The sequence below is a fragment of the Polyangium fumosum genome, assembly GCF_005144585.1.
GTDB lineage: Bacteria > Myxococcota_A > Polyangia > Polyangiales > Polyangiaceae > Polyangium > Polyangium fumosum.
Genome location: NZ_SSMQ01000007.1, coordinates 57067 through 114737, shown reverse-complemented (window position 1 = coordinate 114737; position 57671 = coordinate 57067). Strand labels below are relative to the sequence as shown.

Below are 57671 nucleotides of genomic sequence, written 5' to 3'. Positions count from 1 at the left end.
AGATCTGGCGGAGCTCGGCGCGCTCGTTCGGGCCGGGGCCCCAGCGCGCGACGACCGTGCCGGCCATCGAGTCGGGCGCGCCCGCTTCGGGCAGCTCCGCGCGGAGCAGGAGGCCGAGGTACGGCTGCTCCGGCGCCACGCGCGCGAGGACCGGCCGCTCCGGATCGAGCTTCACGTACTTCACGACGCGCACGTCGGGCCGGATCTCCAGCCGATCGCCCTCGAACGGCAGCGCGATGAGATCCCCGATCTGCGCGCGCTCGTACGGTTTCGGAAGGACGAACCGCACGAGGAAATCGTCGCCCTTGCCCTCGACCACGAACGTGCGCGGATTGAGGCGCGACGACGACACGTGGAAGACGCCGTCCTCGGGCACCGTGAGCATCCGCGCGCCGCCGCCGCCGCCCTCGCTGATCGTCACGGGTCGCCCCGGCGGCGCGAGCACGTCGAGCTCGACGGGACCCATCACGTTGATCGCCGCCGCGTGCCGCTCGCCCACGGTGTACCCCGGCACCGTGCCCGCGGCCGCCGGGAAGGGCGTGCGGTAGTTGCGGAGCAAGAGCCGCCGGAGCGAGTAGTCCTTGCCTTCGAGCCCCGCCGCGTCGAGGCGCCGATCCCAGCCGGAGAGCGCGCGGGATCGCGCCGTCTCCGGGAGGTCCTCGAAGCCGAGCGAGGTCATGTCTGACACGACGCGTGATCGGTCCTCGTCGTCGAGGCTCATCTCGTAGAACGTGCGCTCGTACGATCCGCGCCGGTACCGACCTTCCACGCGCGAGAGCACGTCCTTCACCGAGATCGGCAGCCCCCGCATCCGCATCACGCCGCCGTGCGGCAAGAGCTCCGCGGTGGTGATCGTGGTCGTCCGTGGATCGAGCACCCACTCGTCGCCCTGCGCGACCCGCGCGGCGTACTCGCCCGCCGTGGCGCCGTCCTTGTCGTCGCAGGAGAGCCGGCTCTCCAGCTCGAACCGGTGCGTCTGGACGTCCTTGCCGTGCTCGTCGACGAACGTCGTTTCGAAGCCGTACGAAAATCTCGCCTTTGGATCACAAACGGTCACGCGGGGCACGAGGGCCCAGGTCGAGACCACGACCGCGTCGATCGACGCGGGCACCTTCACGGCGACGGGTTTTTCCGGGTCGACGCGGTAGGCGAGGATCTCGTCCATCGCCGGCAGTGCGAGGTGGGACGCGGGCGGCGGCGAGGTGAGGGGCCAGAGCAGGGCCGCCCAGCCGAAGAAGAGGAACGCGACGATGAACCATCGGATGATCACGGGCTCTCCGTCACCCGGATGCTGGTCAGGCCCGTCGCGACCGCGCGCCTCACACGGACGATCGAGGTGAGCGGCTTCGGCGCCCGCGGCACCCGCGACGTGCCGAGCGGGACCAGCACGACCTGCCCCGGCTCCGCGACGATCGCCCAGATCCGCCGAGACACCGCATCCCGGACCACCTCGACGTGGCACGCCCGATCGTCCTTGATCGCCGCGCGCAGATCGAACGGATTGTTCTGATCGAGGTAAAGCTCGAAGCTCTCGAGCCGCGCATCCACGTTGCACCGGCTCGCCGCCTCCGCCGTGAAGCTCGGGCAACGCGCCTTCGGGGCCTCCGCCGGGGCCGTGTCGTCTGCGCCCTTCTTCTTCGCCTCCGTCTTCTTCGCCGTGCTCTTCGGCGTCGGCGCCTGCACCTTGCACGCGATGAGCTCGAACGCGCGCGACGCCACGTCCTCCGAGCCGAGATCCACGCCGAGCCGCCCGAGCCGCGGCGTGAGGATGCCGTCGCCCTCGACCGCGGACATCGCCGATCGCAGCTCGCCCGACATGTACACGAGCGCGAAGCGACCATCGGCGAACTTGCGCGCGTAGCTCATCGAGAGGTCCGCGGATCCGTTGTACGGCGCGTGCTCGCGCGCCCCGTCGAACATCCCCACGCGCAGGCCGAGGTCGCCGAACACCTCCACCATCGGCCGCGCCCACGCGGGCACCTGCTCGCGCCGGATCACTTCACGCCCGAACGAAACCACGAGATCGCCCGTGTAGTCCCGCTCCGGCGCGATGCCCTGCATGCTGATGCCGCTCTTGCCCTCGCCGAGCCAGACCTCGTGCACGCGCTGGAAGAACGATCGGCGCGACACCCGGCGCCGCGGGTCTGCGAGCCCGCGCGGATCGGCGCCCGGCAGCGCGCCCGCGATCAAGAGCCCGCGCGCCCCGAGCGCGTCGTACAGCGACAAACCCGCGCCGAACGTCCCGATCTCCCAGCGCGGCGCCGGCACCTCGACGAGGATCTCCCCCGGCGCGATCACCTCTTCCTGCTTCTCGACCTTCACGAACAGGCTCGCGTTCCCGCGCCGCCCGCCCGCCTCGTCCTCGACGAGCCCCCACGCCTCGATCTCACCGTCGGGCCGATGCACCCGCACGATCGCGTAGCCGAGCCGCGCCGCCACCGCGCGCTCCCACGCCGTCCACCGAGGCTCCATGTCCGCGTGCGTCATCCGGCGCGCGAGCGTCGCGTCGAAGAGGCGCAGCTCCTCGATCGTCGGCCCGCGATACCCCGCCGTCCCCACCGACGTCAGCGCGACGATCCGGCCCACGAGCTCCTGCCGCAGCCCGCCCGACCACACCTCGACCTCGCGCGCGCCGAGCAGCGATCCCCCGACCTCCTCCGCGAGCGAGAGCGGCACGCGCAGCGTCGGCGCGTTCGACCACGGCCGCTGCGACGCGCCCTGGATCGGCGCCCTCCACGACAACGTCACGTCCGCGCCGAGCATGCGCCCGAGCGCCATTACGTCGAAGCCCTCGGGCACCGAGCCGACCGCGCTCACGCCCGGCGCCGCGTCCCCGCCCGCCTCGACTACGAGCATCTGATCCAGCCCGAGCCGCTTTCCGAGCTCCGCCGCAAACGCCTCGTCGAGCGCCCGTTGCCCCTCGTGCCGCGACAGCAGCACGATCGCGCGCGCCCCGAGCGCCTCCGCCGCCGCGTGCGCGAGCGCGGGCAGCGCGGAGCCCGGCCCCTCGGGCGAGGCGAGCACGAGAAACCCTCCTCGACGCGCGACGAGCCCCGGCGTCGACTTCGGCCGCACCGCGAAGCGCGGCGCCGGCGTCACGTCGTCCGGGTCGAGCTCCGCCGCGTGCGGCCGCGCCACCACCCAGCCGCCCTTCTCCTCGCGCATCACCAAGAGGCCCGCGGTCTTCGCGGCCGTCAGCGTCCGCGGCGAGACTTCCTCTCCGCCGCGTGTGACCGTGAAACCGTCGACCTCGGTCGCGACCTCGAGCGCGACCTCCACCGCCGCGATCCCCGCCGATCGCTCCGCCGCGGGCCTCGGCCTCGGCCCCGTGTCGCCCAGCGTGAGCTCGTACGGCACGCTCGCGTCGCCCGAGATCATCGCGATCTCCGAGATCGCGGCGCGCGGCACGAGCAGCCCCTCGGCCTTCATGAGCCCGTAGCCGATCCCGTTGCCCACGAGGAACGCGGTGATCGACACCTGCAGCGTCGGCATGACGACGATGCCGATGTGGTCCTTGTTCCACATCTTCACCGCCAGGAGACTCGGCAAGAGATAGCCGAATCCGAAGTAGTCGATCATCGGGACACCCGGCCAGAAGTAGGCCAGGACGAACCCGAGGATGACCTTCACGAAGAAGCCCGTGATGTAGCACATGAGCATGCGCCGCGGGCCGACGATGAGCATGCGCGAGAAGGGCGGGACGCTCATCAAGAACTTCGATGCGCCGTACACGAGCAGCGCTTCGACCGTCGTCGTGACGAGCTTCAGCGGCTCGTAGCACGCGACCGCGAGCAGCCCCGGCACGAGGATGCCGTTGTAGTCCCAGCCGTACCGGACGTTGTTCCGCGCGCCGAGCAGCGCGCCGATGACGAGGATGATCTGCGCCTTCGGCGACTCGAGGAACTTGATCGAGAGGCTCTCGTTGATGACCTGGAAGCGCGAGACCGAGAGGTTCGTCGTGCGCAGGAGCAAGACGAGCAAGATCCAGGTCAGTACCGTGACGAACCCGACGCGCGGGAACGCCTTGATGATGCCTGCGTTCCAGAACGTGTTCGACACGAGCGGCACGAGCACGAGCCCCACGCTGTAGAGCTCGCGCGAGTGTGCGAAGCCGTATTGCGCTTCGATGCGCGGCACGATCACGCCCTCGAAGAGCAGCCGCACGAGCACCGCGCCGACGATGAACAGGTAGAAGCGCTCGCGTCCGAACGCCGCCGACCACGCACCGAGGTGCGTGACCCATCGCCCCACGCCCGCGACGAGCCAGTACGTCACGACCGACTCGATCACGATGAAGATCGCGGTCGCGGGCGCGGCGATGAAGATCGTCGCGAGGTAGCCGGGGACGACGAGGCCCGCGTAGGTCCAGCCGAAGAGCTCGGTCAACACCGTCCCGATCACGAGGCCGATGAGCACGGCGACGTGCAGGCTTCGATCGAGACCGTTGGGCGGGAGGACGGCGAGAGAGGCCAGCATGGACTCGCGGCTTGGGAGCTACGGCGCGAAGGAACGATGATCTTCGCGCCGGCCGGGCCGCGCTGTCGAGTTAACGCATGATCCTGGATCAGGGGAGGGTGAGCGCGAGCCCCATCGCGTTCGGCGCGCCCCATCCCGTCGGATAATCCCATCCCGTCTTGGGCAGTTTGTTGGCTGGCGTGGTGCCGTCCGGATCCGTCACGGTAATGTCGCGGAACGTCGCCTTGACGGCCGCGTTCGAGTACAGGATCGAGTTCAACCAGCCGGCCTGCGGCAGGTTGTTCGCCGCGCGGTAGTGGTTCACGACGGCCATGATCCCGCCGAAGACCGGCGACGAGAACGACGTCCCGCCGTAGCCGCTCTTCCACTCGCTGAGGTAGTAGATGAAGTAGCCCGCGTACTGCGAGGCGTGGACCGCGAGGTCCGCCGTCGCCCGGCGCGGCGGCGTCATGATCTCGACGTTCGTGACGTACGGCGTTTGCCAGTCGGGCATGAGGAACGAGAGCGAGTCGCCGCAGCCCGAGGCGTACCAGTTCGTCTCCTGCTGCAACGTTCCGTTCGCGTTCCAGAAGAGCCGCGTGCCGCCGACGGCCGTGACGTACGGGCTCACCGAGGGCGTATCGGCCTGCGCCGAGTCGCCCGTCGCGGCCATGACCGTGATGCCGAGCGCCGCCGCTTGCATCGCCGAGTCGTGGTACTGGATGCGCACGGGCGCCGGCTCGGAGTCCTCGCGGTGCGCGAACGAGTCGGTGATGATCGAGACCTCGTTGCGGCCGATCGCCTCGTTGAACGTGTAGACCATCGACGTGTTGCGCGCGTCGTGGCCTGCGTAGACCATCAGCGTCGCCCCCGGCGCGATCGCGCCGGCCCACTCGATGTCGAGCGTCGTCTCGATGTACCGCGTCGAGGGCGGCTCCATCGTGTACGTGACCACCGGATCGTCGCGGATGATCGCGAAGGACTGCCAGAACGACTGCAAATCCTTGTACCGGAACATCGCGCCGACCGTGACGCCGAGCTTCACGCCCTGGCCGCGGTAGCCCATGCCGTAGAGCTGATCGACGCCGTAGGCCTTGGCGATCTTCGCGGGCGACTGCCGGTTTGTCGGCACGCTCTGCGGCTGCACCATGATGCCGCCGCCCTCGGGCGTGAGCGGGGTCTTGTCGGCCGCGAAATCAGCGGTGATCACGCCGCCGATCCGCTGCGCCACCCAGAGCGGCACCTTGAGCGGTTCGAGCGTGCCGTACACGTCGATCGGCGGGTTGCCTTGCTGCGGGTTCTCGCGCTCGAAGACGTGCAGCGTCGTCTGGAAGACCTCGTTGAACCTCGAGACCTTGCCCTGGAACTCGATGAGCAGGCGGTTCGTCGCGACGTACGGCACCGTGAAGCCCTCGGATTCGAGCCAGAGCTTGACGAGGTGCACATCGGCCTCGGGCGGCGCGTGCTGCGCCATCCACGCGTCGGCCGTCATGTAGTCCCGGAACATCGGGTGGCCCGGGTCGTAGATGTGCGAGATCGTCTCTTGGAGGAGCGCCTTGTCCCGCATCGGGAAGGCGATCAACGAGCGGAACTCCGCGTTCGGGTTGGCCGGGCCGAGGTCCATGTAGACGCCCGGCAGCGGGTTCGGGATGCCGTCGATGCTCGTCACGGGCTCGAGCTCGGCGTCCGTGAAATCGGGGAGCGCGTCGGGCAACTCGCCCGCGTCCGGATCACCACCGCCGCCTGCGCCGCTCGACGAGCTGGACGAGCTGCTGCTGGACGAGCTGCTGGACGAACTCGACGAGCTGCTGGACGAACTCGACGAGCTGCTGGACGAGCTCGACGAGCTGCTGGTGGACGGGCCCATGCCACCGACGCCGCCTTCGCCGCCGGTACCGCCCTGGCCACCCGTGCCGCCGACGCCGCCTTGTCCGCCGACGCCGCCTTGCCCGCCGTCGCCGCCTTGTCCCCCTTGTCCGCCGATGCCGCCCTGACCGCCGATACCGCCGGCGCCGCCTTGGGCGGTCGAGCCTGCGGTGCCGCCGGGAGGTGTCTCTCCAGAGCCTCCGCTGCAGCTAGCTGCGGCGAACGCGGTGCCGTTGACAAGGGCGAGCAGCGCGAGCACCCGCGCTGTGGTGGAAGAAGGGAATCGCAAGGACAGCATGGTGGGCGATGCTCCCTCCATGCGAGGAAAAAATCCACCAATTCCGGGTGATGTGCAGCACGCGTTCCGGGCGGAACCCTACTCAAATATCCGGAAACGAAGCAATATTCGGACGCCGTCGAGAAATGGGCGCCTGGGCGATGTGCCTGGTACCATCGAGGACCGGGCCACGGTTCCGCCCACGCAACCAGGACTTTGAGGTATAAAGGCCGTGCTGCGTGAGGCCTGGAGACATCGAAGGCGAGGACTCCAGACCGCAACGAGAAAGCCCGTGGGGGCAACCTGGAGCAAGCCGGTCGATTTTCCAGGATCGAGAAAGTGCAACGATCGACGTTCCCACAGCGAGACGGGTGAGCTTTGCCGGGCATCGGTCCGGTGGCAGGAAAATTGCCGCACAAGCTGAACCCGTTACCCCTCGATGCGAAGTTTCGCCCGACGCCTGCTCGAGACCCGCAAGATACCGAAGCCGTTCCGCGCCCCGCGGCCGATGGCGTTCGAGAAGGATCGCTCGCGTCTCTCGAGCCGCGCCCGCCTCGAAGCGATGGCGATCCTGGTCGCGGGGATCACGGCCGCGATCGCGCCGCTCGGCTCCGCCGACGACGAGGCGCGTGAGCTCACCCTGCGCGCGATCGCAGGCCGGAGCCCCTCGTCGCACGTGCTCGTCGTTCATGCCTCGCCCGAGACGCTCGCCGAACGAGACTGCCTCGGCGCGCTCTCCGAGCTCGTCGTCGACGGCCACGCGCGTGGCGTGCTCCTCGTGCCGCCGCTCGACGCATTTTGTGTGAGCCGCAAACAACCGGCCGCCGAGCCGGCCGCGTCGATCCAGGCGCTCCCGCCGGGGATCGTGCGGCTCGGCGCGCACGGGACGGCCGTCGGCTTTGCGGCGCCGCCCGCGGATCGGCCGGCGCTCGCCGCGCTCGGGATCGCGGAAGCGCCGTGGATCGTGCCCGCGCCGGCCGAGAGCGTGCCCAAGGTCTCGCTCGCCGACGTCGCGGCCGGACGAACGCCGCTTTCCGTCGCCGCCGGGCGCGTGGTGATCGCCGCGCTCGACTCGCCGTTCGAACCACGCACGAGCGCCGCGGGCGCGCCCGAGATCTCGATGGGCACCCACGTGGCCTCCGCGCTGGGCGGCCTGCTCGACGGCGGAGCGAGGCGCGAGGCGCCGCGGTGGATCAGCGCGCTCGTCGCGTCGCTCTCGGTCTTGATCCTCGCCTTCGTTCGGCGGGTCGCGTCCATCAAGGCTTCGCTGATCGTGCTCGGCGTGTGCCTGCTGGCGACGGTCCTCGGGCAAGCGATCCTCGCGGCCTCGATGGTGCGGGGCCTCTTGCCGGCGGCGAGCCTCGCCTCGGGCATCCTCGCGGGCGCGATCGTCGCGCTCTCGCTCGACCTCTCCGGCTGGCGACGCGCGGTCGCGCGCACCTCGGATCTGCTTGGCCGCGAGGGCATCTTCCGCCGCGTGCAGACCGAGCCCGATTCGGTCTTCTGGCCTCGCCTCGGCCGGCTCGCGGGGCGCCTCTTCCCGGCGGACTTCGTGCTCGTCGCGGAGCTGCCGTCTTCGCAATGGCACCTCAAGTTTTGGGACGACGGCGACGTCGGCGAGCACCTCATCGGCGAGCGCCGCCGCGACGTGCGCCGCAGGCCGTACATCAACGAGCACGGCGTGGCCGCGCCGCATGTGGTGACGGATTACCTGAAGAACCCCGGCGAGCCCTCGCTGGTCGTGCCGCTCATCGCGCTCGGCGAAACGGAAGGCTACGTGTTCCTGTGCGGCCCGAAGGCCGAGGCCGCGTTCGCCAAGGTGCCCGAGCGCCTCGAACGGCTCGCGCGCGAACTCGCGCTCATCGCGCGCAGGCGCCGCCTCGGCAGCCTGGGCGAAGGCGAACCCCTCTCTGGATCGCGCCTGCTCGACGCGCCCTTGCCTCCCTCGGAGCGCCTCGTGCAGCGCGCGGACGTCGCGGCGAAGGAGATCGCCACGTTCGGCGAGGTGCTGCGCAGCTCTCCCGTCGGCCTCTTTTATGCGGACGCGCTCGGCGACGTGCGCCTCGCGAGCCGCGAGCTCAACCGCTGGCTTGGCGCGCGCGGCGTCTCGGTCCCGCCCGAGTCGGCCGACGGCGCGCTCCCGCCCGGCTCGATCCACCTGAGCCAGATCCTCGTCGCGCTCACGGGTTGCACGGCGGAGGAGGCGGCGACGAACATGGCCGAGGTGCTGCAGAGCGAGTCGGGCATCACGGGCCGCAGCCAGCCGGGCACCACGCCGGCGTTTGTCTTGACGGTCCGCGCCCTGCGGCAGAAGGCGGACGGCTTCTCCTCGATCGTCGGATACGTCGCGTCGGTCGTGGAGCAGCCCGAGGACAAACCCACGAACGTCCGCGCGCTCGCGACGGCGCCGACGCACGATCCGCTGAGCGCGTTCCCGCTCTCGGAGGTGATCGCGCAGGCGGTGGCGGGCACGGCGCGGGCGACGGCGCGGCAGGTGAAGATCGAGCCCATGCGGGGCATGGGCCACGTGATCGGGCACAGGTCCGCGCTCGAGCGGGCGCTCGAAGCGTTCATGATCGAGGCGGCGGGGCAGTCGCCGTCGGCGCAGCCGCCCGTGATCTCGGTGCGCGAGACGAGCACCGCGGTCGAGCTCTCGATCCTCGACTGGAGCCTCGGCTTTGGCCTGCCCGAATCGGCGCTGCAGCGCGTGCTCATCGCGCCGGGCGCGGCGCCGCCGGGGCTCGAGGTGCTCGGGCGGCTGATCATGTCGATCGAGGACAGCCACGGCGCCGTGCAAATTCGCAGCGAGGACGGATGGGGCCTCACGCTGGTGGTGAGCCTGCTCCGCGCCAAACCTCGGGTGAAGGTGGCGGTGGGCGAGGGGGGCGCGAGCGCGGTGGACAACGTCGTGGCGCTCGGCCGCAACACGGCGAAGTAGGACGACTCGGCGTAGGGGGCGGCCGGCACGCGCGTCCGTCCCGTCCATCGCTCCCCCATTGCAGTTCGCGGGCGACGTGTGTCATCGTCGGATCATGCGCGTCGCCGTTTCTTTCCTGCTTCTTGCTTGCCCGCTCGTGATCGCGGCTGGGTGCTTTGGTGGTGGGGGGATCGATGCTCCGCCCCCGGAGCCGAGCGGCTCGGGCGCGACGGGCGGAACCGGCGGCGCAGGTGGGGGCAGCGGCGGCGCCGGCATGGGTGGGGACGCGAGTTCGTCGTCGAGTTCGTCGGCGGGCGGCTCGGGCGGGGGTTCGGTGGCGTGCCCCGACATCCCAAAGACGCCGACCATGGTGATGGTGCAGGCTCCGAACGGGGGACCGTCTTATTGCGTCGACAGTACCGAGGTCACGAACCTCCAGTACCTCGAATGGGTGGAGACGAAGCCGACGGTGGTGCAGCCGGCGCAATGCGAGGGGAACACGACGTTTGCCCCCTCGAAGGCACCGTCGAAGGACAGCCTGCCGGTCGCGGACGTGGACTGGTGTGACGCGCTCGCGTTCTGTGCTGCGCACGGCAAGCGTCTTTGCGGCCAGATCGGCGGGGGGGCCCTGCTGTTCAACGAATCCGCCGGCAATCCTGCGAAGAGCCAATGGCACAACGCCTGTACGGGCGGGGGCGAGAAGGACCACCCCTACGGTGACGCGTACGATGCGATGGCCTGCAATGGCCAAAAATCCGAGCACGGCGACGTCGTCCCGGTCAAGAACCTGCCGACGTGCGAGGGCGGGTTCTCGGGGATCTTCGATATGAGTGGGAACGTGTGGGAGTGGGAGGATTCCTGCGACGAGACGCCCAGCGCCATGCCCGCGGAAAACCCCTGCCGGCGCCGCGGAGGCAGCTACACGAGCTCGGACCACGACATGGATTGCTCCTCCGCGAGCACGACCTTGGCGCGCGGGTATAGCAACCCGAACACCGGCTTCCGCTGCTGCGCCGACCTGCCCTGACGCCTTTCGGCGTTCAGCCGATCCGGATCTTCTTCTTCAGCGCGGCGAGCTCGTCATCGATCTCGGGGTTCGAAGGCTTGCCGTCTTTCGAGATCGTCCCGCCGCCTTCGAGCTGCGCGAACTTCGACTCGAGCTCCACGTCGGACATCCCGCCTCCGCGGAGCGCGTCGTCGAGCTCGCGGGCGGCGGCCACCTCGGCGACCTTGCCCTCGATCTTGTCTTCCATGCGTCGGAACTCGGCGAACGCGCCGCCCGAGCTGCCTCGCGCCCCGAGCCCTTCGGCTCCGCCGCCGGCCTTCGCCTGCTGGAGCTGCGAGGCGATCGTCCCTTTGCGTGCTTCGAGCTCCTGCTGCTTCTGCTCCATGCGCTCGAGCTCGCGCTTCATGTTCAGCGCGGCCGCGCGTTGCTCGGCGCGCAGCGCTTCGGCGCGGTCTCGTTCGGCGATGATGCGCTTCTTCTGCACGAGCGCCTCGCGCGCGAGCGACTCGTCACCGGCCTTCAGGGCGAGCTCGGCGCGCCGCTCCCACTTCGCCGTATCGGCGTCGATCTCGTCGACCTTCTTGCGCAGCACCTTCTCGGCCGCCACCGCCTCGACCAGCTCCTTGCGCGCCGCGCGGATCTGGTCCTTCATCTCCTCGACGATCAAATCGACCGATTTCTTCGGGTCTTCCGCCTTGTCGAGGAGCGCGTTGACGTTGCTCGAGATGACCTTGCCCATCCGGTCGAAGATGCCCATGGGGCAAAGGTGCCTCGCCTTGCGGCCGGAGTAAAGTCACCCCAACGTGGGGAGGCTCCGGTCGGCCCCCCTCGAACCCCCGAACCCCCGCGCGGCGCAGCTTCCCTTCGTTCCGCTGCTTCGCGCGCTTCGAGCGGGAGGGTGGGTTCGTAGGGTCCCGTGCCGACGCCGGACGAGAGGACCTCACCACTTCTCGATCCACGGGCGGAGATCGAGTTCGAACGTCCACGCGTCGCGCGGCTGGTTGTGGAGGTGCCAGTAGTTCTCCGCGATGTGGTCCGGGTCGAGGATGCCGCCCTCGTCCTTCTTCGCATAAAGCGCGGGCAGGTTGTCGCGGATGAAGGCGGTGTCGATCGCGCCGTCGACGATGACGTGCGCCACGTGAACGCCCCGCGGACCGAGCTCGCGCGCCATGCTTTGCGCGAGGGCGCGCAGCGCGTGTTTGGCCCCGGCGAACGCCGCGAAATTTGCGGAGCCGCGCACGCTCGCGGTCGCGCCCGTGAAGAGCATGGTCCCGCGCCCGCGCGCCACCATGCGCTTGGCCACTTCGCGCGCCGTCAGGAACCCGCCGAAGCAGGCCATCTCCCAGATCTTCATGTACTTGCGGGAGGTCTCGTCGAGGATGCTGCACGGGACGTTCGCGCCCACGTTGAAGACGTAGACCTCGATGGCTCCGATCTCCCGCTCGATGCGCTCGACCGTCGCGATGACGTCGTCCTCCTTGCGTGCGTCGCAGCCGATGGCGTGCGCGCGCCCGCCGTCCGCGGCGATGGCGTCGACGAGCGGCGAAAGCTTCTCCGCGTTGCGACGCGACACGCACGTGACGAAGCCTCCCCGCGCGAAGCGGCGCGCGATGGCGCCGCCCGTGCCGTCGCCGGCACCTACGATCCATGCAGCACGGTCGCTGCTGCAGGTCACGTCATGCTCGTCGCTCGTCGAGTTCGTGTTCATAGGATGATCATCATATGATGCACATCATCTGACTGGCAAGGTCAAGGACGACGCTCGCGCGGAGCGCCTCCACGAGAAAGCATGCAATGGGGGGCTATGCGAATGCTCGCTCGGCCATTCGCTATGTTGTGTGAAGGCTGGGAAAGGATCGGCGGAATGGAATGCCATCCCGCCCGATGATGATTGTGCCGCGATAAACGCGGGGGTCGGCCCGCTCGGAGCCTCCCCCGCCGCGACCGACTACGCCGTCGTCTGGACCGTCGTCGCAGCGCCTTCGGCGAGCGCTGCCTGCGCGGCTGCGAGCCGGGCGATCGGCACGCGCAGGGGCGAGCACGACACGTAGTCGAGCTTCACCCGCTCGAAGAACCGGATCGAGGCCGGGTCGCCGCCATGCTCGCCGCACACGCCGAGCTCCAGGTTTGCCCGCGTCTTTCGGCCGCGCTCGCAGGCGATTGCCACGAGCTCGCCCACGCCTTCCGTATCGAGGCTCGTGAACGGGTCTCGCGGCAGGATGGCCGCCTCCACGTAGGCCCCGAGGAATTTCCCGGCGTCGTCGCGCGAGATGCCCATCGTGGTCTGCGTCAAATCATTCGTGCCGAAGCTGAAGAACTCGGCCTCCTCGGCGAGCTCGGCGGCGCGCAGGGCCGCGCGGGGCAGCTCGATCATCGTGCCGAACAGGTACGACACCGACCGGCCTTTTTCGGCGAACACCTCGCTCGCCACCCGCTCGATCGTCGCTTTGGCCAGCGCGAGCTCCTTCCGCGTCATGGCCAGCGGAATCATGATCTCGAGCTTCGGGGCCGTGCCTTTCGCGGCCACCTCGCACGCGGCCTCGAAGATCGCGCGGGCTTGCATCTCGTTGATCTCGGGGAACGTCACGCCGAGGCGGCAGCCGCGGTGGCCGAGCATCGGGTTCAGCTCGTGAAGCTCCTCCACCTTCCGCACGAGCTCTGCCGGCCGGACCTTCATCGTCGCCGCGAGATCCTCGATCTGCTTGCGCTCCTGCGGCAGGAACTCGTGCAGCGGCGGATCGAGCAGGCGGATCGTCACGGGCAAGCCCGCCATTTCCTGGAAGATCGCGGTGAAATCCTCGCGCTGGTAGGGCAGGAGCTTCGCGAGCGCTGCTTTTCGTGCGTCCACGTCGCGGGCGAGGATCATTTCCCGCACCGCTGCGATACGTTTGTCGTCGAAGAACATGTGCTCGGTGCGGCAGAGGCCGATGCCCTCGGCTCCATACGAGCGGGCCGTTCGCGCGTCCGCGCCCGTGTCCGCGTTCGCCAGCACCTTCAGCCGCCGCGACGTATCGGCCCAGCGCATCAGCTCCTCGTACTCCGCCGACAGCGAGGCCGGCGCCGTCGGGATCGCGCCGAGGTAGACCGAGCCGGTCGCGCCGTCGAGCGTGATCACGTCGCCGCCCTTCACGCTCACCGTGTCGGTAGGCCGGCCGAACTCGTCGTAAATCGTCACGGTCATCGTGGCCGTCTCGTAGCTCACGGCGACTGCCGAACAGCCTGCGACGCAGCACTTGCCCATGCCTCGCGCGACGACCGCCGCGTGGCTCGTCATGCCGCCGCGCGCCGTCAGAATGCCGTTTGCGGCCTTCATCCCGTGGATGTCCTCGGGCGACGTTTCGGCGCGCACGAGGATCACGGGCAGGCCTTGCGCTGCCTTTCGTTCCGCCTCGTCCGCGTGGAAGACCACCTGCCCGCTCGCCGCGCCCGGGCTCGCCGGCAGACCCTTCGCCAGGAGCTTTTTCGGCGCCTTCGGGTCGATCGTCGGGTGCAGGAGCTGCTCGATCGACGCCGGGTCGACGCGCATCACGGCCTCGCGCTGATCGATGAGCCCCTCCTTCGCCATCTCTACGGCGATCCGCACGCCCGCTCGCCCCGTCCGTTTCCCGTTCCGCGTCTGGAGCAGGTAGAGCTTGCCCGACTGCACGGTGAACTCGAGATCCTGCATGTCGCGGAAGTGCTTCTCCAGCCGCTCCTGCGTGCGCACGAGCTCCGCGTAGGCCTCGGGCATGCGCACCTCGAGCGAGGCTTCGTCGTTCCCTTGACCCTTCGCGATCGGGTTGGGCGTGCGAACGCCGGCCACGACGTCCTCGCCTTGCGCGTTCGGCAGCCATTCGCCGAAGAAGCGCTTCTCGCCTGTCGACGGGTCTCGCGTGAAGGCCACCCCCGTGCCGGAGTCTTCGCCCAGGTTGCCGAAGACCATCGCTTGCACGTTGCACGCCGTGCCCCACGCCTCGGGGATGTCGTGCATCTTGCGGTATGTCTTGGCGCGGTTGTTGTTCCAGCTCCGGAAGACCGCGACGATCGCGCCTTCGAGTTGCGCCCACGGATCGTCGGGGAACGGCGTCCCTGTCTCCTCCTTCACGATGCGGCGCTGCTCTTTCACGAGGGAGCGCAGCGTCTCCTCGTCGAACATCGAGTCGGGCAGCTTTCGCTGGAGCTCGGCCACCGTGAGCCTTTGGGCCTCGACCATCCCGCGCGCGGCGGCGGCCTTGCGCCGGGCGATCTCCAGCGCGTCGTCGAAGCGCTTCCGATGCAACCCGAGCACGACGTCCGCGTACGTCACGATGAACCGGCGGTAGGCGTCGAGGGCGAAGCGGGGATTTTGGGTGCGAGCGCCGAGCCCGGCCACGATCGCCTCGTTCAGGCCGAGGTTCAGGATGGTGTCCATCATGCCGGGCATCGAGGCGCGGGCGCCGGAGCGGACGCTCACGAGCAGCGGGTTTTCCGGGTCGCCGAAGCGGGTGCCGACGATCTCCTCCACCCGACGGATGGCCGCGCGAGCCTCGTCGAGGAGGCCTTCCGGGATCTGCTCCCCGGAGGCGAAGAAGGCCGTGCAGACCTCGGTGGTGATCGTGAAGCCAGGCGGCACGGGGATGCCGAGCCGGGTCATTTCGTGGAGACCTGCGCCCTTGCCGCCGAGGAGCGGCTTCTGGGTTCCGTCGCCGTCGGCCTGACCGCCGCCGAAGAAATAGATGCGCTTCGCCATGGCGGCTTCCTTCCATGTTTGGGGTGACGGGCGCAAGAAAAGTTTTCGAAACACGCAACCGCAGGAGGCTTCCGGAAGATGTACGTGCATGGAAAACCCGCCAGAGGTAGGCTCGGACGCTCCCATGTCCTCCACCTTCAAACGCCGCTAGCGTGCGACCGTCGCCGACCTGCTCGCGATCCCGCCTGAGGAGCGAGTTCACGAGATCATCGATGGCGAGCTCGTCCGCAAGGCGGCTCCCACGGGCGAGCACGGCGACGCGTAATCTGCGGTCGTCGCGCGTCTCAAAGGACCGTTCCAGCGCCGTCCTTCCGGCGGCGCGATTTTGGGCGGATGGTGATCTACACCGAAGTCGAGGGGAGTTCGCCTTGACGCAGGTCTCCTCGTGATCGCGGCCGGCCGTGACGCGTGCGTGCGGGCCGAGCCTTTCGAGGCCGTCGAGCTCTCGGTCGGCGCGTTATTCGGCGGCGACGACGACGCCGTGGAAGGGTTCCCCGGCGAGCGATAACGTCCCTCGAAATCGGGGCCGAAGACCCACCGTTTTCGCTCCGAGGGCTGGCCGACGCTCCGCCCTTGGGGCGAAAACGTGCGCTTTACATTATTTAACCCACTGTCCCTCGGGTCGTGAGATGTAGCGGACCGGCGATGAAACGCGCGTCCTTGAAGCCCCCCCTTATCTTCTCGACCTTCCTTCTCCTTGCCGCTCCCCCTGCTCGCGCCGACGAACCCCCGCAGCCTGCGCCCGCTCCACCTGCCGCAGCTCCCCCTGCGGCGCCCGTCCTCGTCCCGCCTCGTCCGCTCGCTGCGCTCGAGGCCGCTTATCCGACGGAGCCGGGCCTCACGGGCGAGGCGGACGTCGTGCTCGACGTCACCGTCGCCGCGGATGGCAGCGTCAAGGAGGCGCGTATCGTTTCCGGGGACGCGCCTTTCACCGACGCCGCGTCCGGCGCCGCGCCCGAGTGGCGTTTCGAGCCGGCCACGCGCAACGGCAAGCCCATCCCCGCGCGCATCCGCGTCCTCGTCCACTTCACGCCCCCGGCGCCGCCTGCCGAGGAGGAGACCCCTCCCGCGGCCGAGGAAGGCGCTCACCCGAAGGACGGCACCCCCGGCAAAAAGCCGACCGCGACGCCGAAGCCGGCGGGCCCTGCGCCCATCGAGGTCCTTGCTCTCGGCGAGCGCCGCGCCGCCGGGACCTCCTCGCTCGGCCGCGCCGAGGTCCGCGTCTTGCCGGGCGCGTTCGGCGATCCTTTCCGTGCGATTGAATCGCTCCCCGGCGTCACGCCCATCTTCTCGGGTTTGCCCTTCTTTTACATTCGCGGCGCGCCTCCCGGCAACGTCGGGTATTTTCTCGACAACGTCCGCGTCCCTTATCTGTATCACCTCGCCCTCGGCCCTTCGGTCGTCAATCCGGCGATCGTGGACCGGGTCGACCTCTATCCCGGCGGTTACCCTGCGCAATTCGGTCGTTTTGCCGGCGGCATCGTCTCCGGCGAGACGACCAAGCCGAAGGGCGAGCTCCACGGCGAGGCGAACATTCGCGTGTTCGACGCCGGCGCCATGGTCGAGGCCCCGATCGGCGACCGCGCCACCGTCATGGCGGGCGGCCGATTCTCGTACACCGCGGCCGCGCTCTCCCTGCTCGCGCCCGACACCACGCTCAATTATTGGGACTATCAGGCCCGCGCGACCTTCGACGTCACGCCCACGGATCGACTCACCCTCTTCGCCTTTGGCGCCCACGATTACCTCGGCGCGAAGGTCGACGACGTCGAGCAGGGCCTCTTCGACGTGCAGTTCCACCGGATTGACCTCCGTTACGACAAGGACGTCAGCTCGCGCACGCGCTTGCGCCAGGCCGTCTCGTTCGGCTACGACCGGACGGCCGTCGGCGGCCAGGAGGGCATTTTTGCGCGCGATTTCCTCCTATCGGCCCGGAGCCAGATCCTCCACCGCCGGAACGAGTCCATGCTCTTCCGGGCCGGGGTCGACGCGAATTTCGATTATTACGACCTCGTCGTGGGGGGCGACGAGGACGAAGAGGCAGCCCAGAACCAGCAGTCGCTCCTCGACCAGTTTTTTCCGCCGCGCCAGGACATCGCGGTCGGGTTTTACGCGGACGCCGTCCTCGACACAGGCCGCGGCATCGAATTCACGCCCGGCGCGCGCGTCGACCTCTGGGGCTCGGGCGGCGTCACTGCGATCAGCGCCGACGTTCGGCTCGCCATGAAGGTCCCCATCGTGCCCCGGTTGAAGCTCGTCTCCGCCATGGGTCTCGCTCACCAGCCGCCCGGGTTCGTTTTACCCATCCCCGGCCTCTCCATCGGCAAGCTCGCCGGCGGCCTTCAGCGCAGCGTCCAGACGAGCACGGGCCTCGATGTGAAATTGCCCTTCGGCTTCGAGGCCACGGGCACGTTTTTCCTCAATGGCTTCTTCAACATGGCTGACGCGCTCGATTCGGTCGGCCGCACGGTCAACGGCGGCGGCGGCGGTCCGGGGGGCCCGGGCGGAGGCCCCGGCGGCCCGGGGGGCCCGGGCGGCGCGCCGCCCCAGGACGACGACGACGGATCGAGTGTGATCAGCGATCGATCGCTCGGCACCGCGGTGGGGCTCGAAATCTACATCCGCCGCAAGCTCACGGAGCGGCTCGGCGGATACATTTCGTACACGCTCTCCCGATCGTCGAGGAGCATCGGTTTTTCCTCGGGCCCAGCACAATTCGATCGAACCCACGTCCTGAATGGCGCGGTTTCCTGGGAAGCCGGCAAGGGATGGCGCCTCGGCTCGCGTGTCGTCTTCTACACGGGTTTGCCCATCGCGGCCGCGGATGCCGCGATATGGGGCAAGAGCCGCACCGATCCGTTCTTCCGCATCGACGCGCGCATCGAGAAGCGCTGGAACCTCAAGAAGCGCGGCTGGGTCTCGTTCGTGATCGAAATGCTCAATGCGACGCTCAGCACCGAGCAAACGGGCGTGAGCTGTGGCCCGACCGAATGCGAGGCCCAGGAAATCGGCCCCGTCACCGTGCCGAGCATCGGCGTCGAGGGCGGCCTTTAGTCACTTCACCTTGCAGCGCGCCCCCGCCCCCGCCGCGGGCCGACCATACGGGACCTTCGGCCCCTTCGGCTTGACATACACCGCGCCGCCCGGCCCGGGCCGCGGCACGACCGCCCCCGAGGCCTGCGGGCGGCCCGACGGCAGCTCCTCGATCGTCAGCACCACGTCGGCCCCTTCCTGCTCCACCGCCGCGATGCTGGGCCTTCGCGGCGCGTCCTCGGCCACCCCGGGGCAAGGCACGCCCTTGCCGCTCACCGCGACCACGGCCACGTCCCCGCCGAGCTTCGGCACCTCGGCTTGCCACAGGAGGCGCGGATCCCCCGGCTCCCCGACCACGACGGCGAGGCACGAGCATGTCGCCTCGTGGGGCGCGTCCTTCGCGATCATCACGTCGTGACGCACCCGTTTTTCGGTGGGGGGCGTCGTGATCGCCCCGGTGAGCGGCGCGGGCGCCTGCTCGGGCTCGCTCAGCGTCTCCGTGCGGCGGAGCGGCTGGCCCGTGGGATCCCCGAGATCCTGGGACCAGCCGGAGTTCGCCGCCGAGGTTTGTTCGCCGCCGCAGCCGATCGAAAGCGCGAGCACGACGATGGTCGAAAGGGAAAGGAGAGCCTTCCGCATACCCCTTCAGAATCGCACCCCCGACGGGGAGGCGACAAGAAAAGTTACGGCGGAGGCGACATTTCGCAGAGAAAGCCGCGTTTTTCGCCGCAGCCCCGGTCGTCGAAGAACGCCGCGGTCCCGGGCGACGCCGAGAGCATCACGCAGTCCTGTTTGTTGCCCTGATCCCCGGGCAGCGCGTCCTTCCACGCCGTGAACCCCCACGGCTCCCCGTTCGACCACGAGAACGCGCCCTCTTGCTGCGCGTCCGTCCCGCCGATCCATACGTCGCCCGACACCACGCTCGCCACGTACCAGAACTCCTCGGCCGTGCTCAGCGCCGCCAGGTCGCCGCCGAGCTTTAGGCAATGCTCGCGCGCGGTGTTCCAGTCGCGCTCGTTGCCATGGTGCAGATAACACGAGCCCGTCGTCGGCGACCTCCATTGCCACGGCAGAGGACATGTGTCGTCGGGGTCGGGGCAGCTCTGGCAGGATGGCTCCCCGCCCGTCCCGCTGCTGCCGCCGCTGCCGCCGGCCGTGCCCTGGCAGCCGGTTTGATCGATACGCGTGCCGTCCTGGCAAAGCGCGAGCACCCCCTCCTCGATTCCGGCGAGTGCATTGCAGCCGAGGGCCTGGCCGAGCACGAAAAGCCCAAGCCACCAAAAGGGACGTCCGCGCGGGCGCCCCGTTTGTCGTTGAATTCTCAAAACACACCTCCGACCACGAGCCCCGCGCCTGATCCCACCGTTCCCACGCCGGCGCGCGCGGGCGTGCCCTCCGGCGCCGTCAGGTAGAGGACGAGCCCTCCCGCCGCCGCGAGCACGCCCGCGAGGATCGCCCCCGTCGCCGCGTCGCCGCGCGTGCGTGCCTCGCTGCGCAGGGCGACGCCGGTCACGTCGCAGAGGTTGCCCTCGATGCAATGGGCGGCCGAGTCGCCGTTCCGCGCAATGGCCTGCATTCCGAGCACCGAGCCCGCGACGACGGACACGACGCCCGCGCCGCCCAGCGCGATCCCCGCGATCTTGTGCACCGAGGCCCTCGAATTCGAAAGGGGTTTTTCGGGCGGCGGCGGCGGCGCTTGCGGGGCGTCCATCAGCTCCGGAATGGTTGTCGTCACCCGCGTGGCTTCGCCCCCGGGCACCTCCAGCTCCACGCGGTAGGGACGTTTGCCCTCGGCCTGGGCCTCGACCACGTGTTTGCCCGGGTCCACGGGCACGGCCGTCCCCCATAACGCGCGCCCGAGGACCTGCCCGTCTTTGCGGATCTCCACGTTTTGCAATTTTTCGGCCCACGGCGCGGTGATCACGAGCCGTGTGAGCTTGGGCTCGAGGGCCGCGGCCCGCTCGCGCGCGACCGTCTCGCGCTCGACCTGCCCTTTTTCGCGCGCGGCATAGACGGCGGCCCGGAACTCGGCCCATGCGCTCGCGGTGCGCCCGATTTTTTCCAGACAATCGGCCAGGTTCAAGAGCGTCCCGACGCCCGCGTCGAGCCTCTGGCTCTCGGCGAACTTGGGGCATGCCTCGGGATAACGCCCCTCGACCATCAGCCATTTGCCCTCGTCGAACAGCGCCTCCGCCGCGGCCCTTCGGGCGGCGCGGTCCTCCATCGGGTCGAGCGGATTCGCGGCGGCTTGGCTGGAGAGCAGCACGACGGCGAGGGCGGCCGCGGGCGCGACGGCGCTCCTCTTCGGATCACGATGAGCGACGCGGAAGGTATTCGTCATGGGTGTCATTCGCGCCCGTCGAAAGGATTGGGGCGCTTCACGGACGACGGAGGTGTCTCCGAGGTCTTGTCCGTGATCGTGCTTTGCGGCCGCGGCTTTGAAAAGCCCCCCTGCGGCGCCTTGTTCCTCGGCCGCGGCGCGGGACGCGCCTCTCCCATGACGGGCGGATGTGCTTTCGTCTCGGCGGCCTCGACCGACACCGGCAGCGGTCTCACCTTCGTGAACGCCGGACCGAGCGTCGCGTCGATTCCTCCACGCGCAAGTTCTGCGAGGACGCTTGGCGATCCGTACGCGCGCTGCAGCCGGATCCCGGCGCCTCCTACAAAGACGAACGCCGCTACGATCGCGAGCAGCGGCACGGGCCGCAGCATTCGTTGCCATTTCGCCCCCGCGGGATCACGCTCGAGCAGCGAGGTCGCCGAGACCGGCGGCGTCGAATGCAACGGCGGGAGGAGCACGCGCGGATCGGTCAACGTCGGGCTCGTGCTCAGGGGCCCGCGCGTGCTCGGGGAGCGCTCCGCGGACGTACCACGCGCGAGCAGGCGCACCGCGCGCTCGCTCGACGCAATGGCCCCGGGCTTGCCGAACGGCGCGAGCGCGACCGCGAGCTCGGCGATGTTCGTGTACCTATCGCCCGGGTTTTTCTGAAGGCAACGCAGGAGCGCCGCGTCGAGCTCCGGCGGCGCGTCGGGGAGACGTGCGCGGAGCGGCGTCGGCGGATCCTTCAGAATGGCCGCGCAGAGCTCGGGCAGGCTTTGCCAGGGGAAGGGGCCTTCCCCCGCGATCAGCTCGTAAAGCGTCACGCCGATGGACCAGATGTCCGAGCGGGGATCGGCGTCGCGCGTGGCGCGGAGCTGCTCGGGCGACATGTACATCGGAGATCCGATCACGGCGGAGGTCGTCGTGAGCGGAGCGCCGCGCTCCGGCGAAGTTTCATTGTCGACAGAGAGCTTGGAGATTCCAAAATCGAGCACCTTCACGGTGCGGGATCCGTCCGGGCGCCGGGCGAGGAAAAGGTTGTCGGGCTTGAGATCACGATGGACGATTCCGAGGGAATGGGCCTCGGCGATCGCCTCGCACGCCTCGAGCACGTACGTGACGGCGTCCTCGATGGGGAGGGGGCCGTTTCGGGCGACGTGCGCGCCGAGATCCGAGCCTTCGAGCAGCTCGAGCACCATGTAGGGCTGTCCGCTCGGCAATCGCCCGATATCGAGCACGCGCGTCGCGTGCTCGTTCTGGATCATGGCCGCGGCCCTCGCTTCGCGGGCGAACCGGGCGACGACCTCCTCGTTCTGCATGGCTGATTTCAGCAGGAATTTGAGCGCGACCCGGTGCCCGAGCTCCACGTGCACCGCGGCCACGATCACGCCCATGCCGCCTTTGCCGAGGACGCGCAGGACGCGATACTTGCCATCGAGGACGTCGCCGATGGCCACGGGCAGACCCGAAGGCTCGTCCTCCCACGACGAATCCGACCTGCGCTCGACCTGCATTCGTCCCCCCCGCCCGACGATCACCCGTGCGACTGCGACCTCGCACACCATAGCGCAGCGCACTTCTCTCGCCCGTGCCTGAACGCTGGTATTCTCCCGTACGGTGCTTTTTAGAGCGGCTCGAATGTCCGCGGCGTCGCACGAGCGCGAAGGGTGTGCGGAGCGGAGGGGACGACGGTGGTTTTGGGATCAGGCCGAGACGCTCGGGCGCTGCAGGACGATCCCTTCGACCGGCGTCGGACGCAGGACATTGTCGAGCATGGGGCTCGTCCGTTCCACGGCGATTCGAATCTCTTCGAGCAACGCGGCATCCGCGTCGGTGTCCACGTCCACGGTATAACGAAGCTGCCCGAACCCGGGCCGGACAGAAGGATCCAGCGCGAGATATCCGCGCAGGTCGAACGGCGCCTGCACCTTGATCACGAGCTTACGATACCCGATTCCGCGCAGCCGCGCCTGCGTGACCCATCCAATCGTGAGGCACGATCCGAGGGCCGCGAGCAAGAGCTCCATCGGATCGACGTGCTGGTCCTTTCCGCCGAGCGGCGTGGGCTCGTCGGTCTCGATTTGGAAGGACCTCGCCCGCGTCACGGCTTGCGCGCCTTCACGCCACTCGGTCACGGTCTCGAAGCTCCCTTTCCCTGCTTCGGGCGCCTTCTCCACTGCGTCGCGCGTGCTCCGGAACCTATCGATGTCGAGGGTGCAGCAACCACCAAGCGATTCCATGGTCATGACCTCCATCGCCGGCGCGTGCCCTCAGGAAAGGGCGCGCAAGAACGCGAGCAAGACGGCGTCGAATCGCGCCGACTCCTCGTAGTGTGGATTGTGGCCGCTGTGATCGAAGATGTCGAGAACGCCCCGCGGCAGCGCGTCGATCGCCTCTGCCCATAACTCCACAGGGCAGACGTAATCGTACCGGCCGCAGAGGGCGAGGACGGGGCAAGTGATCTCGCCGAGCGACGATACGAGGCTCCAGCGCTCCGCTTCGGGGCGGATGACCGATTGCATGTAAATGGCAAATCCCCTCGGAACACCGCCCCAAAGGGCGCCGGCGTCGAGCGTCGGATCGTTCCATACGAGAGGATGCAAGGCGAGGTATCGACGGAGGGTGAGCTCGTCGGGATCCATCGCGCTCGTATCGAGGGCGCCGAGCTCGGCTTGATGGCGTGCGAGGAGCTCCTTCCGTGACGTGCTCGCCTCCGCCTCCCACCGCGCGATTCCCACGCTCATGGCGCGGCTGAAATCGGGCACGCTCGCCACGGAGACGACCGCGGCCGCGTGTTTCGGGTGGCGGAGCCCGAATTCGAGCGCGATGCCTCCGTGGTTCGAATGACCCATGACGACGACGCGATCGAGCCCGAGCTTCTCGCGCACGGCATCCAGATCGTCGGCGAGCGTCGCATACGTCGCTCCCTCAGGGCTGCCGGTCGATGCCCCCGTGCCTCGCATCTCGACGTAGACGAACGTATGGGCATCGAGGAGCCGCCGTGAAAAAGTGCGCCGGTAGAACTCGATCCCGCCGCCCGTGGGGACGAGGATCGACGGGCCCGATCCCTCCGTGAGAACGTGGAGCTCGACGTCGTCCACGCGAATCCGCTTGCTCGTGGCTTCGATCATGATTGGGTTGTCCGGAAAGACGAATTTCAGAATGTGCCGACGCAGCCCACGCCGCCGCCTTTGCCGCCCACGTGGGGGCCACACTGGAGGGTCAAGGCCGGCGCGCGGCCGACCTTCGGGCATTCGAGATCGGGCGCCGATCGCGTCACGGCGAACACCACGATCCCCGTGGTGAGCGCAGCGGTTCCGAGGATGTACCCCACGACCTGGAGCCCGGTCGTCACCTTGATCCCGGATTCGATGGAGGGGCATTCCGGGCTCGCGCCCGAGCCGCCGCAGAGGTTCGCGTCGAAATTGTCGAGCCTGCCCGAATGCACGACCGAGGCCGCAATCGCGCCGCCCATCACCGCGAGCCCGCCGACGCCCACCACGATGGGCCAAACCGGCGCGGTCGCCGCGGCAACGGGCGCCGCGATCGTGCCGACGGGCGCCGTCAATGCGCCAACGGGCGCCGAGAGATTCGGCGCCCCGAGGTTGGGATTCGGCGCCGTGAGCCCAGGATTCGGCGCCTCGATTCCAGGATTCGGCGCCGTGAGTCCTCCCACCGGCGCGGTGAGTCCACCGACGGGCGCGGTGAGCCCACCGACCGCCCCCGTGAGTCCTCCCGTGGGTCTGCCGAGCCCACCCGTGAGCCCGCCCGCGAGCCCTCCGACCGTTCCGGTGAGACCTCCGGCCGCCACGCCAATGCCAGGTGTATCCAGGTTCGCGCTCGCGCGGGCGACCGCGCCCACGGCGACACGCGCGCGGACCGTCAGGTCGGGTTTTCCAGGCGGACGGACCACGACCGAGACGTCCCCCGGCGCGAGGTAAATCGGTGACGTCATTGGCAATTTTGCCGCGATTTGTCCCCGCACGAGCACGAGGGCGCCCGGCACCCCGCCTTCCACCACGAGTCCACCGAGCTTCGCCGAAAGCTCGCCGAGCGCCACGTCGATTTTCGCGCGCATTGGCTCGTACGCCACGCGCGCCTCCGCGCGGAATCGATGCAACGCGAGCCAGGCCTCGTCGAGCCGCCCGGCCGCTTGCAGCGCGAGGCCGAGGTCCCCGAGGATCGTCACATCCCCCGAGAGCTCGAAAGCGCGCTCCAGATCTGGCAAGGCTTCCCGCAAGCGACCCGCATCGATATTCACCTTGGCGCGGGCGCGCAGCTCGGCGGCCTCGCGGAGCTGCGCCTCGGTCCGCGGAGGCTCGACATTCGCGTTTGCCCTCGCGTCGGCTGCCGCATCCACGCGCGCGCCCGCCATTCCGCTGACACCCGCGTCCACGCGGGGCGCTTGCGCCGCGACATCTCCGGAGATCGCGGGGCGACAATTTTCCGTGGTCGATCCGCAGCCCAGCGAGCCGGCGGCGAAACACATCGTAAGGAGCAACGGGGCGACGGGAAAGGAGCGGCGCGTCGAGGCCATCATCCTTCGAGCTATTATCACAAGTGACGTTGCACCATCAATGCAAAGCAACGATACAGCGGCACGATGGAGCGGTACGACGCGATTGTGCGTTGCAGCAATGGCGCGGCATCTCGGCCGGCTTACTTTTTGACGCCAAACACGCCAAAGAGCCCGCCGATCGGCGCGGCCACATGGGACGGAACGAAGAGCACGCGTGCGTCGATCCCTGCGTGAAGAGCCCCGAAATGAAAGAGGATATCGACGCCGGGACCGAACGTGAACCTTGGCTCGATCCCCTGGCGCATCGCCCCGCCGAGCTGCGCTTCGTCCACAATGAAGAAAGAACCGAGGATGAACCTCGGCCTTACGAGCAGCCGTCCGGCCAGCATCGTTCGATCGTAACCGGCTGCGGCGTGCACGAACACGGACCGTCGGCGCGACCAGTAGACGAGCGTATCGTTCGCGGCCGATTCGATGCTGCCGACGTGATACGCCGCGCCGACCTCGACATGAATCGGCACGCGGAGCGTCAGGCCACCGATGAGCCCGGTCGCCGGCCCGAGGTACGACTGCCCGGTGGTCCACGCCGTGGCATATCCGAGGCGGGCATCGACGCTCCACCGAAGCCGCGCCGGCGACGCCTCCCCGCGTGCGACCGACGCGACCAGGGTGGTCACGAGCGAGACCAGGAAGGTGCACGTCAATCGTGACATGGCGCCTCGCCCTCGTCGGTGAATGAGCCTCCCGAGACCGGTACGAATCGCCAGGCGTATCCTTCGGATCGGAGCTCGAGCCGAAGCACGCCCAGCGTATCTATATTCCGTACCTCGCTCCCGTTGTGAACTTCGTCGACGGCGTGCAGCGGCACCTTGCCTCCGGTGCCGACGACGAACCCGCGCACTCCCCGCACGACGTCGATCTGGCCGTCGGCATTCATGGGCGCGAAACGCTCGTACAGGTGCGCGTGGCCGGCGAGGACGACGTCGACGCCGGCGTCCTGCAAAATCCGCCACGAATCCCGCATGGAATCGGCGCTCCCGTGCTCGCCGGAGGTGAACCGCGCGTGGTGCCACATCGCGAGCGTGCAGCGCGACGGGTGCGCCGCGAGATCTTCTTTGAGCCAGCGTGCCTGCGGGGAGTCCGGCCCGCAACCGCCGAAATCGTCGGAGACCGAGGAGGGGACGTCGAGGTCGCCGCCACAATTGGAGTTCAGCATCACGACGTGCCAAGCCCCGATGTCGAAGCTCGCGCGTCCCTCGAAGGGCGCCCCTGCGCCGCCGCAGAAATAGACGAAGAACGGCCCGGCGCGCGGCGCGTGATACTCGTGGTTGCCCACGACCGCGCGTGTGATCGAGCGAAACTTGCCCCAGCTCGGGTGATAACAATCGAGGAACTCGTCGAGCGCGCCGTTGGGATACGTCGTGTCGCCGAGCGTGAACACCGCGTCCGGCCCGATTTGCTCGACGAGCGCCGCCGTCTCTTCCTGCCGACCTCCGGGACACTCGGCGATATCGCCCGCCGCGACGATCACGGCGGCGGCGGGATCCTTCGGCGCCACGGGGAGCGCGGGGGATTCGTCGCACGGCGGGAGCTCTCGGGGGCGCGTGCACGTGGAAAGGCAACCCGCCGCGAGGGCGAGCGCGCCGAGGGCACGAGCCGATGCGCTCCCGTTCATTCGATCACGTGCTCCCCCGGCTCCTCATTCCTTCCAGCGCTCGGCGAGCTCCGGCAGCACCGTCACGGACATCTGCACGAGGTGCGCCATGTGCTGATCGGGTGTTTGTCCCGAATACCCACGCACGTGCAAACCGCCTTTTCGTCCTTCCGTCGTCTGCTCGAGCCTCGTCTCCTGCGCCCCTTTGTTGAACGCGGCGAGCGCCGTTTTTGTGGTCACGCGCGGGGGCGTCGCCTGTGCCGGGGCTCGCTCGGCGCCCACCTCGCGCAGGAGCGCGTCCGCGCTCTCCGACGAGCTCGCGTACTCCGTGCCGCCGATGTTCGAGTGCGTGATCGTGAAGAGCCGCTTTCCCTCGGACGCGAGCTTCGCGAATCGCAAGAACGGCGAGAGCCGGACCGGGTCGACCGTCTTTGCTTTCGGGTCGACGTATGCGGCGTGGATGCCGTCGAGCACCAGCACCGAATCGATCCGCTCGACGTTCTTCGTGACGTCGAGGAGCTTCGCGAGCGCCCCATACCCCGCGCTCCACGAGCCGAGAGCCACGCGCCGCACCCTGGCGTCGCGCAGACCTTGTTTTTTCGCCGTATCTTGGATCTTGTCGATCGTCTGATCGAGCACGCCCACGACCGAGAATTTGTCCTCGTACGGCCCCGAACCATTGCCCAGGTTCACGGTGTACACGAGCGCGTTCAGCCCGGCCGAGGTGGCGCTCTCCTCGACGAGGTTCGTATTGCCGTGGAAATGCATGTACAGGTCGAACGCGCCGTCGTCCGATCGGAATTTCGGCGGGACGTGCAGGAGCCCGCCGTTTACGAAGACGTGGCCCTCACGCTTCAGCTTGAAATCAGCACGCTGCTCGGGCGGCAGCTCCGGCTTGGGCGGGAGGTTCGGCGGCGGCAGGTGTTTGGCGCGGAGCAACTCGCCGGGACCTCCGGTCGCCGCGGCCACGATGCCCGTGATTGCGGAGCCGAGCGCGAGCGAGCCGACCACGCCTCCGATCAGGGCAAAGCGCGCTCGTGGCGAAAGGGCGGGCGGAGCGGAGGCGTCCTTCCGCGATCGGACGAGCCAGAAAGCCGCGCCCGCGAGCAGTGCCGCCGCGAGCGTGATCGTCCCCAAAAAAACGCCGATCCCCCGCAACGCCCCCACGTTCGTGACCACGAGCAGCACGATCGAGAGGACGGCCGCGAGGGCCGCGGCGAGGGCTACGTGCTCGAATCCGAGCGCCTTCGAGCCGCCCACCTTCACGGCCCCGAGGAGCGTCGACGCGCGCGCGGCGAGCTCCGCGGGAATCGCGCTTTCTGTGGATGCCGGTTTCGGGGGCGGCGGCGGGATTGCGGCCGGGGCCTCGGGCTCGGCGGTCACCGTCGCGGCCAATCCGTCGGAGGCCACTTGCGGAAGATCCTCGGGCGCGGCGGGCGCCGTGGTTTCGACCGCTGGAGCCGCAGGTACGGTCATTTCGAGGGGTTTGGGCGCGACGGCCGGAGGCTCGGCGGCCGGAGGGTCCACCGGGACGGTCGCTGCGAGCGCGTCGGCCTTTTCCGGTGCATTCGCGGCGGGCTCCGGCGGCGCGGCGCGGATCAACGTCGGCCCGTCGAGGACCGGCGGCGACGTGGGGGCCGGCAAAGGGTTCGTCGCGGCGATCGGCGCGGGCTCCTTCGAGGACGGCTCCGGCGCGGCAGGCCGCTGCGCGCCGGTGACGATCGGCAGCGGGCCTCCATTCGGCGGCAGCAGGATCGTATCCACTTGCCCGGCGAGCGAACCGGGCTTCTTCGCAGGCATTTTCGCCTCGACGGGCGGGGGCGGCGCTTCGGCGTCGATCACGCCGGAGACCTTGATCGCCGGCAAGGTCTGGTCGCGCGGAATCGCGTCGATCGGCACGAAGCTCTTTGCGCAACGCGGGCACGTCGTCTGCGCGCGTAATGCTTCCGCCTCGATGGTTAACTTCTGGCCGCAGGAGGGGCAGTACAGTTGGATCGCTGCCATGTCGTCCGGCGACCGAGGTTATCCGAAGAGCCCGTCGGGCAAAAGCGGGGAATCGATGCTTGGATCGTGCGACATCAAACGATCGTGGTGGGTTTTTTCGATGGCTACGTAACGCTCGTCGGGATTCGCCCGACCCGCTGATCTCGGGAAAGAACTCCGGCACGACCCCGCGCGTCTCCTCCGTGCCGGGGTGGGGCGCCGCGTGGGGCTCCCACCCCGGCGCCGACGCCGAGCACCCATTTCGCAGGACCTCCCCGAAGACGAAGACCGACGAATCCATCGCTACCAGAAATTGATGGGTATATCAAGCCTCTTGCCATAACTTCCGATATGGAAAGCGTCGTGAGCACGTTCGCGCACGTTCGCTCGGTCTTCTCCCATGTCTGCCTCGCCTTCCGAAGAGCATCGCCGTACAATGCCCGCGCCCTGCATCACGCAGGAACTTTCTTACCCACGAGGTCATCCATGACTGCTCCGCATGACTTCCGCCGGAACCTCGCGCGCCGGCTGGTCGCGCTCGTCGCCGCCGCGCTCCCCGCCACGATGGGGATGGGCGTACTCCCGGGCTGCGTCGTTCAAGAATCCTCTGGCGGCCCTTGCGGGGATGCGACCGAGAGGCGGGCATGTTTTGATTGGCCCGAGGCGTCGCAAGGGACCGGCGGAAGCGGAGGCGCGGGCGGCATCGGCGGTGCAGGAGGCGTCGGCGGCGTGGGTGGCGACGCCCCCGTGATGTGTCCTTCGCAGCCCGAGGCCAAGGCCATCCTCGATGGATCCTTTGGTATGCACACCATGAAATCGGAGGGCACCTTCGAGAATGGCCGATGCTGTTACGATACGGTGTTCCAGCCCCTTTGCCTCGGCGGTCGTCCCTTCCTCGTGAACGAGTCCCCCCGCACGGCCGCGCCCGTCCGCGGCGCCTTTGCTTCCGGCGCTCGCTGTCCGGAGGCGATGGCTCCGAACATCGACGATCTCTCCGCGGACGAGCGCGCGCTGCTCGCGGCTGCGTGGACGCGGGACGGGCTCTTCGAGCACGCCTCCGTGGCCTCCTTCGGACGGTTTGCCCTGGAACTGCTCGCCGTGGGCGCCCCGGCGGACCTCGTGACGCGAGCGCATCAGGCCGCGCAGGACGAGGTGCGCCACGCGGAGCTCTGTTTTGCGCTCGCCTCGAATTATGCGGGCGAGGCCATGGCCCCGGGGCCGTTTCCTTTCGAGGGGCGTATCGAAATCAGCGCCGACCTCGCCTCGGTCGCCGCCCGCGCCGCACGGGAGGGTTGTATTGGAGAGACAATCACCGCGGCCGTCGCGGCCGAGCAGCTCGCGTCCGCCACGGATCCGGCCGTGCACGCGGTCCTCAGGCTCATCGTCGAGGACGAGGCGCGTCACGCCGAGCTCGCGTGGCGCACGGTGGCCTGGGCCGTTCGTGTGGGTGGTGAGGCCGTGCGCGCGGCCGTCGTCGAGGTCTTCGCGGCGCTCGGGCAAGGCGCAGCCGGGGAGCGGACACCCAGCGATCCGCGCCTCGCCGCGCACGGACGGCTCGGCGAGGCCGAGGCGAAGGAGGCCGCTCGGCGCGCGACGGTCGAGGTCGTGTTGCCCGCGGCGCGGCTCTTCCTGGAGCGGCTCGGGGGCGGTGAAATTCGCGCGGAGGCTTGACGGAGCGCGACAAGCGCTCGAAAAGAGGGCGAATGGCTCCCGCCGATCGTCCTGCCGAACCCCCGCTCGCGCCGCCGGAGAGCCGCGTGAAGGTCGTCCTCCGCGTCGTGCTCGCCCTGGCCATGATGGGCGTGGGCCTCCTGCATTTCGTGTCCCCCGAGCCGTTCGTGCGAATCGTCCCTGCGGTCCTGCCCGCGCCGCTCGCGCTCGTGTACGTGAGCGGGGTGGCCGAGATCGCCGGCGGCGTGGGCCTGCTCATCCCGCGGCTTCGGCGCGCGGCGGGCATCGGCCTCATCGCGCTCTACGTCGCGGTGTTCCCCGCGAACATCAACATGGCGATCCACGAAATCCAGGTCGGCGACGACCCCGTGCCCGTATGGGCGTTATGGGCGCGGCTCCCGTTTCAGCTCGTCTTCATCGCCTGGGCGTACTGGGTCGGCGTTCGTTCGCGTCCGGGCCGCGTCTAGCGCTCAGCGCGTCCCGAGTCCGAGCTTTTTGCGCAGCCGCGGCGTCTCGCGCTCTCGCACGGCAATACACTGATTCGCCTGCTCTTCGAGCGCCTGAAGCTTCCGCGGGTTCACGAAAGCCGTCTCGAAGATCGCCTTGAAGACCTTGAGCGCGTCGTCCCGCGTCACCGGATCACACGCCTCGCCCACGGCGCTCGAGAGTTCGAGCAAGAGCCCTCCGCCGAACCGCGGGGCGAGCTCGGGGCCCCGCGCGCGGATCCACCCGAGCGACGTGGACAAAGTCTCCGGCGCGCGTGTCGATTCGTGGAACGCACGGGCAAACTCGTGCGCCCGAAGCTCCCCGGCCCGCGCGATGTCGAGGCCCCGACCGAGCTCCGCCGGATCGCCGATCCTCCCGATCGCCCGCGCCGCGATGACCCGCTCCTCCGGCGTCGCCGCCAGCCGCACCGCGTCCCGCAGCGCTTGCAGCCTCTCGTCGCCACCGGTCCGCGCGGCGACGAGCAACGCGACCGCCGTCGTGTCCGCGTCGATCGCGCGCGGATCGTCGAGGTACGCCGTCGCGCGCGAGGCCGCTTGTCGCAGCGTCCACGGGTCCTCCGCGAGCACGCCGAGTGCTTCGAGCACGGCCACACGCGCGAGGCGCGTCGCGTCGTCGTCCTGCTTGCGCGTCGCCCACCCGAGCTCTTTGCCGAGCGGCAGGAACAGCGCGCCGACGAAGCGGCCGAGCGCCTCGCGGGCCCTCGCGTCCGGCAGCACCACGCGAAGCCAGCGCAGGCTCTCCGTCATCTCGGCGAGCACCGCGGGGTGCCGCTCGCCCCGGAGCGACGAGAGAAGCTCGAGCAGCGCATCCGCCCCGAGCTCTCCGCTGCGCACGAGCGCGAGCGCGTTCGCCACGAGGCCCACGCGCTCCGTCGGCGAGAGCTTCTTCGCGACCTTCGCGAGCGCGTCCCACGAGGCGCGCGGCAATGTGAACCGGTAGTAGCCGCGTTCGTCCGCGTTCGGATGAATCCACGCCGGGCAGCCGCGCCGCGGGAGCTCCAGCGCCAGGCGATCGGAGAGCAGTCCGCACACGGGCGCGGCCCCGCCCTCGTACGCGACGCACGCGGGCACGACGAACGCCTGCGCCGGCTCGCCGCCTGCGCCCGCCCGCGAGGCTGGCGACGTGAGCGCGAGCGACACGCGGGGCGGCTTGTCTGCCTCGCAGGTGAGCTCCGCGCGCACGAAGGGCACGCCCGTGCGAACGAGGAATGGGCGTGCCACGGCTGCGACGTCCTTGCCCGACGCCTCGGCGAGCGCCGCGAGCAGGACGTCCGTCGAGGCCGTGCCGTGCGCGTGCGCGGACGTGTGCGCCGCGAGGCCCTTCCGCATCACGTCTTCCCCGAGCCATCCTTCGAGCATCCGGACGAGGCTCGCACCCTTCTCGTAGGTGATGGCGTCGAAGATCTCCTCGGCGTCCTCCGGGCTCACCACGGGCGCGCGCACGGCCCGCGACGAGGGTAGCTCGTCGAGCTTCATCGCGAGGTGCTTGTCGCGCACGCCGAACGCGGCGGCGCTCGTGTCCTTCGTGATCGTGTCGACGACCTTCGCCGTCATCCACGTCGCGAGGCCCTCGTTGAGCCAGAGATCGTCCCACCACGGCGGTCCGACGAGGTTGCCGAACCACTGGTGCGCAAGCTCGTGCGCCACGATCGACGCCATCTCCTGCTTGCCTTGTGCCGACGCCGCATCCGGATCGAGCAGCGCCAGATCCTCACGGAACGTCACGAGCCCCGGGTGCTCCATCGCCGCGGCCATGAGGTCCGGCACGGCCACGAGATCGAGCTTCTTGTACGGATAGGCTCGGCCGAAGAAGCCCGCGAGCACCGCGAGCTCGCGCGCCGCCGTGTCGAGCACGAGCGCGCCGAGCTTCGACTTGCCGCGCGTCGTGACGAGGCGAAGCTCGATCGGATCCTTTGGGCCCCCAACGGTCGTCTTCGCCTCGCGGATCTCGAACGGCCCCACCGCGAGCGCGACGAGGTACGTCGGCAGCGGCTCCGTCGTGGCGAACGTGAACGTCTCGTGCGCGGCGTCCGGCGAGGCCGTTCGGCTCGTCTCCGGCGCGTTCGACAGCGCGAGCTGGCCCTTCGGCACCGTCACCTTCACGTCGAACGGCACCTTGAAGCCGGGCTCGTCGAAGCACGGGAAGACCCGCCGCGCGTCGACGGGTTCGAACTGCGAGAACGCGTACGACGCCCCTGCGTCCTCGACGCGGAACAGGCCCGCCGTGCCTTCGCCGAAGGGCGCGACGTAGGTGATCTCGATCGACGCGCGCCCCGCAGGCAGCGGCCGATCGAACGAGAGCACGAGCTCGTCCGGCGTCTTCTGCCCCGCGCTCGGCCGCGTCGAGATCTGCGCGGGGCGCCGCTCACCTCGGACGATCCCTTGCGCTCGCCGCAGGTCGATCTCCGTCGCGTGCAGCACCACGTGCGACGTCGGTCGCGGGAGCTCCACGTCGATCGTCACCTCGCCCGTGAAGCGCGGCTCCTTCGGATTCACCCACAACGAGAGCGCGTATCGAAGCGGCCGCGCCGTGTCCGGCAGCCGGCCGTTCGCGAGCGGCGCCGGGGCCTTGGGCGCCTCTGCGGTGGGCTCGCGGGTCGGCTCGACGCGGAGCACCGGCGCGTTCGGGATGCAGCCCGCGAGGGCGACGACGACGAGGGGAAACACGAGCCTCGCTCCGCGGGACCAAGCAAGCATCGATCGAACGTTCGCCGCGCGGCGTGGCCCGGTCAAGCGGCAGGCTCCGGCGCGCCCCGGAACCCGAGCGCCCGCGCCTGCGCCGGGCCCGTGTCCTTGCGGCGCCAGAGCACCGCGTCGAGCACGTAATGCGTGGCCTGCGGCAGCGCGAGCAGCGGCACGACGAGCGCCCGCGCCGAAGGGCCGAGCAGCGGCGCCTCGCGCATCCCGCCGAAGAGCGATGGTTTGTCGTGCCAGATCAGCCGATCCCAGAGCGCCTCTTCGGCGAACGCGAGCGCGAGCGCCGCCGCGGCGAACGCGAGCACGCCGCCCGCCACGATCCGCGCGACGAGCCCCGTGGGCGCTTCCCGCGCCCTCTCCCGCGCGAACGCCCAGAGCAGCGCCATGTACGGGATCCCGTGCACGAGGACGTTCGTCACGGTGAACTGGAAGTCCGAGTTCGTCGCGACGATCCCCGAGAACCACGTGATCGCCGTCGTCGCCACGACGAGGTGTTTGCCCGGGTTCCGCGGTCCGCCTCGCCACGCCACGAGCGCGGCGCGCGCCGCGTACGCGACGAGCAGCGCGGCCCAGACGATCCCCGCGGGCACGACGAGCGCCGCGAGCCACGGCAGGGTCACGAAGTCGTCCTCGACGAACCACCGGAACGCGCGGGGCAGGTGCGCGTGCCAGTAGAGCAGCGGGAAGCAGGTCGACGCGTAGATCGTGGCGTCGTCGAGCACACGACCGAGCCGCGAGCGTTCGCCGGCGCGCGCCCGGTAGATCGCCACCCAGCCCGCTTGTTGCCGCACGAAGTGCAGCACCGCCACGTACGCGAGCACGCGCCAGAAGAGCCGCTCGGACGTGGCGTGGAGGCATGCGCCCGCGGCCCAGCACGCGAGCGGCGTGGCGATGTAGAGCGCGCGGCGCTTCCGGAGCTCCTCACGATCGAAGTACGTCCGGAAGAACGTTGTGTGGACGTGCGCGACGTCGACCGCGAGCACGAACGTGATCCATCCCCAGAGCGGCAGCGCGCCCTCGTCGCTCAGCGCGGGCGCGAGCGCGGCGAGCACGAGCGCGAGCGCCGCGGACCCTCCGAAGACGGCCACGTCGACGCGCGCGCCCCAGATCCAGGGCCCGTTCACGAGGCGCTCGGGACCTCTCTCTCGGTCCTCCCGCTAGCCGTGGATCGCCGCGGCGATGATCCAGGACAGGCCGAGGATCACCGAGCCGATCACGATCGCGAGCGCGGTGTTCTGGTCCTCCTCGATCTCCTTGCGGATCGAGAACGGCGTCACCTTCGTGATGATGATGAACGCCACGGCGAAGACGACGAGCCCGATCGCGACGAAGATCAGCGTGGCGATGGAGGCTTTGAGCAACTGCGAAATGTCGAGCATCGATGCTCTCCCGAGGGCCCGAACGGGCCGTGCCGGCAGGGTACGGGAAGATGGGCCCGGCTGGGAAGCCTCGACGTCACGGGCGGAAGCAGCTACGTCCTCGGGCCACCATGGGCATCGCGCGGATCGGCGACGTCGACATCCATTACGACATCTTCGGCGAGAGCGGCCCGGCCGTGCTGCTCGTGATGGGCCTCGGCTCGCGGGGGGACAACTGGACGCCGATTTCGCGGGCCCTCGCCGGACGCGGCTTCCGCGCGATCCAGTTCGACAACCGCGACGTCGGCCGCTCCTCGCGTGTCTCCGGCGGGAGCTACGAGATCGCGGACATGGCCGCCGACGCCGTGGGGCTCCTCGATCACCTCGGGATCCCCGAGGCGCGGCTCGTCGGCATTTCGATGGGCGGCATGATCGCGCAGGAGATCGCCGTGCGTTACCCCGAGCGGCTCTCACGCCTCGTGCTCCTCGCGACCTCGGCGGGCGGTGACCTCGCGCGGAAGTCCGAAGGCGCGATCCTCTCCGAACTCACGGCGCTCGCCCGCGGCGGGGATCCTGCGGCGGCCGAGACGCGCCTCGCCGCGTTTTATCGCGCCATCACGGGGCCGGCGTTCGTCCAGAAGTACCCCGAGCTCCTCGACATGGCCATCACCTCCACGCTCGAAGGCGCGCCCGAGGTCGACGGGCTCCTGCGGCAAATCCAGGCGATCAGCAGGTTCTCCGTGTGGGATCGCCTCGGCGACGTCCGCGCGCCGACGCTCGTCCTGCACGGCGACGCAGATCCGCTGATTCCGCACGAAAATGGCGAGCTCCTCGCGCGGCGGATTCCGGGCGCGCGGCTCCGCACGCTCCCCGGCGTGGGGCACCTCGTCCCGCTGGAGGCGCCGCTCGAGACCTACGGGGCGCTGCTCGATTTTCTAGCCTGACGTGGCTCGGCTCGGCTGGGCGGATCGCTGGTCCGTCCCATGCAACGCCGGCCTCGCATGGTAGATACACGCACGGACGGGATGTCGGGGCTGGCGTGGGCGGCGATGATCCTCGTGATCGTCGGCGCCCTCAACTGGGCGCTCGTGGGCCTCTTCCAGTGGAACCTCGTGTCGGCCCTTTTCGGCGCGAACTCGGCGCTCACGCGCATCGTGTATGTGCTCGTGGGCGTGGCGGGTCTGTATTTGATTTTCCTCTCGACGCGGCTCGTGCAACGGCCAAGAGCTTGACGCAACGCTGCAGCCCGAATCTCGCGTGATCCTTCACGAAAAACTCTGGACAAGCAGGGGCTGTCCAGGTTCCGATGCCCGACGTTTGCGCGCTGCACGAGGCAGCCCGTGAGGAGGTCGGAGCATGCGTGGTGGGATTCGGGCGATCAGCGGGATCTTGCTCCTCGGGGCGATATCGGTGGCAGCTGCGGGCTGCAGCAGCGACCCATCGATGCCCACGACGGGGGGCGCGGGCCAAGGCGGCAGCGCGGGCCAGGGCGGGGAGGGCGGCCAAGGCGGCCAGGGCGGCGACGCGGGGCAGGGCGGTGACGGCGGCCAGGGCGGCCAAGGCGGTCAGGGTGGGGTGGGGGGCCAAGGCGGCGCGGGCGGCAGCAGCGCCGTCTGCGGCGATGGCGCGGTCGAAGGCAGCGAGGGGTGTGACGACGGCAATACGGCCGATGCGGACGGCTGCTCGGCGGCGTGCGCCGTCGAAGAAGGATGGAGCTGCGCCGGGGAGCCGAGCAAGTGCACGACGGGCTGCGGCGACGGGCTGATCGCCGGCATGGAGGCCTGCGACGACGGCAATACGGCCGGTGCGGACGGCTGCTCGGCGGCCTGCACGCTCGAGTCCGGCTGGGAGTGCGCGGGGGAGCCGACAGCGTGCACGGACGTGGACGAGTGCGCGCTGAATACGGACAACTGCCACGCGAATGCGAGCTGCACCAACACGCCGGGCTCGTTCGTCTGCGCCTGCAACATGGGATATGCGGGCGACGGCGTTGCGTGCACGGAGGTGGACGAATGCGCGCTGAATACCGATAACTGCGACGCGAACGCGTCCTGCATGAATTCGCCCGGCTCGTTCACCTGCGCTTGCAACATGGGTTACGTGGGCGACGGCGTCGTGTGCATGGACGTGGACGAGTGCGCGCTGAATACGGACAACTGCCACGCAAATGCGGCGTGCACGAACCAGCCCGGCTCGTTCTCGTGCGCGTGCAACATGGGATACACCGGCGACGGCATCCAGTGCACGGACGTGGACGAGTGTGCGCTGAATACGGACAACTGCCACGCGAATGCGGCGTGCACGAACCAGCCCGGCTCGTTCTCTTGCACGTGCAACACGGGATACACGGGCAATGGCGTCCAGTGCACGGACGTGGATGAGTGTGCCGCCAACACGGACGATTGTGATCCGAACGCGGCGTGCACGAACCAGCCCGGCTCGTTCACCTGCGCCTGCACGCCGGGTTTTACCGGCAATGGCAAGACGTGCACGGCGGTCTGCGGCGACGGTCTCGTGGTCGCGGGCGAGACGTGCGACGACGCGGGCACGGTCGCGGGCGACGGTTGCTCGGCGACCTGCAAGGTCGAGAGCGGCTACACCTGCACCGGCATGCCGAGCGTGTGCACGCCCCTCTGCGGCGACGGGATCCTCTTGCCCGGCGAGAAATGCGACGACGGGGACGCCATGGGCGGCGACGGTTGCTCGGCGATCTGCAAGGTCGAGCCGTACTTCCGGTGCAAGGGCACCCCGAGCACCTGCGCGCGCATCCGGATCGCGTATGCCCCGTCGATCGCCGACGCCGCTTCGTATCGCACCGCCATCGCGGCGATCACCGGCGGCACGGTGACCTATGTCGATCCCCGCACGTCCACGCCCTCGCTCGCGACCTTGAACACCTACGATTGCGTGCACACCTGGGTCAACGAGGGGTACGCCAACGGGACCAACTTCGGCAACAACCTCGGCGATTTCGTGGACGCGGGCGGCAACGTGGTCCTCGGCGCCTTCTCGACGTACACGAGCAACATCTCGCTCGCGGGCAAGATCATGACCGCGGCGTATTCGCCCGTCGTGTCGCCGACCGGGGACAACCTCTACACTTCGTCGAGTTATTCGGGCAATGGCACGACGTTCCTGCACAGCGGCGTCTCGGCGTACGCCTCGCCCTACCGCGATTACCTCATCCTCCAGGGCGCCGGGATCATCGACGGCACGTACGCCGACGGCGAGATCGCGCATGCGTACCGTCCCGACTTCAAGGTCGTTTATTCGAACGGCACCGGTCACCCGGGGATGCAGGGCACCGGTGACTGGGCGCGGCTCGTGGCGAACGGCTGCGCGGCCGGCTTCCTCCAGTAAAATGCATTGATTTCGCCTGAGGCCGGGGAGACGATGATCGTCATGGCGACGATCGTTCGTGGGCTCCTCCTCCTCGGCCTCGTTTCAGGCTGTGGTGCGCGCACCGAGCTCCCCGTCTGCCAGGTGGAGGGGCAAACACGGGAATGCGAGACCATCTGCGGCAAGGGCGTGGAGACGTGCGTCTTCGGGCGATGGGAGGGCTGCACGGCGCCCCAGCCGTCCTCCACGCTCCCCCTCGGCGTCACGATCCGCGATTTCAGCGCCGCGCACCCTGATTTCGAGGAGGCTTCGATCGGCCTCGATCTCGGGATCGTCCAGACGAACCTCGGCAGCGACGGCAAACCCGTCTACGCCGGCAGCCCCACGACCCCCACGACGAGCGGCAAGGCGAGCTTCGACGAATGGTACCGCGACGTCCCTGGGGTCAATGCCTCGACGTCGTTCATCCTCGACCTCGCGTCAAGCCCGGATACGCCGGACGTGTATCGTTTCCACGCGCCCGACTTCTTTCCGATCGACGGACAGCTCCTCGGCAACGAGGGAAATCCGCACAATTTTCATTTCACGCTGGAGATGCAGATCCCGTTCCGGTACGTCGGCGGCGAGTCGCTCACGTTCCGCGGGGACGACGACCTATGGGTCTTCATCAACGACCGGCTCGCCATCGACCTCGGGGGCGTGCACGCGACCGAGAGCCGGACGATCCTCCTCGACGAAGCGGCCGAGACCCTCGGGATCACGAAAGGCGAGGTGTTCCCCTTCGCGCTCTTCTTCGCCGAGCGGCACACGTCGGGCTCGAATTTTTATCTCGAAACGACGATCGCCGAGTTCGACATCTGCCCGAAGTGAACCTCAGGCCGTCGCCTCGTCCCCGGCCGGCTTCTTTTTGCGTTGTCTCATTTTTTGCGCCGTGGTCTTGTCGGGTTCGTCCGAGCGAACCTCGGGAGGCGGGGCTTCGCCGCTCAGGATTTGACGCACGATGCGCGTCGCCTCCGCGGCGTGGGATTCGGGGACCATCACCTCGATGGGGACGAAGGGGTGGAGGAAACGCGCCATCGTCCGGTAATGGATGCCGCGCAGCAGGACCGGGATCCCCTCGCTGCGAAGGACGGCGGCGACCATGTCCGCGGCGAAGACGCGTTGCTCCGGCCAAACCGAGACGAGCTCGCCCTCAATGTGCGAGCGCGCGCGGATCTCGGCGACGAGGTCGAGGACGAGCACGGTCAGGAGCGGCAGGAAAGAGGAGCTCGACCCCGGGCCCACGTCGACGAGCAGCGGCAAGATCACGAAGATGCAGAGCGGAAGGACGCTCTTGCGGAGCGCCGCGAGGACCTCGGCGTTCCCCTCGTCGAGGGGGCGGCTCGCGGGCGAGAACTGGCGCACGCGGTGCCAGAGGGCCTGGCGCGCGGTCGGCGTCTGGAATTGCCATCCGAAGACGAGGACGAGCGCTGCCGTGAGGACGAGGAGGACGGCGATCGGACCGCCGTCACGGTGGAGATACCACGCAATGGCGTCGAAAGGGAACAGGCCGACGGCCGTCAATATTTTCAGCAACATCCTCAGCAGCGCGTCCAAGGACGCGACCACGAGCACCGGCGCGAGACCCGAGGCCGGCAGCCGGAGCGGCGGCGGAATTGCCCCCTCCGCGTCGGCGCCTCGCCGATAAGGCTCCGCGCCGGCTGCTCTCGTGCGCACGCGTTCGTCCCGCCAAGCAGGCCAGCGCGAGCACGCGACCGTCGTGGCGACGAGCAGCACCGGAATGCCGAGGATGGGGGCGATCTCGGCGGCCGTGGGCGGGTCGCCCGTGATCATGCCCGTGAGGATCTCGTAGAGGCGCTCGCCCTCGGCGACGAGCTCCGGGACCAAAAAGAGCAAGGCATACCCGCTGCCGAGGCCTCGCCTCGTCACCCACGCGGCGAGCAGCACGAGCAAGCTCATCCCGGCGAGCAGGCTGCCTATCACGAGGACGCTATGATACGTGCCGATTTCCGCCAAGTACATCCATGTCGAAATGGCGTAGGCCTGCGCGAGCGCGAGGCCCATGGCGACGAAGATCATGGCGCGCCCGAGTTTTTCGCGGCCCGCGGGCCCCGCGTGCCGGAGCGGGCGCAGGGGCGGGACGAGCCAGGCGACGACCTCGACGAGCAGCGCCGCGGCGAAGATCGGCCGCAGGCCGAGCGCGAACATGCTCACGTTGACCAGCGACGTGCTGGGCGGCAAGACGTTCGTATCGACGCCGGGCAGGGGGACGAGCCTCGGACCTGCGATCGCGACGGCGAGCGCGACGACCGTCACCACGATGCGCGACACGAATCCGGGCGGAAGCGGGCGCGCCGCGGACTCCGCCATGGGAGCGGCGTAGTAAGCCGGCCCGTCCGCGAGTTCCGCGCCGCAATCGGCGCAGTCCGGTCGATCCACGTCATATTCGGCCGGCGTGCCGGTGTGCTGTCGATGCGGACATGCGACGTTCGGGCAAAACTTCATGACGCCCCTCGGCCGGAGCATCCGCGCCCGCGGTAGCGACGTCAAGCCCTTGTGAACGGCGCCGCATGCGCGTAGCCTGGACCTTGCGAGGGAGAGCGATGCAACGACGAATGCTTCCGGGGGCGCTCTTGGTTTGTCTTTTCACGGGTGGGATGTCCGGCTGCGGGGGTGACCCCGCGCAGGCGCCGGTCGATCCCAAGACGAACCCGGCCGAGGGCCCCTCCGCGGGAAACCCGGACGGTGCTTGCGCCGTGCCGGCCGAGGCCCAGGCGGCGGATACGTCGAATCCGACCCAGGTCGTCGGCAATGGCACGAAAGAGAGCTGCACCTCGGACGCATTCGTCGATGCCGTGGCGAAGGGCGGCATCATCACGTTCGATTGCGGCCCGGAGCCGGTGATCATCACACTCGATCGCACGGCGAAGATTTTCAACGATACCGGTCCCGAGATCGTGATCGACGGCGGCGGGAAGGTCACGCTGAGCGGCGGGGGCGCGCGGCGTATCCTTTACATGAACACCTGCGACGAGGCGCAGCACTGGACCACGCCGATGTGCCAGAACCAGGACCACCCGCGGCTCACGGTGCAAAACCTGACGTTCGTCGACGGCAATGCAAAAGGCGAGGATCCGGACGGCGGCGGCGCGATCTTCGTGCGCGGAGGCCGCTTCAAGGTGGTGAACAGCCGCTTCTTCAACAACGTCTGCGACGATGTCGGGCCGGACGTCGGGGGCGGCGCGATCCGCGTGCTCAGCCAATATGAGGGGCTGCCCGTGTACGTCGTGAGCAGCACGTTCGGCGGGAGCGAGAAGCTCGGCAACGTCTGCTCGAACGGCGGCGCGCTGAGCAGCATCGGCGTCTCGTACACGGTCCTGAACAGCCTGATGTCGCACCAGCGCGCGATTGGCAACGGCGCGAACCCGGCGAAGGACGGAACCCCGGGCGGCGGCAGCGGCGGCGCCATTTACAACGACGGCAATACCTTCACGCTCACCGTCTGCGGGACGAAGATCACGGAGAACCACGCGAACGAAGGGGGCGGCGCCATCTTCTTCGTCAGCAACGATCGCACGGGCACGCTCGTCATCCAGGACTCGGTGCTCTCGAAGAACCCGAGCCTCGGCTTCGAGACGCCGGGGTATCCCGGCATCTTCGTGCTCGCGAACGGGGACCCGCAAGTCACGAACTCGACCCTGGAGTGACAGAGCCATGGCCACCATTCACATTTCCGCAGCGCCCGGCGATTTCGCCGACGTGGTCCTGATGCCGGGGGATCCCCTTCGCGCCCGCTACATCGCCGAGCGTTTCCTGGAGCAGCCGCGCGAGGTGACGGCCGTGCGCAACATGCTCGGGTTCACCGGCCAGTATCAGGGGCAACGCGTGTCGGTCATGGGGCACGGGATGGGTATCCCGTCGGTCTCCATTTATGCGACCGAGCTCATTCGCCATTACGGCGTTCGTGTCCTCATCCGCGTCGGGAGCTGCGGCGCGCTCCGGCCGGAGGTCGATTTGAAGGACGTGATCGTCGCCCTCGCCGCGGGCACGGATTCTCGGGTCAATCGCCATCGGTTCCTCGATCACGACTTCCCGGCCGTCGCGGATTTCGACCTGGCGCGGAAGGCGATGGAGTTCGCCGCGCGCCGGGGCCAGGCGGTCCGGGCCGGCTCTGTGTTCAGCTCCGACCTGTTTTATACGCCGGATGCCGCGCTGCTCCACGCGACGCTCGTGCGCATGGGTATGCTCGCGATCGAAATGGAGGTAGCGGGCCTTTATGGCGTGGCCGCCGAGGAGGGCGCGCGGGCGCTCGCGCTCCTCTCGGTCGCGGACAACCTGCCGGCGGGCACCGCGCTCTCCTCCGCGGAGCGCGAGACAAGCTTCGACGCGATGATCGGGCTCGCGCTGGAGCTCGCGGCCGCCGAGGCCGCGGCCCTCGCGCCGCGATAGGATGCGCCGTCAGCGGCCCGGTCGGCGGGCGAGCCGCGTCGACGAGATTATCGGGGTGGCCGCGCCACGAGGGTGTAAAGCACGGAGAGGTCGTTCTGGAGGTCCATCGCGTCCTCCCCCTGATCCCAGCCAAGGACACGTCCGATCGTCCGGATCGCCTCGGTGTCGTCCCGATCGAAGACACGCACCTCGAAGCCCGCCGCCGTGAAAGCCTCCCGCGGGAATGGGGAGCGGCCGTCGGACCAGGGCACGAAGGGTTTGTCCGATGGCGTCGGGGCCGGGCAGATGTTGTAGATGAGGAAAAACCCCCCGGGGCGCAACCGCTCGAAGACCGCGCCGAGGAACGTCGCGTCGTCCACGCCGAGCCGGATGAGCTTGCTCTCGTCCGTGGGTCGGTCCGGATGGATGTATCCCTTCTTGAGGACGTTTTTCGAGACAATCACGTCGAATGGCCCGGCCGAGGCCGCGCGGACCGCGGGATCGCCGGGAAAACTCCCGTGGAGGAGGCGCAGCGAGCCCGGCGCGTTCGAGAGGCCGGGGATCACGCCTTGATCGCCGGGCGCGCCGTAGAGCACGGGGAGGAGCGGGTCGACGTCCACGCCGACCGCATGCACGCCGAGGCCCGCGAGCATCCGGAGGTGCCCGGCGCCGCCATACCCGAAATCGAAGAATCGGGAGCCGGGCGGCAACGTGGCACCCGCGTCGCCGAGCACGTCGAGGGCGCGTGTATACGCGAGCGGCGAGCCATACTGCGTGTTGTAATAAAATTCCTCGTCGACGGGCAGCGGCTTGAATGCGTCGCGGTCCGGGACCCGCGACCAACCCTCCGCATCGAGGACGCGTTTCTTGTCCGCGTCCCGGTACAACGTGCGGGGCGCGACGGCCGGGAGTGACGGCGCCGCCGAGAGGAATCGGCGGGCGAGCTCGGAACGGATGAGCGGGGCGAGTTTTTCGGCGTCGGCGCGGATGCGCGCCACACCCTGCGAAGCGTCCACGGGCGCAGCGGACGCGGGGGCGGGTGCGACGGCGCGGGCCGGCTCGTGTGGCGCGGCGCCGCCGCAGGCCGGAAGGACGAGGGGGACCACGAAGAGGACGGCGAAGGAGAGCCCGAGGCGCGTCGACATGAAGCCCGCGTAGCAGGGGTGCTCCGGCGAATCAATGGCGGAGGCGCGCAGCGCCCGGGCGCGGGAGGCGTCCCGGCCGAAGCTCTGCGGATTGCCACTTTTTCCGGACGCGCTGTCCCGACGAGGCGCGCCGGGACAACGTGGCAATCGACGGAGGCGCGGGAATCTCGCACCCGCGGGCTCGTTTCTCCCCGCGTGAAAAAACTCGAAGAGTTGCTGGCGCGCGCCGTCGAGGCGTCGGTTTCGGTCGTCGAGAGGATGTTCCACCTCGCGGTCAGCGTCGTCCTGATCCCCGTCATCATGGCGGCCCTCGTCGCGCCGGGGATCGGCGTCATTTACGTTTGCACGCAGTGGGTCCTCTCCGTCCCTGGGGGTTTGGCGTGGTACCCGACGGCCTTCGGAGGCCTCTTCCTCGGGGGGTACATGTTCCCCATTTCCCTCCTGAGCGGTACGTTCGGCCGGCACCTCTCCGAGCGCGTCGCGCGTTTGCGTGAGGTCCGCGTGGCCGAGGCGCTGCCCCATCGGTTCGTGGCGATCGACGCCCTGGTCGTGGGAGGTCGCCCGGTCCCCCGTGACCGTGGGCCGGTCTACGCCGCGGACGACGCATGGGTCGACTATCCCCTCGTCCTCCAGGACGCGGCCGGCGACGTGTTCCATGCCGAGCGCTCGGACGGCGCGGATACGCCGGCCGACGTGGCCGCGATCCCTTATGCTTATGCTGTGGTCCGCGTGGGGCATCGCGTCGTGGCCATCGGCGAGGTCCGGCGTGATGAGCCCGGCGGGGGCCCGTACCGCGTCCGCGCCTGCGGCGCTCGGCTCGTGCGCGGCAAGGCGCCCTTCTTCACGGTCCGTGAAGGAGACCTCGCTTCCGTGGCCGCCGCGCTCCACCGCGGAGAGACCCCGCGCGGCTGGGGTATCTTTTCCCTCGCAGCGCTCGCCCTCGGCCTCGGCTCCCTGATCGGCGCCCAGTCCGCAGCGCCGACGTGGTTTCCATGAAGGGGCGGCTGCGAAGCAATTTGCGCACCGTGCCTTCGTGATGGGATCGCGCAATGGGTTTTGACGCGGCGTCCCGGACGGATGTACCATCCCGCGCCGTGCCGCCGCTTCGTTACTTCGTACCCAATGGGTTCACCGGGCTTTCGCTTCTCCTCGGCCTCGGCTCCGTCGTGATGAGCGCCGAGGGCGATTTCCGCCTCGCGGCGTGGATGATCCTCTGGGGCGTCCTGCTCGACAAACTCGACGGCAGCGCCGCGCGCCTGCTCAACGCCACGAGCAAGTTCGGCGTCGAGTTCGACAGCTTCGCCGACTTCGTGGTCTTTGGCATCGCCCCGGCGGCGCTCGTGTACTACCGGCTGCTGCCGCTCGGGCCGACGCTCGGCTGGGGGAAACACGCGCTCCTCGCGACGTCGGGCCTCTACGCGCTCGCGCTCGCCGTGCGCCTCGCGCGCTTCAACGTGACGACGGGCGGCGAGGGCATCTTCTACGGCCTGCCGGGCACGTTGATGGGCGCAACCATCGCCTCGGCGTACCTCACCTGGGACAAGTACGGTTTGCCCGAGCGTTCGCTCATCGCGAGCCCCGCCGTGCTGGTGGTCGCCGCGGGCCTCATGGTCAGCACGGTCCGCCTGCCGAAGCTGAAGCTCGGCAAGAACAAGGTCCTCAAAGCCTTCACGGTGTGCAACGTCGTCGGGGCGTATCTGTGCGGCCCGCTGCGGATCCTGCCTGAGTACCTGTTCGGCATCGCCCTGATCTACACCGTGGGCGGGGTCGTGTATTGCCTGATGAACCCGAGCGCCGGCCTCGACGCCGAGCCCGAGTCGGCTCCCGAGCCCGCCACCACCGAGCGCCTCGCCTGACTTTCCCGCGTTTTCGTGCATGCACGGCTTGCGCGAGGCCCACGCCGCGTGCCCTCTTCGTCACGAAAGCGCAGCCGGATCGCCCACGCCGTCACCCTCCGATGCCCTGGGCGCGGCGCGTCTGACACCATCACCATTGCCATCAGCCGGGACGCGACGGAGTAGCTCCGGGCGCACTATACTGTGATGTGTCTCACTTTTTAGTGGTCGCGCGAGTTCTCCCCGCTATCCTCCTGATAAGCCGCGTGCGTGGCCCTGGCGTGTCGCCGGGGCGAAAGCTCCGGCGATTGCTTGGCTCGCGGGTGCTTCACGCCTCGCGATTCAGGGAGGGGCTACATGAGGGCCATCGGTGCTCCGACGGACCGCTTACGATCATTTCACCGTGCGATCCCCGCGCATCTCTCGATCCTCTTGCTGCTCGGCGTAGGCGCCTGCGGGCCTTCAGAGGAGTCCGTACAAGAGAACGCGGAGGCGATCGGAGGGAAGCCGGCTGGGCAGTCGCCGTTGATCAACATCGACCGCTCGTTGATGATCACGGATCTGCCGACACTCGAAGCCAAAGATTCGAAGGGAAAATTTCTCTTCTCGCTGGAACGAGTGCTCGGCCAGATTGCGTCCACCAGCGGGTCGAACCCGGGGGGCCTCGACGCCATCAAGCTCTACCAGCGCCTCTTCGACACGAACAACACGAAGGCCGGGGGCTTCATCTCCGACGGGCAACACTGCGACGACGAGAAAGACGCCAATGGCAGGCCGGTGCTGAACGGCTTCCCGATCGAGTGTCCACGGCAGGAGGGCGCGCTGGCGGATCTGTCGAAGCACCACCCGTTCTGCGACGGCCCGGGCTGCGATCCCTACACGCCGATCGCCATCGCCAACCGATTCGATCTGGCCCCGGCCAATGGGCAAAACTGCGGCCAGTACCGCATCATCTTCGCCAAGGGGGTGCAGCAGTCTCCCCTGGCGACCGCCGGCAACCAGATCCTCCTGAACCGCAACCTCCTCATTTTCGAGGCGATTCTGCCGAACCCGAAGCCTGCGTCCGGCCTCAAGGGGTGCTCGAAGGTGGCCGAGTTCTGGGCCGGGCTCACGAACATGCACAATCCCGCGCAGCGGGCCGAGGAGCTCGAGCGCTTCTTCTTCAAAGGCGCCTCGGGCCTCCCGGCGGCCTTGCGGTGGGAGCATTTCACGGGCGAGGTGGATCCCTACACCGACGAGGCGCTCAGCGGCCAGATTCGTAGCAACCAGTTCTTGAACGACGCCGCCGCCGGCGGGCTCGGGCAGGCCTGGCAGCTCCGCGAGTACCACCTCCGTCGTTCCTGCAATGGCAACTCGAAAAAGCAGAATTGCAAGCCCGAGGTCCGGATGGTCCCGACCCAGGTGAACCCCGACTCGAGCCTGTTCAACGATAGCAATACGAGCCCGCGGGCGATCTCGTTCCGAAACCCCAACAACGCCAAGAGTTTCATCAGCCAGGTGCCCGCCCTCGCGCTGGAAGATCCGAACCTCTTCAACATGAATCGATTGGGGAAGGAGTTCAACAGCGGGCAGAGCACGTCGCAACCGTCGCTCCTGCCGGGCGGCCCGCCGGTGGCCAACGACACGAACTACAACTTCGTGTTCAATGCCTCCGGGGCCTTCGCCGCGAAGATCCAGGCCAAGCTCACCGCGATCGGGAGCTCGCTCACGCCCACCGAGATCGTGCGTCGAGCCCAATCCCAGGCCTGCGGAGGGTGCCACGAGCTCGCCACGTCGACAGCGCCGATCTTCGGCGGCGTGGCCAACGCAGAGCAGCTCGGCGGCGGCATCGTGTGGCCCGACGTGGCGCCGGGGCCCGAGGTCGCGCCGGGCGTGCGGCCCCTCGCGTTCACGCAGGTCTCCGATTCGGTCCTCGTGCCGACGGCCATCGGGGTCACCTGCAATACGGCATGCACCGCAGAGCCAGCTACCTGCCAGTGCGCGTGGGCCGTCTCGCCGGCCTTGGCCACCGCCTTCCTGCCGTTCCGGCGGGACTACCTGACAAATTACTTGCAGAGTCTGCCTGGCAAAGGCGGCCCGCAGGGGCGGGGCGACGACGACGGGGACCACGAGCTCTTCTGAGCGTATGCGCCGGGTCGCCGGCCTGATTTTTCCGCGATTTCCCGCCCGTCTACGCTATCATGGGTTCGCCCATGAAGCGCCGCGCCCTGCCCTCGATCACGACGATCGTGCTCACGTTCGTCCTGCTCTTCGCCGCGTCCCCCGCAGGGGCCAAGGGCAAGAAGCCGCCGCCTTCGCCGCCGCTCGACGGCAAGACGATTGATTACGCGTGGGACGGCAAGGACGTCGGGCACCCGGAGCGAGCCTGGCTCGGGCGGGCGTTCGTGCATTCAACGGCCCTCGCGGACGCGAACGCCAAGCGTCCGCTCCTGGTCTTCATCCACGGCCTGAACACCGAGCGCATCAAGTATCGGTGGATGGGCGGCGGAAACGAGGGCGACGTGCGGCGCATCGTGGCCGGGCTCGTCGAGGCTGGGAAGATCCCGCCGGTGATCGTGGCCGCGCCGAGCTCGATCGTGCCCTCGGCCGTGACGAACGCCGTGACGAGCTGGCCCGCCTTTGATCTCGATCGGTTCGTCGACGAGACCGGGAAAGCGCTGGGCGGCACGGCGAGCATCGATTCGAGCCGCATCCTCGTCGCCGCGCACTCGGGCGGCGGGTGCAACGTGCGCGGCGGCATCGCGACCGCGATCCGGGGGAAAACGAAGGTGCACGCGGCGCTGTCGATCGACACGTGCATGCTGCCCGATATGGCCAAGGTGCTGGCGAGCGGCCGATCCGACATGCACGTGATCGTCTCGTGGCAGACGCTCTCGTGGGCGAAACGTCCATTCGGCGATTTTCGCGCGCTCTTCACGAAAGGCGTGGCCGAGAACCCCGCCGCGTCCGGGTTTCTGCGGGAGCTCGAGCACGTGCAGCCGCGTGAGCCCATGCCACACGACGCGATGGTGGGCTTGACGCTCGGTCGGTGGCTTCCGATTCTTCTTCCCACAGGGAACGGGCGTCCCCCGACCCCGTCGCCCTGATCCTTCGCGGAACGCTCGTCGCAGGCCTCCCGCTTGCAAGCGTTGCCCTCATGGCGCGCGCCTGCCCGCAAGGACCCCTCCTCAGAAGCTGGTACGGTCTCGCCGGGGTGGCGCTCGGGATGGTCCTCGGCGCGTTCGGGCTCGGATGCTCGACGAACGGCGCGCCGCGCGTCGACACGCGATGCACGCTCGTCCCCGGAGGGAACTCGGGGCCCGCCGGCGGCGCCGCCCTGAAAGCGGAGACTGTAGCGGACGGGCTCGAAGTGCCCTGGGGAATCGCCTTCCTGCCGAACGACGACATGCTCGTGACCGAGCGGCCCGGCCGCGTCCGGCTCGTGCATCAAGGCGGGCTCACGCCGCCCCTCCTCGTGCTGCCCGTGGTGCAGGAAGGGGAAGGCGGGCTCCTCGGCGTCGCCGTTGATCCGAAATTCGCGCAAAATCGGTATTTTTACATCTACGTGACGGTGCGCGGGCCGGACGGGCCCGAGAATCAAATCGAGCGATATCGGCTCGCCGACGACGGCGCGAGCGCGACGCGCGACAAGGTGCTCGTCGCGGGGATCCCCGCGGGGCGTTTCCACAATGGCGGGCGGCTGCGTTTCGGGCCCGACGGGATGCTGTATGCAGGGACGGGCGACGCGCAGCACCCGGATCTCGCGCGGGACCCGAGGAGCCTCGCCGGGAAGCTCTTGCGAATGACGCGCGACGGGGAGGTGCCCGGGGACAATCCATTCCGCAAGAGCCTCGTGTACCTGAGCGGCGTGCGCAACGTGCAGGCCTTTGCGTTTGCGCCGGGCGGCGAGGTGATCGTGGCGGATCACGGGCCGAGCGGGGAGATGGGCCGGGAGGGGCACGACGAGATCACGCGGGCCCGGGCCGGCGACGATCTCGGGTGGCCCACATATTACGGATGCGAAGTGGCGCTCGGCGTGACGGCGCCGTCCTTGGTGTTCGAGCAAGCGACGCCGCCGGGCGGGGCCGTGCTTTATCAGGGGGACGCGATTCGCGAATGGAGAGGGAGCCTGCTCGTGGCGACGCTCGGCTCGCAGCACCTGCACCGCGTGACGTTCGACAGGGAAGACCCGAAACGCGTCGAGCACCACGAAGTGTATTTTCAGGGCGAGGGGCCGACGGGGCTCGGGCGGCTCCGCGACGTGGTGACGGGGCCCGACGGAGCGCTCTACGTGACGACGAGCAATTGCGACGGCCGCGGCGATTGCCCTCGCGACAAGGACAAGATTTACCGGATTACCCGCTGGTCCCCGCGGCCCGCCCTGCCGCCTTCGCCCGAGGGCTGACGTCTTTTTCCTTCCGTGGTGGGAGCGGGCGGGCACTTTTGCTAGGGTCCCGGGGCCGCCGTGTGGATCGCTCGCCCGCCTTTCGCCGTGCTCCTCGCCGTTTCGTTGCTCGGCTGCGTGCAGCGCCCTCCCGGCCCGCCGCTCTGCGCCGCGGACGTGCCCTGCGCGGTCGAGGGAGACGCCTGCGTCGTCGGTCGCTGTCGGCCCAAAAAAGACTTGGTCGTGGCCGCGCTGGACGCGCGGCGCCTCGTGCTCTTCCCGGACGCCGTCGCGGTCGTCTCGTCGAAGGGGCCGAGCGGCGGCGGAGGCGCGCTTCCGGAGGCCGTCGCGCTCGGGCGAAGCGCGGCGGGGGATACGTCGCTCCTGCTCCACTTCGAGGTGCCCGTCGCCGAGGTCGGTGAGGTGTCGTCGGCGTTCCTCGTGCTGGAGACGGCGACCGCGTCCGAGCCGCCGACCCAGCCGGTGTCGCTCTCGATCGCGCGGATCCTCGATCCCTGGCGCGCCGATTTCGTCTCCTGGGGGCGGAGCCCGCGCCTCGACCTGGCCGAGACGGCGGGCTCCGTGGGCGTGACGTCGCCGAGCCCGGTGCGCTTCGACGTGACGCACGTGGTGCAGCGATGGGCGAAGCGGACCGGCGAGGAGCACGGGCTCGCGGTGATGGCCGATCCGAACGATCCGCGCGGGGTCACGTTTTCCCTCGGCGTGGTGGAGAAGCGGGGGCCGCGCCTCGAGGTCTACGTCCGGTGACGAGCCCGCCGCTGCTCTCGGTCCGCGATCTCGCTGTCTCGTTCGCGACCGCCGAGGGGACAAGCGTGAAGGCGCTCGACGGCGTCTCGTTCGACGTGCCGCAAGGCAAGACCGTGGGGCTCGTGGGCGAGTCGGGCTGCGGGAAGACCGTGACGGCGCTGTCGATCCTGCGGCTCTTGCCGACGCCGAGCGCGCGTATCGATCGCGGCGCGATCGTGTTTCAGGGCGAGGACCTGCTCACGCTGCCGGAGCGCGCGATGCGGCAGGTGCGCGGCGGCAAGATCGGGATGGTGTTCCAGGAGCCGCTGACGGCGCTCACGCCGGTCTACTCGGTGGGCGCGCAGATCATGGAGGCGATCCGCCTGCACGAGCGCATGTCCCGCAAGGAGGCGCGGGCACGCGCGCTCGCGCTGCTCCACCGCGTGGGGTTTCCCCGGCCCGACGAGCGCTTCGACAGCTACCCGCACGAGCTCAGCGGAGGCATGCGGCAGCGCGTGCTGCTCGCGATGGCGCTCGCCGCGCCGCCGCGCCTGCTCGTCGCGGACGAACCCACGAGCGCGCTCGACATGGCCTTGCGAGCGCAGATCATGGCGCTGCTCGCCGATCAAGCGCGCGAGCTCGGGATGAGCTTGCTCGTGATCACCCACGATCTGCCGTTCGTCGCGGAGATCGCGCACGAACTCGTGGTGCTCTACGCGGGGAAGGTGGTGGAGACGGGGCCGCCTTCGCGGGTGCTCGCGTCGCCGCGGCACCCGTACACGCAGGCGCTCGTGCGCAGCGTGCCGCCCGCGGGCTCGTTCCGGACGCGCGGGGAGAAACGGAAGGCGCTGCCGACGCTCGAAGGCTCGCTGCCGGATCCGCGGCGTTCGCCGGGCGGATGCGCGTTCGCGCCGCGTTGCCCCGAGGTGATGGATCGGTGCCGCGAGGAGGCGCCGCCGCTCTTCGAGGCCGAGGGCGGGCGCGACGTGGTCCGGTGTTTCCTGCAAGGAGGCGCGGCATGAGCGGCGGACCGGACAAACCTCGCTCGGGCAAACCGCTGCTCCAGGTCGAGAAGCTCTCGGTGCTCTACCCCGTGCGGCAGGGGTTCTTTCGCGCGCCGAAGTTCTTGCACGCGGTCGACGGCGTGAGCTTCTACATCCGGCCGGGCGAGACGCTGGGGCTCGTCGGCGAGTCGGGCTGCGGCAAGAGCACGCTCGGGCGCACGGTGCTGCGCCTCGTCGAGCCCACGCTCGGGCGCATCGTGTTCGACGGGCAAGACATCACGCGCCTCTCCGAGCGAGCGATCCGGCCGCTGCGCCGGCGCATGCAGATCGTCTTTCAAGACCCGTACTCGTCGCTGAACCCGCGCATGACGGTGCGCGAGATCGTCGGCGAAGGGATCGCGGCGCTTCGGCTCGCGAAGACCTCACGCGAGGCGAGCGAGACCGTGGAGGAGATGGTCGCGAAGGTCGGGCTCGGCCCCGAGGCGCTCGATCGGTACCCGAACGAGTTCTCGGGCGGGCAGCGGCAGCGCATCGCGATCGCGCGGGCTCTCGCGGTGCGGCCCGACTTCGTGGTCTGCGACGAGCCTACGAGCGCGCTCGACGTGTCGGTGCAGGCGCAGATCCTGAACCTGCTCGAGCGGCTGCAGGACGAGCTGTCCGTGAGCTACCTGTTCATCTCGCACGACCTGCGCGTGGTCGGCTACATGAGCCATCGCATCGCGGTGATGTACCTCGGCCGCATCGTGGAGATGGGGCCGGCGCGCGAGGTCGCCGAGCGGCGGCTGCATCCGTACACGCGGGCGCTCTTCGGAGCGCTGCCGCGCGAGGACGGCGATCCGCGGCCGCGGCGCGTGCTCTGGGGCGAACCGCCCGGCCCGCTCGAACCGCCGCGCGGGTGCGTGTTCCAGTCGCGTTGCCAGAAAGCCGAGAAGGGGCGTTGCGACGTCGAAGCGCCGGACCTCACGGAGATCGTGCCCGGCAGCCACCACCGCGTGGCGTGTTTTCACCCGGAAGCGAGCGAGCTCTTGGCGCCGCGACCGAGCGCGAGGCCCTCGATCCCCGCGAGCCCGCCGAGCGAGGGCTGAACCTCAGGCGCCGACGTGCTCCGACGACTCGGCGTCCTCGATGCGGATGTCGGGCGAGGGCAGCTCGAGCTCTTCACAGGCGAGGACCGCTTCGAGCTTGATCGGGTTCGCGATCGTGGGGGTTTGTCCGACCGTGAGGGCCTCGACGACGGCGCTGAGGGTCCAGCGTCCGAGCGACGAGAGGCGCACCTGGTCGCCGCTGACTTGCAGCGCGTCGCGCAGGTCCTCGTGCTGCTGGAGCAGCTCGTCGGCCTCGGGTCCGAGCACCATGCGGGCCGTGCGGACGACGCGGCGGAGCACGCTGTTCCAGGCCGTGATCGTCTCCTCGTCGGCGACGTCGTCGAGGATGTCGAGGCCGACGGGCAGGCGCGCGAGGCGCTCGATGTAGCGGTGGAGCAGCGGACCGCGCAGCAGGCGGCCGTGCTGCGGGGCGATGATCTCGACGGGCGGATCGAGGGCGCGGATGGTGTCCATCGCGCGGGTGAGGACGCGGTTCGTCGGCATGTACGTCTGGTGGAAGGCGCGGATGCCGGCCCAATCGCTCTCGTCGGCCCAGAGCCCGCGCGCCTCGATCGGCGTGAGCCCGCCGAAGAGATCTCCCGTGAAGAGCACGCGCGTCTCCGGATCGTAGAGCATCACGGCGCCGCGGAAGTGGCAGAACGGGCTCGGGACGGGGAGCATCATGTGGCCCGTGGGCACGTCGAAGCCGCGGGGAAAACGGGCCGTGTCGACGTAACGCTCGGGCGGCAGGTTGAAGTGCACGATGAGGCGCCACGTCGCCTCGGAGCAGACGATCGAGGCGCCGGGCGCGTAACGGGCCGAGATCACCGCGGCGCTCGATCCGACGTCCGGATCCTGGTGGTTGATGAACAACGCGGAGAGCTTGTTCATCCCGCCGATGAGCGTGCCGATCTTGGCCGAGACGACGGCGAAGTCGGAGCTCGATCCGGGGTCGACGAGCAGGTGGAACGGGCCTGCCTGTTCGAAGCCGGGCTTCGGGCGGAAGATGCGCAGGTAGGGGTTCGCGTGGAAGATGCTCTTCGGGTCGCGTTTGCCGACCCAGAACGTGTCCTTCGCGATCTCGATGGGCGAGACCACCTCGGGCCGATCGGTCTGCTGGGGCGGCGTGGGGCGCTGCGCGGCCGGGGGGCGCACGGCGGGCGAGAGGGGGCCGCTCGTGCCACGCGAGGGCGTGAGCTGGCCGAGGGAGGCCTCAGGCGCCAGCGGGGCGCGAGGCGCGAGGGCCGTCGCCGAGTCCGGCGGCGTGGGCAACGTGGGCGGCAGCGGGCGCTTCGCGTCGGCGATGGCGACGGTGACCGGCTCGGAGTTCGTCCCGACCCTCGGCTCCATCAGCGCTTTGCTGTGCAGGCGATGGGCTTCGGGCGTGATCCCGGGCGAGACACGTGTCGTGGGCTGCATCGCGTCGGTGACGGCGGCGCGCATCGAGGCGGCGTCCTGGAAGCGGTTCGCCTTGTCGAACTGGAGGGACCGATCGACGAGCTCGATCACGGCGCGGGGGAGGGTGGGTGCGACGAGCGCGAGCGAGCCGACGGGCTTCGTGGCGGCCATGATCAGGCTGCCGGTGAGGTTGCCGGCCTCGTGCACGAGGCAGCCGGAGAGGAGCGTGTACAGGGTCGCGCCGACGGCCCACAGGTCGCTCGTGGCGTCGACCTCGTTCCAGTCGCCGCGCGCCTGCTCGGGCGGCATGAAGCCCGGCGTGCCCATGGTCGTGCCGAAGCTCGTCATGATGCGGCCTTGCTCGACAGCGGCCTCGAGCGCGCGTGCGAGGCCAAAATCGAGGACCTTGATGGCGCCGGTCTGCGTGAGGAAGATGTTCTCGGGCTTGAGATCGCGGTGCAGGATGCGCTTTTCGTGGGCGGCGACGAGCACGTCGAGCACGGCGAGCGCGAGCGTGAGCACCTCGGGCGTGGGGAGCCTGCCGCCGCAGCGCTGGGCGATGCGGTCGTAGGTCTCGCCTTCGAGCAGCTCCATCACGAGGAAGGCGAGGCCATCGTCGGTCTCGTCGTCGTCGAGGATCCGGACGACGCAGGGGTGGCCGACGGCGTTCGCGGCATACCCCTCGTGGTGGAAACGGGCGCGGATCGCGGGCTCGGCGGCGAGGTCCGGGTGGAGGACTTTGACGGCCGCGCGGTTCTTGTTGCGGTGCGTGGCCGCGTAGACGGCTGCCATGCCGCCCACGCCGAGCAGCATATCGAGCCGCCACTTGCCCTTCAGAAGCGTGCCGATGCGGGCCTCGGCGCGCTCTCGATTCGCCCGTTCCACGGCGATCATGCGCTCGTTTCCACCAAGGGACCCTCCGCGTCCGGCATTGCGGAAAGCACCGGAGTCCAGTGAAAGCTAGGGTAGCACGGGCGTACGCGCCGGGCGAAACGATAACGAACGCAATGGCACGTCACACCATTGACGTTTCTCGTCAATGAGGAGCGCACAAATTGCGTCGAGGGGAGGACGACCTGGGGGCGCGTGTCGTCGGACCATGGATGGCAAACGCGCCCACCCCGTGACCGGAGGTGGGCGCGCGCGTGAGGGGTCCGATCAGGCCTGGGCCACCGTCTCGTCGTCTTCGCTCTCGTCGGCGGCGTCATCCGCGCTCGGCACGACGCCCGTCCCGAGCTGCGACAGGATCTGCGTGCGCCACGAGATCAACGTCTGCGCGCGGCGGCCCGCGGTCGAATCCGAGAGCCCGCTGAGCTTCACGATCTGCTTCGTGATCGCGTCCTGCGCGGGCGGCTTGTCGGAGAGGATCCCGGGGGCGATCGCGCCGATGATATCGCTGTCCTGGATCGACTTGCGGAACGCCTCGCGCTCCTCGGCGCTCCCGGCCGCGGCATTGCCGAGCGCCTTGCCGAGCTCGGTGGTCCCGAACCCGCCGCCCTCTTCCTCCGCGAGGAACCCGAGCACCCGAGCGGTGTGGAGTCCGTAGAGCACGTGGCGGGGGTTGATCCCGGTGCGGTCGGAGACGTCAGCCTTCGTTTTCGAGCCATCGGCGACCGCATCGATGATGCGGCGGACGTTTTCGAGGCTGTCTGCTTGCGGAATGTCTTTGCTTTCGAGGCGACGACGAGCGGTCGGCATGTTGAGGGGACGGAGTCTACATGCAGACCGGCGACCTTTCCGCCAAAAATTTGCCCGAACGTGTCGAGCGCGCGCGAAAGGGCCCCCGAGCCCCTGGAACCCCGTGACGAGCCTGCCTCCACGGGGGCATGATCGAAGTTTTTTGACGTCGTTGACGTGGTTTGGATTACGCCTGTCGCGGGGAAGCGAGGTCAGCGGAGGGCCGCATGGCTTCCGCGCACCCACGAGCAGACGAGAAGGGGCGAGACGCGCTGCGGCACCGTACGGACGAGCCCATCGAGGCCTCGTCGTGGGGTCGAGGTTGTCCTGTTGGAACCGCCGGCCCCACGAACCCGAGCGCGTGTCGATGCGTTGCTTGGAGGACCAAGGGGTCCGCGTCGGCGGGCGCGACGACCTCTTCCGCATGCGGCCGCTCGCCGGAGCGAGCGCTCGTGGAAGCGCTTCACAACACGAGCGCAGGCCCGTTCGTCCGCGTGATCGACTCGCCGCTGGAGAGGCGCAGGTCCCGCACGAACACCGCGTCCGTGTCCGCCGCGTCTTGCCCGAGCACCACCGTCGTGCCCGTCTCCGTTCGCACGACGACTTGATCGAGCGGCGCGAGGAAGCTCCGCGCTTCGCTCGCCGAGACCACGCGCAGCCACGGCGCCGTGTCAGCCCCGCGCTTCGCGATCCACGCCGCGATTGGCGTCGCGGGGAGAGCCGCCGGCAGGGCCGTGTAGACCCACGGCGCGTCGGCCGGCACGCGGAAGCTCGTCTCGGTAGAGCCCGACACGATCCGCACGAGCCCCTCCGAAGGCGCGAGCCGCAGCCGCACCGGCGGCTCGTTCGGCGTGCTGCTCGTCGTCGTGATCTCCGCGGCCACGATGCGACCCCGCGCATCGAGCGTCACGTCCTCGATCACCTGCCGTTCGGCCCCGCTCGCCAGCATGAGGCGCGTCTCGCCGTGCAGCTTCTCGGTGCCGTCCGGTCCGACCGAACGCGACGCTTGGCCCGTCGAACCACGCTTGCCGGCGAAGACGAACGTCGCCTCCGCGGCGCCGCGGGAGGGGCCCTTCGTGTCCCCCGCGCCCCCGGGTGCGTCGCATGCGGTCGTGAAGAGCGAAGCCGAGACGACGATCGACACGGCGGCAAACAGCATCTGCGAAATACGCATCAGGAAGGCCCTCCGTCGGTCCGTTCAGGGAGATCGACGTAGAGCCCAGGCGCGCGTGACGAAAAAAGTTCAGCGTGTACACCCGAGCCGTGTCGACCGCTCGCGCGCCTCGTCCGCCGTGACGCTCCGCGGCCGCGCGCGCCCCCATCGATCGAGCACCGTTCGGTACGACGCACACGCGCGGAGCGTGTCCCCCGACGCTTCGAGCGCTTGCCCGAGCCACAGATGCGCCCGCGTGTGCGCCATCGGAAAACTCAGCGCGGAGCAGCTCCCGGCCGCCTGCATCAGCCAGCGCTTCGCTTCGTCGAGCCGGCCGCCGAGCAGAAACGTCACGCCCGCCGACGCGCCCACCAGCGTGCCCGGTACATACGGCGGCAGCGGCCCGTGCTCCGCGAGCGCCGCGAGCGCGTCGCGCGCGTCCTCTGCCAGGATCGTCGTCGCCGCCCAGCCGTGCAGCCACAGATAACTGCGCGCAGCCGGCGTCACGCGGGCCGACCACTCCGCGA

The 57671-nt window shown here is 69.2% G+C and carries 45 protein-coding genes (2 of these 45 only partly in view); 20 read left to right on the top strand and 25 right to left on the bottom strand.

The window, feature by feature from the left end:
• The 3 genes from E8A74_RS09110 to E8A74_RS09100 form a co-directional block, all read right to left on the bottom strand.
• Positions 1 to 1270, bottom strand: partial view of a hypothetical protein gene (locus tag E8A74_RS09110; protein ID WP_136928561.1) — the 5' portion only. It extends 1244 nt beyond the left edge of the window; 1270 of the gene's 2514 nt are visible here — the first part of the coding sequence; its start codon is at positions 1268 to 1270; its stop codon lies beyond the left edge, outside the window.
• Positions 1267 to 4476 (bottom strand): poly-gamma-glutamate biosynthesis protein PgsC/CapC, encoded by a 3210-nt coding sequence (locus tag E8A74_RS09105; protein WP_136928560.1) that lies wholly within the window; start codon positions 4474 to 4476, stop codon positions 1267 to 1269. The genes E8A74_RS09110 and E8A74_RS09105 overlap by 4 nt, the downstream gene beginning before the upstream one ends.
• An 88-nt stretch (positions 4477 to 4564) precedes the next feature.
• On the bottom strand, positions 4565 to 6619 hold the full coding sequence (locus E8A74_RS09100) for a S53 family peptidase (protein WP_136928559.1): 2055 nt from the start codon (positions 6617 to 6619) through the stop codon (positions 4565 to 4567).
• A gap of 418 nt (positions 6620 to 7037) precedes the next feature.
• On the opposite strand from E8A74_RS09100, the gene E8A74_RS09095 reads away from it, so the two are divergent.
• Together E8A74_RS09095 and E8A74_RS09090 are read left to right on the top strand one after the other, a co-directional pair.
• Positions 7038 to 9536 carry a CHASE2 domain-containing protein gene (locus tag E8A74_RS09095; RefSeq protein WP_136928558.1) on the top strand — a complete coding sequence of 833 codons (2499 nt, stop codon included), beginning with the start codon at positions 7038 to 7040 and terminating at the stop codon, positions 9534 to 9536.
• A 94-nt stretch (positions 9537 to 9630) separates the two neighbouring features.
• Positions 9631 to 10542 (top strand): formylglycine-generating enzyme family protein, encoded by a 912-nt coding sequence (locus E8A74_RS09090; RefSeq protein ID WP_136928557.1) that lies wholly within the window; start codon positions 9631 to 9633, stop codon positions 10540 to 10542.
• Between the two features lie 13 nt (positions 10543 to 10555).
• On the opposite strand, the gene E8A74_RS09085 is transcribed toward E8A74_RS09090, so the two are convergent.
• The 3 genes from E8A74_RS09085 to ppdK all read right to left on the bottom strand — a co-directional run bounded on the left by E8A74_RS09085 (position 10556) and on the right by ppdK (position 15229).
• Positions 10556 to 11278, bottom strand: coding sequence for a PspA/IM30 family protein (locus E8A74_RS09085; RefSeq protein WP_136928556.1), 723 nt, complete (start codon positions 11276 to 11278; stop codon positions 10556 to 10558).
• A gap of 183 nt (positions 11279 to 11461) precedes the next feature.
• The gene (locus E8A74_RS09080; RefSeq protein ID WP_136928555.1) at positions 11462 to 12229 is read right to left on the bottom strand and encodes an SDR family oxidoreductase; all 768 of its coding nucleotides are present in this window, start codon (positions 12227 to 12229) and stop codon (positions 11462 to 11464) included.
• Between the two features lie 240 nt (positions 12230 to 12469).
• A complete protein-coding gene (gene ppdK / locus E8A74_RS09075) occupies positions 12470 to 15229 on the bottom strand; it encodes a pyruvate, phosphate dikinase (RefSeq protein ID WP_136928554.1) in 2760 nt (919 codons plus the stop codon).
• Positions 15230 to 15614: 385 nt separating this feature from the next.
• On the opposite strand from ppdK, the gene E8A74_RS55465 reads away from it, so the two are divergent.
• On the top strand, positions 15615 to 15737 hold the full coding sequence (locus E8A74_RS55465; RefSeq protein ID WP_269749867.1) for a hypothetical protein: 123 nt from the start codon (positions 15615 to 15617) through the stop codon (positions 15735 to 15737).
• 152 nt (positions 15738 to 15889) lie between these two features.
• Entirely contained in the window at positions 15890 to 18283 is a 2394-nt protein-coding gene (locus E8A74_RS09065; protein WP_170228987.1) for a TonB family protein, read from the top strand.
• On the opposite strand, the gene E8A74_RS09060 is transcribed toward E8A74_RS09065, so the two are convergent.
• The 10 genes from E8A74_RS09060 to E8A74_RS09025 form a co-directional block, all read right to left on the bottom strand.
• Positions 18284 to 18901: a hypothetical protein gene (locus tag E8A74_RS09060; RefSeq protein WP_136928552.1), complete on the bottom strand. Its 618-nt coding sequence runs from the start codon at positions 18899 to 18901 to the stop codon at positions 18284 to 18286.
• Between the two features lie 44 nt (positions 18902 to 18945).
• The gene (locus E8A74_RS52045) at positions 18946 to 19524 is read right to left on the bottom strand and encodes a C-type lectin domain-containing protein (RefSeq protein WP_170228986.1); all 579 of its coding nucleotides are present in this window, start codon (positions 19522 to 19524) and stop codon (positions 18946 to 18948) included.
• A 59-nt stretch (positions 19525 to 19583) separates the two neighbouring features.
• A complete protein-coding gene (locus E8A74_RS52040) occupies positions 19584 to 20603 on the bottom strand; it encodes a hypothetical protein (protein ID WP_170228985.1) in 1020 nt (339 codons plus the stop codon).
• Between the two features lie 5 nt (positions 20604 to 20608).
• Positions 20609 to 22120: a serine/threonine protein kinase gene (locus E8A74_RS09050; RefSeq protein WP_170228984.1), complete on the bottom strand. Its 1512-nt coding sequence runs from the start codon at positions 22118 to 22120 to the stop codon at positions 20609 to 20611.
• Between the two features lie 165 nt (positions 22121 to 22285).
• Positions 22286 to 22822 (bottom strand): OsmC family protein, encoded by a 537-nt coding sequence (locus tag E8A74_RS09045; protein WP_170228983.1) that lies wholly within the window; start codon positions 22820 to 22822, stop codon positions 22286 to 22288.
• Between the two features lie 30 nt (positions 22823 to 22852).
• Positions 22853 to 23713 (bottom strand): alpha/beta fold hydrolase, encoded by an 861-nt coding sequence (locus tag E8A74_RS09040; RefSeq protein ID WP_170228982.1) that lies wholly within the window; start codon positions 23711 to 23713, stop codon positions 22853 to 22855.
• Positions 23714 to 23739: 26 nt separating this feature from the next.
• Positions 23740 to 24978 (bottom strand): tetratricopeptide repeat protein, encoded by a 1239-nt coding sequence (locus tag E8A74_RS52035; protein WP_170228981.1) that lies wholly within the window; start codon positions 24976 to 24978, stop codon positions 23740 to 23742.
• A gap of 263 nt (positions 24979 to 25241) precedes the next feature.
• Positions 25242 to 25814, bottom strand: coding sequence for a hypothetical protein (locus tag E8A74_RS09035; protein WP_136928548.1), 573 nt, complete (start codon positions 25812 to 25814; stop codon positions 25242 to 25244).
• Positions 25802 to 26776, bottom strand: a complete 975-nt coding sequence (locus tag E8A74_RS09030) for a metallophosphoesterase family protein (RefSeq protein ID WP_136928547.1) — start codon at positions 26774 to 26776, stop codon at positions 25802 to 25804. The genes E8A74_RS09035 and E8A74_RS09030 overlap by 13 nt, the downstream gene beginning before the upstream one ends.
• Before the next feature lie 24 nt (positions 26777 to 26800).
• On the bottom strand, positions 26801 to 28759 hold the full coding sequence (locus tag E8A74_RS09025) for a hypothetical protein (protein ID WP_136928546.1): 1959 nt from the start codon (positions 28757 to 28759) through the stop codon (positions 26801 to 26803).
• A gap of 465 nt (positions 28760 to 29224) precedes the next feature.
• Here E8A74_RS09025 and E8A74_RS09020 point away from each other — a divergent pair, with 465 nt between their 5' ends.
• Positions 29225 to 30409 carry a ferritin-like domain-containing protein gene (locus E8A74_RS09020; RefSeq protein WP_136928545.1) on the top strand — a complete coding sequence of 395 codons (1185 nt, stop codon included), beginning with the start codon at positions 29225 to 29227 and terminating at the stop codon, positions 30407 to 30409.
• Positions 30410 to 30441: 32 nt separating this feature from the next.
• Positions 30442 to 30876, top strand: a complete 435-nt coding sequence (locus tag E8A74_RS09015) for a DoxX family protein (RefSeq protein ID WP_136928544.1) — start codon at positions 30442 to 30444, stop codon at positions 30874 to 30876.
• A 3-nt stretch (positions 30877 to 30879) separates the two neighbouring features.
• Here the strand turns inward: E8A74_RS09015 and E8A74_RS09010 are convergent, their stop codons facing one another.
• Genes E8A74_RS09010 through E8A74_RS09000 form a run of 3 tightly spaced genes read right to left on the bottom strand, consistent with a single transcriptional unit; the run spans position 30880 to position 34991 of the window.
• Positions 30880 to 33612, bottom strand: coding sequence for a M1 family metallopeptidase (locus E8A74_RS09010; RefSeq protein WP_136928543.1), 2733 nt, complete (start codon positions 33610 to 33612; stop codon positions 30880 to 30882).
• A 32-nt stretch (positions 33613 to 33644) separates the two neighbouring features.
• Positions 33645 to 34736, bottom strand: a complete 1092-nt coding sequence (locus tag E8A74_RS09005; RefSeq protein WP_136928542.1) for a hypothetical protein — start codon at positions 34734 to 34736, stop codon at positions 33645 to 33647.
• Positions 34737 to 34769: 33 nt separating this feature from the next.
• Positions 34770 to 34991, bottom strand: coding sequence for a DUF350 domain-containing protein (locus tag E8A74_RS09000; protein ID WP_136928541.1), 222 nt, complete (start codon positions 34989 to 34991; stop codon positions 34770 to 34772).
• Positions 34992 to 35101: 110 nt separating this feature from the next.
• Here E8A74_RS09000 and E8A74_RS08995 point away from each other — a divergent pair, with 110 nt between their 5' ends.
• The 4 genes from E8A74_RS08995 to E8A74_RS08980 all read left to right on the top strand — a co-directional run bounded on the left by E8A74_RS08995 (position 35102) and on the right by E8A74_RS08980 (position 39179).
• The gene (locus E8A74_RS08995) at positions 35102 to 35914 is read left to right on the top strand and encodes an alpha/beta fold hydrolase (protein ID WP_170228980.1); all 813 of its coding nucleotides are present in this window, start codon (positions 35102 to 35104) and stop codon (positions 35912 to 35914) included.
• A gap of 81 nt (positions 35915 to 35995) precedes the next feature.
• Positions 35996 to 36202, top strand: coding sequence for a DUF378 domain-containing protein (locus tag E8A74_RS08990; protein ID WP_136928674.1), 207 nt, complete (start codon positions 35996 to 35998; stop codon positions 36200 to 36202).
• Between the two features lie 124 nt (positions 36203 to 36326).
• Positions 36327 to 38330, top strand: a complete 2004-nt coding sequence (locus tag E8A74_RS08985; protein ID WP_136928539.1) for an EGF domain-containing protein — start codon at positions 36327 to 36329, stop codon at positions 38328 to 38330.
• A gap of 42 nt (positions 38331 to 38372) precedes the next feature.
• Positions 38373 to 39179, top strand: a complete 807-nt coding sequence (locus E8A74_RS08980) for a fibro-slime domain-containing protein (protein WP_170228979.1) — start codon at positions 38373 to 38375, stop codon at positions 39177 to 39179.
• Between the two features lie 3 nt (positions 39180 to 39182).
• Here E8A74_RS08980 and E8A74_RS08975 read toward each other — a convergent pair whose 3' ends face one another.
• Positions 39183 to 40814 carry a putative signal transducing protein gene (locus tag E8A74_RS08975; protein WP_170228978.1) on the bottom strand — a complete coding sequence of 544 codons (1632 nt, stop codon included), beginning with the start codon at positions 40812 to 40814 and terminating at the stop codon, positions 39183 to 39185.
• Positions 40815 to 40912: 98 nt separating this feature from the next.
• On the opposite strand from E8A74_RS08975, the gene E8A74_RS08970 reads away from it, so the two are divergent.
• Together E8A74_RS08970 and deoD are read left to right on the top strand one after the other, a co-directional pair.
• Positions 40913 to 42016 carry a hypothetical protein gene (locus E8A74_RS08970; protein ID WP_232379452.1) on the top strand — a complete coding sequence of 368 codons (1104 nt, stop codon included), beginning with the start codon at positions 40913 to 40915 and terminating at the stop codon, positions 42014 to 42016.
• Between the two features lie 7 nt (positions 42017 to 42023).
• On the top strand, positions 42024 to 42758 hold the full coding sequence (gene deoD, locus E8A74_RS08965) for a purine-nucleoside phosphorylase (RefSeq protein WP_136928536.1): 735 nt from the start codon (positions 42024 to 42026) through the stop codon (positions 42756 to 42758).
• A gap of 47 nt (positions 42759 to 42805) precedes the next feature.
• On the opposite strand, the gene E8A74_RS08960 is transcribed toward deoD, so the two are convergent.
• The gene (locus E8A74_RS08960; RefSeq protein ID WP_136928535.1) at positions 42806 to 43882 is read right to left on the bottom strand and encodes a class I SAM-dependent methyltransferase; all 1077 of its coding nucleotides are present in this window, start codon (positions 43880 to 43882) and stop codon (positions 42806 to 42808) included.
• A gap of 195 nt (positions 43883 to 44077) precedes the next feature.
• On the opposite strand from E8A74_RS08960, the gene E8A74_RS08955 reads away from it, so the two are divergent.
• From E8A74_RS08955 to E8A74_RS08920, 8 genes are all read left to right on the top strand, one after another.
• Positions 44078 to 44878: a hypothetical protein gene (locus E8A74_RS08955; protein WP_136928534.1), complete on the top strand. Its 801-nt coding sequence runs from the start codon at positions 44078 to 44080 to the stop codon at positions 44876 to 44878.
• A 98-nt stretch (positions 44879 to 44976) separates the two neighbouring features.
• Positions 44977 to 45738 (top strand): CDP-alcohol phosphatidyltransferase family protein, encoded by a 762-nt coding sequence (locus E8A74_RS08950; RefSeq protein ID WP_170228977.1) that lies wholly within the window; start codon positions 44977 to 44979, stop codon positions 45736 to 45738.
• A gap of 504 nt (positions 45739 to 46242) precedes the next feature.
• Positions 46243 to 47838, top strand: coding sequence for a hypothetical protein (locus tag E8A74_RS08945; RefSeq protein WP_136928532.1), 1596 nt, complete (start codon positions 46243 to 46245; stop codon positions 47836 to 47838).
• A 71-nt stretch (positions 47839 to 47909) separates the two neighbouring features.
• Entirely contained in the window at positions 47910 to 48803 is an 894-nt protein-coding gene (locus E8A74_RS08940; protein WP_136928531.1) for an alpha/beta hydrolase, read from the top strand.
• A 107-nt stretch (positions 48804 to 48910) separates the two neighbouring features.
• A complete protein-coding gene (locus E8A74_RS08935; protein ID WP_211365316.1) occupies positions 48911 to 50101 on the top strand; it encodes a PQQ-dependent sugar dehydrogenase in 1191 nt (396 codons plus the stop codon).
• A gap of 60 nt (positions 50102 to 50161) precedes the next feature.
• A complete protein-coding gene (locus E8A74_RS54665) occupies positions 50162 to 50848 on the top strand; it encodes a DNRLRE domain-containing protein (RefSeq protein ID WP_136928529.1) in 687 nt (228 codons plus the stop codon).
• Positions 50845 to 51849: an ABC transporter ATP-binding protein gene (locus E8A74_RS08925; RefSeq protein ID WP_232379451.1), complete on the top strand. Its 1005-nt coding sequence runs from the start codon at positions 50845 to 50847 to the stop codon at positions 51847 to 51849. The genes E8A74_RS54665 and E8A74_RS08925 overlap by 4 nt, the downstream gene beginning before the upstream one ends.
• Positions 51846 to 52916, top strand: a complete 1071-nt coding sequence (locus E8A74_RS08920) for an ABC transporter ATP-binding protein (RefSeq protein WP_136928527.1) — start codon at positions 51846 to 51848, stop codon at positions 52914 to 52916. Before E8A74_RS08925 ends, E8A74_RS08920 begins: the two co-directional genes overlap by 4 nt.
• A gap of 3 nt (positions 52917 to 52919) precedes the next feature.
• On the opposite strand, the gene E8A74_RS08915 is transcribed toward E8A74_RS08920, so the two are convergent.
• The 4 genes from E8A74_RS08915 to E8A74_RS08900 all read right to left on the bottom strand — a co-directional run.
• Complete coding sequence (locus E8A74_RS08915) at positions 52920 to 55208, bottom strand: oxygen-binding di-iron domain-containing protein (protein WP_136928526.1); 2289 nt, start codon at positions 55206 to 55208, stop codon at positions 52920 to 52922.
• Between the two features lie 264 nt (positions 55209 to 55472).
• On the bottom strand, positions 55473 to 56012 hold the full coding sequence (locus E8A74_RS08910) for a hypothetical protein (protein ID WP_136928525.1): 540 nt from the start codon (positions 56010 to 56012) through the stop codon (positions 55473 to 55475).
• Between the two features lie 442 nt (positions 56013 to 56454).
• Positions 56455 to 57165: a hypothetical protein gene (locus E8A74_RS08905; RefSeq protein ID WP_136928524.1), complete on the bottom strand. Its 711-nt coding sequence runs from the start codon at positions 57163 to 57165 to the stop codon at positions 56455 to 56457.
• 69 nt (positions 57166 to 57234) lie between these two features.
• A protein-coding gene (locus tag E8A74_RS08900) for a serine/threonine-protein kinase (RefSeq protein WP_170228976.1) crosses the window boundary here: on the bottom strand, positions 57235 to 57671 show its 3' portion. 2293 nt of this gene lie beyond the right edge of the window; 437 of the gene's 2730 nt are visible here — the last part of the coding sequence; its start codon lies off the right edge, out of view — the gene reads right to left on this strand; the stop codon is at positions 57235 to 57237.

What these genes read in the sequence shown, in the direction of transcription:
- E8A74_RS09090 (WP_136928557.1), top strand. Translation starts at nt 9,631, where the DNA reads ATGCGCGTCGCCGTTTCTTTCCTGCTTCTTGCTTGCCCGCTCGTGATC.
- E8A74_RS08920 (WP_136928527.1), top strand. Translation starts at nt 51,846, where the DNA reads ATGAGCGGCGGACCGGACAAACCTCGCTCGGGCAAACCGCTGCTCCAG.
- deoD (WP_136928536.1), top strand. Translation starts at nt 42,024, where the DNA reads ATGGCCACCATTCACATTTCCGCAGCGCCCGGCGATTTCGCCGACGTG.
- E8A74_RS09030 (WP_136928547.1), bottom strand. Translation starts at nt 26,776, where the DNA reads ATGAACGGGAGCGCATCGGCTCGTGCCCTCGGCGCGCTCGCCCTCGCG.
- E8A74_RS08975 (WP_170228978.1), bottom strand. Translation starts at nt 40,814, where the DNA reads ATGAAGTTTTGCCCGAACGTCGCATGTCCGCATCGACAGCACACCGGC.
- E8A74_RS09025 (WP_136928546.1), bottom strand. Translation starts at nt 28,759, where the DNA reads ATGGCAGCGATCCAACTGTACTGCCCCTCCTGCGGCCAGAAGTTAACC.
- E8A74_RS09035 (WP_136928548.1), bottom strand. Translation starts at nt 25,814, where the DNA reads ATGTCACGATTGACGTGCACCTTCCTGGTCTCGCTCGTGACCACCCTG.
- E8A74_RS09040 (WP_170228982.1), bottom strand. Translation starts at nt 23,713, where the DNA reads ATGATCGAAGCCACGAGCAAGCGGATTCGCGTGGACGACGTCGAGCTC.
- E8A74_RS08905 (WP_136928524.1), bottom strand. Translation starts at nt 57,165, where the DNA reads ATGCGTATTTCGCAGATGCTGTTTGCCGCCGTGTCGATCGTCGTCTCG.
- E8A74_RS09085 (WP_136928556.1), bottom strand. Translation starts at nt 11,278, where the DNA reads ATGGGCATCTTCGACCGGATGGGCAAGGTCATCTCGAGCAACGTCAAC.
- E8A74_RS08980 (WP_170228979.1), top strand. Translation starts at nt 38,373, where the DNA reads ATGGCGACGATCGTTCGTGGGCTCCTCCTCCTCGGCCTCGTTTCAGGC.
- E8A74_RS09080 (WP_136928555.1), bottom strand. Translation starts at nt 12,229, where the DNA reads ATGAACACGAACTCGACGAGCGACGAGCATGACGTGACCTGCAGCAGC.
- E8A74_RS08960 (WP_136928535.1), bottom strand. Translation starts at nt 43,882, where the DNA reads ATGTCGACGCGCCTCGGGCTCTCCTTCGCCGTCCTCTTCGTGGTCCCC.
- E8A74_RS08940 (WP_136928531.1), top strand. Translation starts at nt 47,910, where the DNA reads ATGAAGCGCCGCGCCCTGCCCTCGATCACGACGATCGTGCTCACGTTC.
- E8A74_RS09060 (WP_136928552.1), bottom strand. Translation starts at nt 18,901, where the DNA reads ATGCGGAAGGCTCTCCTTTCCCTTTCGACCATCGTCGTGCTCGCGCTT.
- E8A74_RS08990 (WP_136928674.1), top strand. Translation starts at nt 35,996, where the DNA reads ATGTCGGGGCTGGCGTGGGCGGCGATGATCCTCGTGATCGTCGGCGCC.
- ppdK (WP_136928554.1), bottom strand. Translation starts at nt 15,229, where the DNA reads ATGGCGAAGCGCATCTATTTCTTCGGCGGCGGTCAGGCCGACGGCGAC.
- E8A74_RS09045 (WP_170228983.1), bottom strand. Translation starts at nt 22,822, where the DNA reads ATGGAATCGCTTGGTGGTTGCTGCACCCTCGACATCGATAGGTTCCGG.
- E8A74_RS08995 (WP_170228980.1), top strand. Translation starts at nt 35,102, where the DNA reads ATGGGCATCGCGCGGATCGGCGACGTCGACATCCATTACGACATCTTC.
- E8A74_RS08915 (WP_136928526.1), bottom strand. Translation starts at nt 55,208, where the DNA reads ATGATCGCCGTGGAACGGGCGAATCGAGAGCGCGCCGAGGCCCGCATC.
- E8A74_RS09095 (WP_136928558.1), top strand. Translation starts at nt 7,038, where the DNA reads ATGCGAAGTTTCGCCCGACGCCTGCTCGAGACCCGCAAGATACCGAAG.
- E8A74_RS09100 (WP_136928559.1), bottom strand. Translation starts at nt 6,619, where the DNA reads ATGCTGTCCTTGCGATTCCCTTCTTCCACCACAGCGCGGGTGCTCGCG.
- E8A74_RS09020 (WP_136928545.1), top strand. Translation starts at nt 29,225, where the DNA reads ATGACTGCTCCGCATGACTTCCGCCGGAACCTCGCGCGCCGGCTGGTC.
- E8A74_RS52040 (WP_170228985.1), bottom strand. Translation starts at nt 20,603, where the DNA reads ATGACGAATACCTTCCGCGTCGCTCATCGTGATCCGAAGAGGAGCGCC.
- E8A74_RS08985 (WP_136928539.1), top strand. Translation starts at nt 36,327, where the DNA reads ATGCGTGGTGGGATTCGGGCGATCAGCGGGATCTTGCTCCTCGGGGCG.
- E8A74_RS08910 (WP_136928525.1), bottom strand. Translation starts at nt 56,012, where the DNA reads ATGCCGACCGCTCGTCGTCGCCTCGAAAGCAAAGACATTCCGCAAGCA.
- E8A74_RS09010 (WP_136928543.1), bottom strand. Translation starts at nt 33,612, where the DNA reads ATGCTTGCTTGGTCCCGCGGAGCGAGGCTCGTGTTTCCCCTCGTCGTC.
- E8A74_RS09105 (WP_136928560.1), bottom strand. Translation starts at nt 4,476, where the DNA reads ATGCTGGCCTCTCTCGCCGTCCTCCCGCCCAACGGTCTCGATCGAAGC.
- E8A74_RS09015 (WP_136928544.1), top strand. Translation starts at nt 30,442, where the DNA reads ATGGCTCCCGCCGATCGTCCTGCCGAACCCCCGCTCGCGCCGCCGGAG.
- E8A74_RS08970 (WP_232379452.1), top strand. Translation starts at nt 40,913, where the DNA reads ATGCAACGACGAATGCTTCCGGGGGCGCTCTTGGTTTGTCTTTTCACG.
- E8A74_RS09000 (WP_136928541.1), bottom strand. Translation starts at nt 34,991, where the DNA reads ATGCTCGACATTTCGCAGTTGCTCAAAGCCTCCATCGCCACGCTGATC.